Source organism: Streptomyces sp. NPDC041068 (genome assembly GCF_040647455.1).
Lineage (GTDB): Bacteria > Actinomycetota > Actinomycetes > Streptomycetales > Streptomycetaceae > Streptomyces.
The window spans coordinates 1-49,976 of sequence record NZ_JBEZCG010000034.1 but is presented as its reverse complement, the minus strand read 5'-3'; the positions used below and the strand labels follow the sequence as shown (position 1 = coordinate 49,976).

Annotated in this window: 33 protein-coding genes and 3 pseudogenes; 22 read left to right on the top strand and 14 right to left on the bottom strand. The window is 67.9% G+C overall.

What is annotated here, in order from left to right:
• Window positions 1-76: 76 nt before the first annotated feature.
• Window positions 77-316 carry a hypothetical protein gene (locus AB0B50_RS43340; protein WP_362343198.1) on the bottom strand — a complete coding sequence of 80 codons (240 nt, stop codon included), beginning with the start codon at window positions 314-316 and terminating at the stop codon, window positions 77-79.
• Between the two features lie 1,491 nt (window positions 317-1,807).
• Here AB0B50_RS43340 and AB0B50_RS43335 point away from each other — a divergent pair.
• Window positions 1,808-2,389, top strand: coding sequence for a hypothetical protein (locus tag AB0B50_RS43335; RefSeq protein WP_362343195.1), 582 nt, complete (start codon window positions 1,808-1,810; stop codon window positions 2,387-2,389).
• Here AB0B50_RS43335 and AB0B50_RS43330 read toward each other — a convergent pair.
• The gene (locus AB0B50_RS43330; RefSeq protein ID WP_362343192.1) at window positions 2,310-3,266 is read right to left on the bottom strand and encodes an IS5 family transposase; all 957 of its coding nucleotides are present in this window, start codon (window positions 3,264-3,266) and stop codon (window positions 2,310-2,312) included. The two genes, AB0B50_RS43335 and AB0B50_RS43330, sit on opposite strands and share 80 nt — an antisense overlap.
• A gap of 431 nt (window positions 3,267-3,697) precedes the next feature.
• Window positions 3,698-4,450 carry a Crp/Fnr family transcriptional regulator gene (locus AB0B50_RS43325; protein ID WP_362343189.1) on the bottom strand — a complete coding sequence of 251 codons (753 nt, stop codon included), beginning with the start codon at window positions 4,448-4,450 and terminating at the stop codon, window positions 3,698-3,700.
• A 1,059-nt stretch (window positions 4,451-5,509) separates the two neighbouring features.
• Here AB0B50_RS43325 and AB0B50_RS43320 point away from each other — a divergent pair.
• A complete protein-coding gene (locus tag AB0B50_RS43320; protein WP_362343186.1) occupies window positions 5,510-5,758 on the top strand; it encodes a DUF397 domain-containing protein in 249 nt (82 codons plus the stop codon).
• Window positions 5,704-6,339, top strand: coding sequence for a DUF6082 family protein (locus tag AB0B50_RS43315; RefSeq protein ID WP_362343183.1), 636 nt, complete (start codon window positions 5,704-5,706; stop codon window positions 6,337-6,339). Before AB0B50_RS43320 ends, AB0B50_RS43315 begins: the two co-directional genes overlap by 55 nt.
• Here the strand turns inward: AB0B50_RS43315 and AB0B50_RS43310 are convergent.
• Complete coding sequence (locus AB0B50_RS43310; RefSeq protein WP_362343180.1) at window positions 6,305-6,625, bottom strand: hypothetical protein; 321 nt, start codon at window positions 6,623-6,625, stop codon at window positions 6,305-6,307. The two genes, AB0B50_RS43315 and AB0B50_RS43310, sit on opposite strands and share 35 nt — an antisense overlap.
• Before the next feature lie 79 nt (window positions 6,626-6,704).
• On the opposite strand from AB0B50_RS43310, the gene AB0B50_RS43305 reads away from it, so the two are divergent.
• The 5 genes from AB0B50_RS43305 (at window position 6,705) to AB0B50_RS43285 (ending at window position 10,900) form a co-directional block, all read left to right on the top strand.
• Window positions 6,705-6,905 carry a hypothetical protein gene (locus tag AB0B50_RS43305; RefSeq protein ID WP_362343177.1) on the top strand — a complete coding sequence of 67 codons (201 nt, stop codon included), beginning with the start codon at window positions 6,705-6,707 and terminating at the stop codon, window positions 6,903-6,905.
• Between the two features lie 3 nt (window positions 6,906-6,908).
• Window positions 6,909-7,349 (top strand): DUF4238 domain-containing protein, encoded by a 441-nt coding sequence (locus AB0B50_RS43300; protein ID WP_362343204.1) that lies wholly within the window; start codon window positions 6,909-6,911, stop codon window positions 7,347-7,349.
• Window positions 7,350-7,544: 195 nt separating this feature from the next.
• Entirely contained in the window at window positions 7,545-8,027 is a 483-nt protein-coding gene (locus AB0B50_RS43295; protein WP_362343174.1) for a DNA-binding protein, read from the top strand.
• Between the two features lie 696 nt (window positions 8,028-8,723).
• On the top strand, window positions 8,724-10,181 hold the full coding sequence (locus tag AB0B50_RS43290) for a hypothetical protein (RefSeq protein ID WP_362343171.1): 1,458 nt from the start codon (window positions 8,724-8,726) through the stop codon (window positions 10,179-10,181).
• Window positions 10,181-10,900 (top strand): helix-turn-helix domain containing protein, encoded by a 720-nt coding sequence (locus AB0B50_RS43285; RefSeq protein ID WP_362343168.1) that lies wholly within the window; start codon window positions 10,181-10,183, stop codon window positions 10,898-10,900. Before AB0B50_RS43290 ends, AB0B50_RS43285 begins: the two co-directional genes overlap by 1 nt.
• A 156-nt stretch (window positions 10,901-11,056) precedes the next feature.
• Here AB0B50_RS43285 and AB0B50_RS43280 read toward each other — a convergent pair whose 3' ends face one another.
• Both AB0B50_RS43280 and AB0B50_RS43275 read right to left on the bottom strand, forming a co-directional pair.
• Window positions 11,057-11,479 carry a hypothetical protein gene (locus tag AB0B50_RS43280; RefSeq protein WP_362343165.1) on the bottom strand — a complete coding sequence of 141 codons (423 nt, stop codon included), beginning with the start codon at window positions 11,477-11,479 and terminating at the stop codon, window positions 11,057-11,059.
• Complete coding sequence (locus tag AB0B50_RS43275; protein ID WP_362343162.1) at window positions 11,479-16,830, bottom strand: DUF6531 domain-containing protein; 5,352 nt, start codon at window positions 16,828-16,830, stop codon at window positions 11,479-11,481. Before AB0B50_RS43275 ends, AB0B50_RS43280 begins: the two co-directional genes overlap by 1 nt.
• 761 nt (window positions 16,831-17,591) lie before the next feature.
• Between AB0B50_RS43275 and AB0B50_RS43270 the strand changes: the two genes are divergently transcribed.
• The 5 genes from AB0B50_RS43270 (at window position 17,592) to AB0B50_RS43250 (ending at window position 28,953) form a co-directional block, all read left to right on the top strand.
• A complete protein-coding gene (locus tag AB0B50_RS43270) occupies window positions 17,592-19,532 on the top strand; it encodes an FG-GAP-like repeat-containing protein (RefSeq protein WP_362343159.1) in 1,941 nt (646 codons plus the stop codon).
• Between the two features lie 132 nt (window positions 19,533-19,664).
• Window positions 19,665-21,878, top strand: a complete 2,214-nt coding sequence (locus tag AB0B50_RS43265; protein ID WP_362343156.1) for an SsgA family sporulation/cell division regulator — start codon at window positions 19,665-19,667, stop codon at window positions 21,876-21,878.
• A 767-nt stretch (window positions 21,879-22,645) separates the two neighbouring features.
• On the top strand, window positions 22,646-23,290 hold the full coding sequence (locus AB0B50_RS43260; RefSeq protein WP_362343153.1) for a hypothetical protein: 645 nt from the start codon (window positions 22,646-22,648) through the stop codon (window positions 23,288-23,290).
• Window positions 23,287-24,366, top strand: coding sequence for a hypothetical protein (locus AB0B50_RS43255; RefSeq protein WP_362343151.1), 1,080 nt, complete (start codon window positions 23,287-23,289; stop codon window positions 24,364-24,366). The genes AB0B50_RS43260 and AB0B50_RS43255 overlap by 4 nt, the downstream gene beginning before the upstream one ends.
• Window positions 24,367-24,456: 90 nt before the next feature.
• Window positions 24,457-28,953, top strand: a complete 4,497-nt coding sequence (locus tag AB0B50_RS43250) for a DUF6531 domain-containing protein (protein ID WP_362343148.1) — start codon at window positions 24,457-24,459, stop codon at window positions 28,951-28,953.
• Between the two features lie 583 nt (window positions 28,954-29,536).
• Here the strand turns inward: AB0B50_RS43250 and AB0B50_RS43245 are convergent.
• Entirely contained in the window at window positions 29,537-30,097 is a 561-nt protein-coding gene (locus AB0B50_RS43245; RefSeq protein ID WP_362343145.1) for a hypothetical protein, read from the bottom strand.
• Between the two features lie 607 nt (window positions 30,098-30,704).
• Between AB0B50_RS43245 and AB0B50_RS43240 the strand changes: the two are divergent.
• The 4 genes and pseudogenes from AB0B50_RS43240 to AB0B50_RS43225 form a co-directional block, all read left to right on the top strand.
• Window positions 30,705-30,950 (top strand): annotated as a pseudogene (locus AB0B50_RS43240) (helix-turn-helix transcriptional regulator); the annotation flags it as partial.
• A gap of 187 nt (window positions 30,951-31,137) precedes the next feature.
• On the top strand, window positions 31,138-31,812 hold the full coding sequence (locus AB0B50_RS43235; protein WP_362343142.1) for a DUF6083 domain-containing protein: 675 nt from the start codon (window positions 31,138-31,140) through the stop codon (window positions 31,810-31,812).
• Window positions 31,813-31,818: 6 nt separating this feature from the next.
• Window positions 31,819-32,061 carry a hypothetical protein gene (locus AB0B50_RS43230; RefSeq protein WP_362343139.1) on the top strand — a complete coding sequence of 81 codons (243 nt, stop codon included), beginning with the start codon at window positions 31,819-31,821 and terminating at the stop codon, window positions 32,059-32,061.
• A gap of 133 nt (window positions 32,062-32,194) precedes the next feature.
• Entirely contained in the window at window positions 32,195-33,676 is a 1,482-nt protein-coding gene (locus AB0B50_RS43225) for a UvrD-helicase domain-containing protein (protein WP_362343201.1), read from the top strand.
• 604 nt (window positions 33,677-34,280) lie between these two features.
• Here AB0B50_RS43225 and AB0B50_RS43220 read toward each other — a convergent pair.
• From AB0B50_RS43220 to AB0B50_RS43200, 5 genes and pseudogenes are all read right to left on the bottom strand, one after another.
• Window positions 34,281-35,338 (bottom strand): annotated as a pseudogene (locus AB0B50_RS43220) (MerR family transcriptional regulator).
• A 600-nt stretch (window positions 35,339-35,938) separates the two neighbouring features.
• Window positions 35,939-37,144: an IS256 family transposase gene (locus AB0B50_RS43215; protein WP_362343136.1), complete on the bottom strand. Its 1,206-nt coding sequence runs from the start codon at window positions 37,142-37,144 to the stop codon at window positions 35,939-35,941.
• A gap of 202 nt (window positions 37,145-37,346) precedes the next feature.
• Window positions 37,347-37,676, bottom strand: coding sequence for a hypothetical protein (locus tag AB0B50_RS43210; protein WP_362343134.1), 330 nt, complete (start codon window positions 37,674-37,676; stop codon window positions 37,347-37,349).
• 138 nt (window positions 37,677-37,814) lie between these two features.
• On the bottom strand, window positions 37,815-37,964 hold the full coding sequence (locus AB0B50_RS43205) for a hypothetical protein (protein WP_362343131.1): 150 nt from the start codon (window positions 37,962-37,964) through the stop codon (window positions 37,815-37,817).
• Window positions 37,965-37,971: 7 nt separating this feature from the next.
• Window positions 37,972-38,238, bottom strand: coding sequence for a hypothetical protein (locus tag AB0B50_RS43200; RefSeq protein ID WP_362343128.1), 267 nt, complete (start codon window positions 38,236-38,238; stop codon window positions 37,972-37,974).
• Between the two features lie 230 nt (window positions 38,239-38,468).
• Here AB0B50_RS43200 and AB0B50_RS43195 point away from each other — a divergent pair, with 230 nt between their 5' ends.
• The 5 genes from AB0B50_RS43195 to AB0B50_RS43175 all read left to right on the top strand — a co-directional run bounded on the left by AB0B50_RS43195 (window position 38,469) and on the right by AB0B50_RS43175 (window position 46,340).
• Window positions 38,469-41,456 carry a BTAD domain-containing putative transcriptional regulator gene (locus AB0B50_RS43195; RefSeq protein WP_362343125.1) on the top strand — a complete coding sequence of 996 codons (2,988 nt, stop codon included), beginning with the start codon at window positions 38,469-38,471 and terminating at the stop codon, window positions 41,454-41,456.
• Between the two features lie 93 nt (window positions 41,457-41,549).
• On the top strand, window positions 41,550-42,101 hold the full coding sequence (locus AB0B50_RS43190) for a hypothetical protein (protein ID WP_362343123.1): 552 nt from the start codon (window positions 41,550-41,552) through the stop codon (window positions 42,099-42,101).
• Between the two features lie 19 nt (window positions 42,102-42,120).
• Complete coding sequence (locus AB0B50_RS43185; RefSeq protein ID WP_362343120.1) at window positions 42,121-44,004, top strand: RiPP maturation radical SAM C-methyltransferase; 1,884 nt, start codon at window positions 42,121-42,123, stop codon at window positions 44,002-44,004.
• A 116-nt stretch (window positions 44,005-44,120) separates the two neighbouring features.
• Window positions 44,121-45,608 (top strand): S8 family serine peptidase, encoded by a 1,488-nt coding sequence (locus AB0B50_RS43180; protein WP_362343117.1) that lies wholly within the window; start codon window positions 44,121-44,123, stop codon window positions 45,606-45,608.
• A gap of 156 nt (window positions 45,609-45,764) precedes the next feature.
• On the top strand, window positions 45,765-46,340 hold the full coding sequence (locus tag AB0B50_RS43175; protein ID WP_362343114.1) for a UTRA domain-containing protein: 576 nt from the start codon (window positions 45,765-45,767) through the stop codon (window positions 46,338-46,340).
• A gap of 433 nt (window positions 46,341-46,773) precedes the next feature.
• Here the strand turns inward: AB0B50_RS43175 and AB0B50_RS43170 are convergent, their stop codons facing one another.
• Together AB0B50_RS43170 and AB0B50_RS43165 are read right to left on the bottom strand one after the other, a co-directional pair.
• Window positions 46,774-48,744 carry a hypothetical protein gene (locus AB0B50_RS43170; protein ID WP_362343111.1) on the bottom strand — a complete coding sequence of 657 codons (1,971 nt, stop codon included), beginning with the start codon at window positions 48,742-48,744 and terminating at the stop codon, window positions 46,774-46,776.
• A gap of 523 nt (window positions 48,745-49,267) precedes the next feature.
• Window positions 49,268-49,633, bottom strand: a pseudogene (locus AB0B50_RS43165) (transposase); the annotation flags it as partial.
• Window positions 49,634-49,976 lie beyond the last annotated feature (343 nt).

The window sequence follows — 49,976 nt, the reverse complement described above, 5'->3', positions numbered from 1 at the left end:
CTACACCTCAGACTGCCATGCGCGACCAGCACGAGCACCTCGGAACAACGTCACGCCAGATCCGTGACCAGCCACTTCACGATGCACACCGCTCAATGGGCAGATCGGTGACGGGCGCGCTGGCCGGGGGCTCCGTGGACGGCCGGTCCTGCGGCGGCTCCATGGGGGTGTTCCCCTGATCGAAGAGCGGCAGCAGCGGGGCGAGCGACGGGTCGGACGACAGACGCTGCAACAACAGCCCCCGTACGGCATCACGCAGTTGGTCGGGGGACTTAGCACCGGACAGTAAACCCGCAATGTCAGGCTCGGCGGTCATCGCTCACCAGCCCTCGTCCAGTGACTCCAACGAGAGTTCGAACTCGTTCTCCGCTTCCGCCAGGCGCCAGGCCTCGGTGAGGGGCTGTGCCGACAGGGAGCGGGGGGAGAGGTCGGGCAGCGAGTAGCCGGGCGCCCAGCCGGGCTCGGCAGGCTGCGCGGAGGTCCTTGCAAGGGCAGCCTGCGGTGGGTACTCCGGGTACGGCGATGGGGCGGAAAGTCCCTGGTACGACGGCTCATCCGGTGTCCCGGACGAACAGCAGGGTAGGAGACCTGCGTGACCGAAGTCGGCGCGGACGGCCCCGAACGCCGCAACAGATCCGCGAGGACGACGGTGCGCAGCAGGGGATCGCGCACGTCCACCCCGCGCCGCCGCGGCCCGTCGAGCCAACCCGACCGATCTCCCGCATACCGGTGGTCGCGCCACCGCGGATCGCTCGCTTCGAAATCCGTTTCGGTCTCCGCGCCGCCGCTCTCCGCGTACTCCGCGAGTGCGGCCTCCGACAGTACGTGGAGGGCCTCCGCGAAGGCCTCCACGGGGACCTCCTCCCCGGTAGACAGCTGTGTCGTCGGCTTGGCAAGCCCCTTGCCAAGCGCCATGTTCAACAGGGCGGACTGCAGGTTCGGGTCGGATGCCAGCCGAGCCAGGAGGGCACTCACCGAACCGGACGTGCCCCCTACCGGCGACCCCGTTCCCGCTCGCGCCTGCGAGGCTGGGGCACTTCCCGGGCTACTGAGCCCGCCGATCACGGCACCACCGAGCGCACCCAGCGCCGTACCCCAGCCCGGAACCACGCTCCCCGCCGCCGCCCCCCTTGCGGCACCGGCGGCTACATGGCCCAACCGCGGTGTGACATCGCGGTTGAGCCAACCGAGGAAGTCCTCGACCTCCTCCGGTGACATGCCACGGGTGGCGAAGGCCCGAGCGAGATCTTCCTGAGGCCAGTCGGCGACCTCCGGACGGAGCACTTCCGTCCTCAGCCGGTAGAACCTTGCGTGCCCTTCTCCATCGCTCATGTCGCACTCCTCCGGCTGCTCTCCGGGGGCGAGCGTCAGCCCGTCCTATAGCCTGCATGCTGCCGCAGCACACCGAAGAGGGCGCCCGGCGGTACTCAACCAGTCGCCGGGCATCTCCCCAAGGTTCCCGACGCGTGGAGACTATGACGGTGCAGGGCTCCCGTTTGCGGATATCTGGCGCCACTGGACACATCGCCGACCAGCGGCACTGCCGCCAGGCGTGGCACGCGGAGGCTCCTCGGCGTACAGGAACGACACAGAAGGCGCCCACGACAGATGAGGACATCCACCGACATCCACGGGCGTATCTGCGAACCATGCGTTTGGGTATCTCGGGGAACGCCGATTGCCTTAGAGCGTTGTGGCCAACCGAACCGCAGCTCGAAGAGCTGCGGTTCTTTCATGATCGACGTGTTCTCGTCGGTGAGGCCGGGCAGCACCGTGACGTCTGGGTTTCTTGTCGTGGAGGTGGCCGGTGCCGTCGGTGATCGCAATGATGGAGCGGCGTGAAGCGCGGGCTCGTAACGTCCTGGACGGGGCGGAGGAGCGGTTGCGTGCGGCCGAAGAGCAGGCCGTAGAGGCCCGTCAGCGGTGGGAGTTCGCCCGGATCGGGCGGGAGGAGCTGATGGACGAGCTTGCTGCGGCAGGTGCGCAAGCAGCGCAGGCGCCCGCCAATACAGGGGCGGCGGACGACGGGCCGCAGGTGACGGGCAGCGAGACCGGGGTGCCCTCGCGCCGGGCGCGTGAAGGCTACGACGAGCGGCCGTCGCAGTGGCACGAGGGCCTGGACCGGCAGGTGTTGTGCGGCATGTACCGGCAGATCTTCGAGACGGTCGTGGCCGCCGGCGGCCTGGTGGACGTGGCGACGATCGCAGACGCCCTGGGGCAGGGACGGGAAAAACTCGCGGTGGAACGGGTGCGCCACCGTGCCTACGCCCTGCACGCCAAGGGCTGGCTGGAGCGGGAGAAGGGCCTGTTCAGGCCAGCTGCGGGCCCGGCTGGCGACCCGGCCGGCGATCGGGCCAGTGCCGGCGCTCGCCGGCGATCCGGCGGGTGAGCGTGAGCAAGCCGGCCCACCAGACCATCTGCTCGTGATGGTCCGGGCGGCGCTCGTGGTCACGGTTGAGACGCCGGGCCCGTGAGAGCTGACCCAGGGTGCGCTCCACCACCCAGCGGCGGGCCAGAACGGTGAAGCCGCGTGTCCCGTCCGGACGTTGAACGACCTCGACCCTCACCCCGTGCCGGGCAAAGGCATCGGCCAGGGGCTGGCCCTGGTAGGCGCTGTCGGCCCAGATGAGTTTCAGCAGCCGCCCGGGCTCGTCCATATAGCGGTCCAAGAGTGCGGGCGCGGGCTTGGAGTCGTGCACGTCGGCCGGGGTCACGATGACTTCCAGCAGGTCACCGCATGTGTCGGTCAGGATCGAGCGCTTGCGGCCGTCGCGCTTCTTGTTCCCGTCGAAGCCGCGTGATGTGACGACAGTGTCCGCTCCGTCGACGGACTGCGCGTCGATGATCCCGGCCGTCGGCTCCGCGCTCCGGCCTCGCGCCAATCGGTCGGCGCGGCACAACCGTTGGTACAGCTCCCGGACGTAGCCGTGCGCACGCCACCGGCGAAAGAAGTCGTACACCGCCCGCCACCAGGGATAATCCCGTGGCACGGCCTTCCACTTCCCGCCGTTGTCGACCACATAGCGCACCGCATCAATCATGTCGCGGTGGCAATACTCCTCCGGACGGCCGCCTCTGGACTCCATCCAGGCCGGCATCGGCATCGACGCCCGGACCAGAGCCCACTCCGTGTCACTCATGTCGGTCTCGTAGTACGACTCCCGCCACCTCGGAGCGATCGCCCCGAACTGGTGGACGTAGCAGTCGCATTCCAGGGTGACGGGGTTGGACGTCTCGGGCACGGCAGTGGTCCACTGGGTGGGCAACGGGTCTCCTCGGAGGGCTTGGTCGACTCAACCGTGTCCCTACCGAGGGGCCCGTTCTTTCATGCCCGCTACCCGCACCGCACGAGCGTCCGCCCCCCCGGCTACGCCGCAGCCGCCTGGGTTACGTGGGCTTGACCAAACGCATGGCTCCCGGGGAGAGCACCGGCCGGTCGACGGTGGTGAGCGCGTGATGCAGCTCGGCGACGTTCACGGCCACGGCGACGCCGCCGAGACGGGGTCCGTCGTCCGCCGACTTCCATCGAGGGGCTGGCCCCCCCCGGGGGGGGTGGGGGGGGCTCAGCCAGGCCGCGGCGAGCGAGCCGTCGCGCGACGCGTTGGATTCACCACCTGGTCCATCCAAGCTGAAAGAGAGCTCGCGTGCCGAATTCCGGCACGCAGGCTCCCTCCCTCTCCTCCGCCATCGGCCTCAACTACACCGCGGCCGCGCCCACCCTGCTTGCAGTGGCTCCACCAGGCGGTACAAGTCGTTCAAGCTGTTTCCGGTCCCGGATGTGAACCGTCCGGTATCCGGTCTCGATCGCGCCGCGATATCGCAGCTCCCGAAGGTCGTTCTGGACCGCTGCCGGACTCTGGCCGATGGAGGCGGCCATCATCTCCTGGCTCATGCCAGAAAGGCGAGCAGCAGGATTCTCGGCAGTACCCAGAGCCTCACTGATTTCCAGCAGAAGCCAGGCTGTCCGCCCAATGCTGTTGAGACAGTCCACGGCCCGCCGTGCTCCCAAGCTCTGGACGCGTCGAGAGAGGGCCCAGATCAGGGCAAAGCTGATTTTAGGTTCCTGCTGCATGAAGTGCACCAGACGCGGAACTGTGATCACCACACAGGTAGTCTCGCTTGTGATCGTCCGCGCGAAATACAGCTCAGAATTCGGCGCGTAGAGATCAGTATCACCGAGCAGCTCGCCGGATCCCCGGAGGAGGCCATTCCCGGCACCTCCTTGCTCCATGACACAACCTCGCAGCAGGAGATACACCACGTCACCGGCGAGCGGGACAGCAGTACCGCGGGTGAAGTTCTTCGTGCGGCCCAGCCGGAAGAACGGCTTCAGGAGGTCCTGCGGGATTTGCCCCGCGAAACCCCGATCAGGCCAGAACTGGCTGAGTTCCCCCGGGGGCACCGTGGCTCCCGAATCTCGCGTCAGCGGACTCACCCGGGAGCCGCTCACCAATGCCCCTCAGCGGACGAGATCACCGAGGCTCCAGTCCGAGGGCCGACGACGTTCGCCGGGGGGCCTTGCACGCCCCCCAGGGCGTAAATGATCGCCGCGACTGCCCCTACGAGCCCCGAGACGGCCGTAATCAGTACGGCGATCTTGACTGGGGTGGACTTGGGAAAGATTTGAACGATACGGTAGGTGAGAAGCGCCACTAGTGAGACTATGGCGACACAAGCGATCAAAAAGATCGCGAAGTTGAAGCTCATGGTTCCTCAATTCGCCGAGCCCTGAAGGTCAAGGGTGCCTTGGTAGTGACGCCCTAATGGCGAATATACGGGCTCGGTAACATAAAAAACAACGCCTGCAGAGATACTTCATGCTGGCGAAGGCGAATTCGATAATGCTAGGGAATTGGGTCGAGTCGATTTAACTAAATCGAAGAACTTCCTAGTTCTGGGGAGTCTTTCCCGCTGATAAGACGAACCATGGAGGCATCGATACGGCCTCTTCGCCGAGCCCGACTCGACCGGAGGGTGAGCCCGGGGTGGTAGCCGGGCATCACCCTCCATGCCGGAACCTCCGGCATGCTGCCTGAGCGAGATGCTGGACAGGGCGACTGGCTCCCGCATGGGGAGGGTCTGATGCGGACCAAGGACGTGCAGGTGGGCGGCACTTACATCGTCAACGTGCCCCAGCGGATCCCGTCTTCCATACGCGACCAGATCCCGCGCACCCCCGACCTCTCGACCACCGGCCCCTCCTCGCTGTCGACCGCGATCTCTTCGCTGTGGCCCCTTGGCGCCGGCCGGTCCGCACCCTCCCCGCTCCACACCACTGCGCGAGGGCCGCAAGACCCCGCTGGAACGCCTGCTGCGCCTTGCCCGGACCCACGGAGCCGTCCGGGCCGCGTGGCCGGTCGCTCCGGTCGACCAGGAGCACGAGGTTGCGACAGGGGTTGCGCCTATCCGTTGCGCTGGATGTTGCGCTAGGTGTTGCGCGGCCCGCAGGACCGTCCCCTCGAGTACGAAACCCCGGAATGAGTGCGTCCTTGGTCGGTAGTCCGACACCATGGCCTCAACGGCAGGAGGTGCCCGCATGCGAATCGAGCAGTGGACGAGTGCCAGCGGCGACGGAGCTTCGTGCGTCGAAGTACGGCGAGACGAAGCCGGGGCCTGGGTTCGCGACTCCAAGAACCGCAACCCCAGGATTCACGTCTCTGCCGCCCCTTGGTGGACCTTCCTCCATTACCTCCAGGAGGATCCATGCGAATCCGTCAGCGGATCATCCGCGTGCTGCCTTGGGCGTGCAGCGCAGTAGCTCTGATCGGGCTAGGAGCGGCAATGCCTTTCCTCCTCAACTGGGCAGCCCCCGAGAGCACAGACTGGGACCGGTTGAGCAGCATCAGCCAGACCTACGCCGCCCTGTCCATCCCTCTTTCCGGCGCCGCGCTGCTCGGTGTGGTCTGGTCCCTCATATTCCAGGCACGAGCCCTGGAGAAGGACAGCAATGATCGGTATCGCGGAGCCCTCCGTGAGCTGCTGCTGCATACAGCGGAAGACCCTTCACTGCTGGTCTGCTGGGATCCACCGATGTCTCCGATGACCCAGGAGCAATACCGGCTCCAGATCTTCAACAACGCCATCATTCTGAGTTGGCGCGCCGAATACCTGAATGGCATGATCCCGGATGCGATGATGCGTGATCAGCTTTATCGGATGCTGCGCGGCCAGGTCGGGCAGAAAAACTACGCCTCCACCAGGGCCCTTTGGCTGAGCCAGGGCGCGCGCTTCAGCGGCAAGGCGAAGCGCTTCGTGCAGTTGCTGGAAGAGGCTTTCCAAGCGGCGGCGGCTGCGGGGCCTGCTCTCACCCTGGAGGATTACTTCTTGCCGGACGCCTGAGCTGTGAGAGATCGCAGGTGCAGTTCCCGCCTTCGTAGTGCGTCTTGTCGCACTCCTCGTGGTGGTCCCGCGGCGGCTGCTTCGTCGGGGCCGCCGACGGCGCGGGCTGCGGGTCGGGCTGTGCAGTGCCGGCCTCGACGACTGGCACCGCGCCCGCCCAGTCCATGCCCAGCGTGGCGAGGGCGGCGCGCTGGGCATGGGTGAGCTTGTCCCGCCTCGACTTGGTGTTCGAGAGCCGCACCCCCAGCTTCACCGGCACCGGCTCCGCCTCGCTCTCTTCGCTCATTAGCGACAGCGGCCCGCCCGTGCGCCGCCCGGACGAGATACCTGCAAACCACGAACGTGCACTATCAGGAGAAACACCAATGGGCAGAGCATCCTCGGCAAAACGCGCAGCCCGGGCCGGCGGCACCCGCGACCACACCGTGCCCCAGATGTACCTGCGGCACTTCGGCCAGCACACGGGCCGACGCCGCTACGAACTCAACGTCCGCCGCCTGACGAACGTCGAGGAGCCCTTCCCCGCCACGACCACCAGCATCGGCGCCGTGACCGGTTACTACTAGGGCATCACCCCCGACGGCGCCCCGCACCACGCAGCTGAGGAACTCTTCACCCACCTTGAGGGCCGTGCCGAAACCGTCCTGAAGGTTCTCCTGGAAGACCCGGACTGGGCGCTGAGCCCCAAGTGGCCCCTGGAGCCAGCCCAACGGCACGCGCTGGCCTGGTGGATGGCAGCGCAGGTCCTGCGCACGACACGGCAGCGCAAGCGCCTCACCCACGAGGCCCCGTCTGCGCAGGACATGGCCCAGCTTCCGCACGAGGTCCAGGAACTCGCCCGGAACAACCCGCACCTGCAATACATCGTGGAGAACATCGTCGCTCTGACGATTGTTCTGGAGGCCCGGCCCTGGGCCCTGGGGTTCAGCGACATGTGCCTGCTGACGAGCGACACTCCGGTCGTCATCTGGAACCGGCCTGACGATGCCGACCAGGTCCGTGCCGCTTGACCGAGCACGAACGGCAACCGCGTCTAGCAGCACGCAGCCGAGACCGTTGCCTTTGAGGCTGCACTGGCCCGCCCGCGAAAGAGCGCAGGCCAGATCGTGGGATGGGGGCAGACAGACCGCTGCGATCGCCGCACCGAGGGGGTGTGGCATCCCCCGTTCCCTTAGGGCCTTCTCTCCCGCCGCGGCGTCCGCGTGATGATCCCTTTGGCCACTGTGCAACGCCTCGCCGCCCGGCCGCATGCCCCCCTGCACCACCTGGATGCGTCCGAGACCGCCGTCCTGCGCGTGGACGCCGCGCGACAGGTCACGGAAGCCGACCGCCAATGGATCGGATTCGCGGCCACGCTGTCACCCGACGACCTCCTCAAATCGCTGCGTGGCTGGTGGCGATGCGACGCGCCGAGTGTCGCCGCCGCCGGAGCCCTGCCGGTGACCGTCTCTGGGTACGTGGTCGCCGTCCTGACCGGCCTTGAGACGTGGGAGAAGAACGAGCGTGGCCGCCACGCTTTCCCCCAGGCACGGCTGGCCGGCTACGTCACCGACCTGGCCACCCCAGCCAAGACACTGACCGCCACCGACGCAGCCGACCGGGAACTCGCCGACCTGCTCCTGGGCACCCGGCTGGCCTCCCACTCCGGCGGGGCCATTGCCTACGTCTCCACCCGGACCACCGACTGAACTCTCGCCCTGCAAGGGACCCGTGATGGACGCACAGACCTACACCGCCGCGCTCGCCGAACTGCGCGCTGTGCGGGATGAGATCAAGAAAGCGCAGGCGGCCCTGGCTAAGCTCGAGGCGGTGCGGGACAAGCAGATCACCTCTCTGGCCGGGTACGAGAAGGCGAAGGCGGAGCGGGTCGCACCCGCGGCCGGACTGAGCCTGGCCGAGGTCGTCGCCTTGGTACCTGCCCTCGCCCCCGACAGCCTTGCCACCACCGGCGACCAGGCGCCCGGACCGGCCGCAGCCGCGCCGAAGGCGGCAGCCCAGCCCGCCGAGCACACAGCCCCAACGCCCCCGCCCCCCACTCCGGCCGAGGGAGCTCCGGCACCCGCTATGCCCCCCGCGCCCCAGCAGCCCGCCGACCCGCCCGCGGCCGCCGTGCCCCCGCAGCCCTCCGCCTTGACACCCGCCCCCCGGATGCGCCGCGCACCCTGCCCTCCATCCCCGACGGCGCGGCGGGGGACAGCTGGTTCACCCACACGGCAAACCTTGCCTCCACCCGCCTCAACTTCACCCAGCAGGCCCGCTCCACCGTCTTCCTCGACACCGCCAGCGGCGTCCTGATCCACCGCAGTGAGACCCACCGCCTCGACCTGGGCGCCCGGTCGGCTGCCGAACTTCTCACCGCGGTCTTCCGCGCTGTGCCGGGCGGCGTGGAGCGCATCTACATCACCGGTGGCGACCCCTGGCACCGCGACGCCGACCGCCACCCTTACCTGCGTGATGCGGTCGCCGCCTGGCTGAACGCCCCCACCCCGGGCTGGCGCACCGACACCGGCCGCGGCCGCGACCGGATGGCCGGGCACTTCGTCCACCCCCGCCACCCCGTCGCCCGCTACCAGACTGAGGACGGCGAGCACCACGTCGAGATCCGCTCCGCGGGGGAGTGGTTCGACCTCGACGGCGACGAACCCGCCGCCGTCCGCGACGCGTTCGTTCTGCTGTGGCAGGCCCTGCGCCGCCACTGGAACGACGCCGTCCTGATGGGCTCGCCCTCCCAGACCGGCCGCGACCTGTGGACCCGCACCATCCCCGCCCGCGGCCAGCACGCCGAGGGCTACCCGGTGCTGTCCGAAGAACTGCGCGGCCTGCTGCACGCCACCGCGGGCCAGGGCCGCACCGAACTGCTCACCCCGCCCTGCGTGCCCGACCAGCTGCCCCAACTGCTCGAGTACGACCGCACCTTCGCCTACGCCAAGCACACCTGGAAATCCCCGGTCGGCACCCCCCGCCGCATCACCGCCGCGACCTTCGCCGCCTGGAGCGAGAAGGACCAGATCAAGGCCCTCTACGGCTGCGGCCATTGGCACGTGCGGGTCACCGTTCCTGACACCTGGAACCACGTCGGTATCCTGCCCGCCGCCGCCCGCGGCGACCGCGCCTGGCACTATCCGCACGCTCCCGGCACCACCTTCACCACCTGGGCCGGCGGACCCGAAATCCACACCGCCCTCACCAACCCGATCACCCCATGGAAGATCGAAATCCTCGACGGCCTCCTGTGGGACGACGGCAAACCCCTGGACGACTGGGCCAAGAAACTCAAAGACGCCTGGACCAACCTCGCCACCCAAGCCCTCTTCCAAGGCGACCCCCAGCAATCCCGCGCCGCCCACCTCGCCTCCCGCGCTGTGCGCGCCGTCCTCCTCTACGGCATCGGCTCCTTCGCCCAACGCCCCCGCATGGTCACCGGCACCACCCCCCGCCACCTAGAGCGCGACGTCCCCGCCGACGCCGAAATCATCGGCTTCGACGACGACCTGATCACCTGGCAGAAACCCACCGGATTCTCCCGCGACCCCAACGCCCATCCCGAATGGTCGGCTGCCATCTGGTCCGGCGCCCGCGCCGCCCTGCTCACCCAGCGCCACCGCGACGAGGACATCTACGCCGGCGCCCTGCACACCCCGCCCGGCAGCGTCATCGCCTTCCGCACCGACGCCCTCTACCTCACCCAGCCCCAGAACTGGCCCTACCACCACCAGCCCGGCGACTACCTCCTCAAAGGCCACCTCACCGGCCCCCTCACCGCCCCCGCCAGCGAAGAAGACCTCCTGGCCCTGCGCGACGCCGGACGCGCCGCCCTCACCCACACCACCACGGGGGCCTGATGCCACCCCGCACCCGCCGACACGCCACCCCTCAACGCCAGCTGAACCAGGCCGCCCAACTCGCCGACCAACTCCAGGCCGCCGGCTACACCAAACGCGACATCGCCCACATCATCAACCGCGACCCCTCCCTGGTCTCCCAGTTCTACACAAAGAACAAAGGCGCCGCCTTCGTCCCCGCCCTCACCCACGTCCTGGCCGCCATCCACACCGCCGGCATCACCGACACCACCGAACTCGCCGCCCTCGCCGCCCCCCACATCACCCGCCGCACCACCACCTCCGGCACCCGTGCCCGCGTGCGCACCAAAGCCGTCCTCATCACCCCCACCGGCACCGGCACCGGCCGCGTTGCCGCCCAAGCCATCGCCTCCGGCTCCGCCCGCCTGCGCCCCCTGATCGCCGAAGCCGCCCGCCAGAACCTCCGCCTGGCCTTCACCGTCCGCCTCGCCAAAACCGGCTACCTCCACGCCTCCGGCAGCCGCACCGACTCACCCGGCATCCGCCGCGACGTCATCCAACGGGCCGACCACACCGAGGAACGCTCCTACGGCTCCGCCACCACCGGCGGCTTTGACGCCACCGACTTCGCCCACCGGGTGGATGCCACAGGCGGCGACGTCACGGCCGCCGTCCACCAGTGGATCGTGGAGACCGGCCGCATCCACCCCGGCGCGCACATCACCCACCTCGAGGTGCGCACCTGGCGCCCGCGCTGACCAGGCGCCAGCAGTTCGTCTTGGCTCAACTGCTCTGGGAGCCTTGTTGAGAAACGGTCGGTGTGGCGGATGAGGGAAGGCAGCGGCTGCAGACAGGGGAGATCCTGCCCGCAGCCGGTATACCTGTCTATGACGTACGCGTTCGCGGAGGGGCCGTCAGTCGGCCGGTTCGATCACGTCGAGGTCGACGCCGTACCGATCCCGCACATCGTCGACGAACTCCTGCTGTCCTTGTGCCGGAAGTGCGCGGAGCCACCAGCGGCTTTCGTTGGGCCGAACCAGGGGGCCGTTTGCCAGTAGTGCTCGGAATGCCTCGTCGATACGGGTGAGTTCGGCTGAGAACCATGAGTACTCGGGCAACGACTGCACGACCGGGTCATCGATGACGTGCTGCAGCAGCTCACGGATGGACAGGTCGTTGAGGTATTCGCAGACGTCGAAGTCGTAGCCCTGCGTGCACAGCTTCACCACTTCGTCCCAGCTTCGCAGGGCCGCCCCGGGCAGCGGGGGGTTGGCGCGCCCCGTTGCCCGGGCGACTCGCTGGAACTGCGAGCCCAGATCGCCTTCGCGTGGTGTCACTAGAACTGCTCCCAGAAGTACTGCATCGGATCCTTGTGCGGGCGGAAGAACGTGGAAATGGTGCCGCCGGAGTTCATGTAGCCAAAGTACCCAGTGCTGGGATCGACCCGGAAGAATGATCCGGGCTTGTCGCCGGGCATGGTCACTGAGCCGCTGGGGCCGTTGCCGGACATGAAGGAGCGGGCGGCACTGCGGTACCGGGCAAGTCCTTGTGCTCCGCGGAACTCCGGCATGTTTGCCGGTTCGGCGGTGGGGCCTGTGATCCTGCCCTTCTGGTTGATCTTCACTCCCAGGACATGGGCGCTGTAATGCCGGTTGGCTGACAGAGTGGAGTTGAAGTCCGGGAGACGCACGACTCCCGTGCCAGGGACGACGACCTCGCCTGCGCCCGGGGCTGTCTTGGGGATGCCGTTTTTCGGGACAGCGCCGAGGCCGCTGGTGGGAACTCTCGGGCCGGGGAGGAAGAAGAGGCCGAACTGGCCGATGCCGCCGAGGCACTGGGCAGTTCCGTCTGCGATGTTGCCTTGCTGGTAGGAGTCGACGCCGCGGCGTACGGGGCCGACGCCGGTGAACTCGTCGATGCAGCCGCTCCATCCTGAGCGGCCGTTGGCCTTTGCGTAGTCGGATCCTTCCTCGCAGGTGTCTGCGACCGAGTCGCCGATCTTGTCGAGGGTGGGGGAGAGGGGGATCCACTCGGTGCCGGGGATGTCTTTGGTCCAGCAGCTCTTGTCGCCGCCGAAGGATGTCCAGGAGCAGGTGCCGGCGGGATCGTAGAGGTAGGTGGGGCGGTTTTCGGTGTAGGTGTAGGGGGATTCGGCCGGTGTCTGCTGGCCGGGGGTGTAGGGGTCGCGTCCGGTGAAGCGTCCCTGGCCGGGATCGTAGGTACGGGCGCGCATGTTGTAGCCGAGCGCGTCGGCCAGGCCGGCGTCCTCGCCGCCGACGGGTTCCTTGTACTGGCCGGCGTAGCCGAAGTTGTTGCCCGGCTGGCTGGCGTCGATGCCGGGGCCGCCGGTGCCGAAGGCACTGGTGTAGTCGTAGGTCTTGGCCGGCGTGCCGGTGGCGGTGGTCAGGTCGGTGATGGAGCCGACCAGGTCACGGTGGTAGTAGTACGCGCTGTTGGTGCCGGAGACGGTGCGGTGTTCGGACTCGATCTCTTCGGTGGGGGTGTACTGGTAGTCGGCGTACGGCGTGCCGGCGGCGGTGTACTCGGCGGCCAGCTGCGGCAGCGTGTTGTTGATGTCCCAGGCCAGGGTGACGCCGGTCTGGGTGCGCTGGGTGCGGTTGCCGTCCGCGTCGTAGACAAAGCCCCACGTCTTGCCGCCGGCAGTCATGCCGGTGAGGCGGTTGTCGGCGTCGTAGGCGTAGGTGCGGGAGCCCGCCGTGGTCTGGTTGCCGTCCTTGTCGTAGCCGTACTCGGTTGCGGAACTCCCGGTGGCGGCCTTGGTCAGCTGGTCGGCGTCGTCGTAGGTGTAGGTGGTGGTGCCCCTGGGCGTGGTGCGGGTCTGCCGGTTGCCGACCTTGTCGTAGGTGTAGGCAGTGGTGGGGGCCCCGGCGGGGCAGGCGTCGGCCTGGGTGGGGGAGACGCATTCGCTCTTCAGGCGGCCGGCGCTGTCGTAGGTGTAGTAGAGCGATTCGGTTTTCGACTTGCGCTGGGAGTCGATGCGCTTGGGCCGGCCCGCGGGGTCCAGGACGGCGTGCCAGCTCGAGAGGGTGGTGCTGCCGCGGGTGCTGGCGACCTTGGTGGGCCGGCCTGTCGCGTCGAAGGTGCGGGTTTCGGTGTGGCCGTTGGAGCTGGGCAGCTTGGTGCTGGTGAGCCGGCCAGCCGGGTCGTATCCGTAGGTGGTGGTGGCTGCGCCGGTCTTGGCGGTGTGGCGGTTGCCGTCGTCGTCGTAGGTGTAGGTGGTGACGCGGCCATGGGGCAGCGTCCGGCTGGATAGTTGCCCGCCGTCGTTGTAGTCGTAGACGAAGCCCTTGGCCTGGCCGGGCACCGAGGCGGTCTTGAGCCGGTTGAGGGGATCGTAGGTGAAGATGCGGGTACCGGTGCCGTCCACGACCTTCTTGCGGTTGCCCAGATCGTCGTAGGTGACGGTGACGTCCGGGGTGTCATCGGAGTAGGTCGCGCTGGCCGGGCGCCCGAGCGGGTCGTGCACGGTGGTGGAGGTGACGCCGCGAGCGTTGGTGACGGTGTCGCGGTTGCCGTCGGGGTCGTAGCCGAAGCCGGTCTTGCGGCCCAGAGGGTCAGTGACCGACTTGAGGCGGCCGTTGCCGTCGTAGCCGTAGGTGGTGGTGTGCTTGTTGTCGTCGGTGCGTGTCTCGATGTTGCCCGCAGCGTCGTAGGCGTATGTGGTGGCCCCGCTGTCGGGGGCCGTCACTGTCTCGATGCGGCCCAGGACGTCGTAGTCGGTCCTGGTCGTCTCGCCGTTCTGGTTGGTGGCGACCCGCTGTTGGCCCAGCGCGTCGTACTCGAACTTCTGGGTGTGGCCCAGAGGGTCGGTGAGCTGCCGGAGGTTGCCAGCGAGGTCGTACTTGTAGGTGGTGGTGAACTTCTTCGGGTCGGCCCCGGGTTCGTTGCCGCGGGCCTCGGTCTCGGTCTCGAGCTGGCCGTCCGCGTCGTAGGTCCAGCTGCGCTTGTGTCCCAGCGGCGAGGTGATGCTGGCGCGGTTGCCGTCCGCGTCGTAGTCGTAGCGGGTGACCTTGCCCAGCGGGTCGGTGACCGTCTCCAGCAGGTCGTTCGGCTTGTAGGTGAAGCGGGTGGACTTCTTCAGCGCGTCGATGACCTCTTTGACGTTGCCGTTGTTGTCGTACTTGGTCTCGGTCACCCCCTTGAGGGGATCGGTGACCGAGGTCGGCCGGTTCAGCGCGTCGTATCCCGTGACGGTCTTCGCGCCGGTGGGGTCGACGACTGTGGTGAGGTTGCCGTTGTCGTCGTAGCCGTAGGTCGTCGTGTACTTCTTCGGGTCCGCGCCTTCAACGTTGCCGCGCGGGCTCGTCGTCGAGGCCAGACGGTTGGCCGCGTCGTAGGTGTAGGTCGTCTTGGCCCCGCTGGGATCGGTGACCGATGCGAGGTTGCCCGCGGCGTCGTAGCCGGTGAGAGTGCGGCCTCCACCCGGTGCGGTCGTCACTTTGACGCGGTTGAAGTTGTCGTATTCGTGCGTGGTGACGCGCTTGGCGGGGTCGGTGACCGTCTTGAGGTTGCCGTTGGTGTCGTACGTGTTGGTGGTGACGTGTCCGGCCGCGTCGGTAACGGTCTCCAGCCAGCCCTCAGGGGTGTAGGTGTTGGTGGTGGTGTACTTCTTCGGGTCCGCCCCCTCGGCATTGCCGCGCGGATCGGTGACGGTCTTCTGCCGGCCCGCCGCGTCGTAGGTATAGGTGGTCCTGGCACCGGAGGGGGAGGTCTCGGTTTCGAGGTTTCCCTTGGGGTCGTAGTCGTACGTGGTGACCTTGCCGCGGGGCGAGGTCACCGACTTGACGTTGCCCGCCGTGTCGTAGGTGTAAGTCCGCTTGCCGGCGGGCCCGTTCTCCTCTTTGAGCTGCTTCTTGTCGTCGTAGCTGTAGGTGGTGGTGGCGCCGCGGCCGTCGGTGGAGGTCTTAATGGTGCCGTCGTCGTAGTAGGTCCACTTCTGGGTGAGCGGGCCCTGGGTGCGGCTCTTGAGGTTGCCGGCCGTGTCGTAGGTCATCTTGGTGCGGTGGCCGTTGGCGTCCACGACCGCGGTCACCCGCAGCGCGTCGTCATAGACAAGACTGGTGAACTTGCCGAAAGGGTCGATCCGGGCGGTGAGGAGGCTGCCCGAGTACAGATCGGTCCAGATGCCATTGCTCCCGTCAGTGAACGACGACTGGTAGACGCTGCGGTCGAAGGTGGTTTCCCGTCCCTCGGCGTCGATCTGGCGGGCCACCTGGCCGTCATCGTCGTAGAAGGTCTGCATGACCTTGTGGCCGGTGGCGTCGGTGATGCTGGCCAGCCGCCCGGCCTCATAGGTGTAGCCGGTGGTGCGCCCGTCGGTTCCCTTCACCGACGTCAAGCGGCCTTCGGTGTAGCCGTATTCGACGCTTTGGCCGGTGGGAAGCTCAACGCGCCGCAGCAGATGGGTGGCGGGGTCGGTATCCACTGTGGCGGTGCGGCCGACGACATCGGTGATCCCGGACAGCCCGGCATCGTTGTAGCTGAGTTCGATGCCGTGCCCGGAGCGGTCCTTCCAGGAGGTGAGGCGGCCCGAGCCGCTGAACGCCAGGACGCTGCCGTCCGGGACAGTCAGCTTGAACCCGGCGGAGGCCGAACCGATCAGCGTGGATCTGACCCCCTTCGAGGCCGGCTTGTAGCTCCCGGCGGATTCCTGGGTGTACTTGGCCTGCACGCCGGTGTCCGAGATGAACGTGACGTTCGTGCCGGAGACAGACAGGCGGGCGTCATAAGGGAAGGACCATCCGGGGCCGAACGCCCCCGCTGTTCTGCTGCCCGAGTTGTAGATACGCCCCAGGCTGATCGGGATACCGGGGGCGGGGACCGTGGCGTCCAGCGCGGTCTCGGTCAGGTCCCCGGTCGAGGTGTTGACCGGGTCTCCCATGTGGCCGAGGATGCTCGGCCGTCCCGTGGCGTCCGTGCACACGCAACCGGTCTGTTCGGCACCCGGCAACGTGACGTGACGGGGCTGGGGCGGCATGGCCGGGGACTTCGCCTCGGCGCTCCAGTTCTTGGCGCAGTCCCAGCCGGTCGTCGTATCCGCAGCCGGTTCCTTGGAGACGGCCACCTTGATGTAGTACTCCTCATCAAGGGACATCGTGGCGTACTGGCTGTTGTAGTACGTGAAGGTCGGATAACTCTCGTTCCCGCGGAAGCAGGTTTCATTCAGCTTGACGTTGTCCGAGGCCCGGTAGAAGGCGATGTGGTGCGACCACTTGCTCACCGCATCAGGGTTGTCCGAGCGCATCCCGCCCCACTCGAGCGGAAAGCTGATGTAGGAGATGGGGACGGGCCGAAAATTCTTGGGGGCAGGCGGCGCGGCAGCCGCTGAGGCCGATTTCAGTGCAGATGCCGGACGGCCGAGCGGGCTGACCATCCGCTTTAACTTGCCCGAATAGACCCGCTTTTCGCCCTTCGGTCCGACCGACACTGTGCCGGGCCGGGCGTGGTTACGGATGCCCTCTACCTGCGCCCGCCGCTCCTTGGCGGTCATCGGCTTTTGCGGCTCAACCGGCTGGGCGGCGCGGAGTGTTGGTGCATCCGTCGCGGCGGATGCCGCAGGTCGTGCCGCAGCAGCGGGCGTGACGGTGAGCCCGCCGCCCCCCAGTATCACTGCCGCCGCAGTAACGGACGCGACCAGACGCCCTCCTCGCAGGCGTAACTGCACCATGCCCTCCCCAGGTCGTTGCGTGTGAACCGTTTGATCCTTCCAGGGGCGGGAGTTGCTTCAAGTGCCTTAACGGAAAATGGATATGAGGTGACTGTCACGGCCGGGAGCGCGCAACCATTCCGCCTTCTCGCGGGTCGAAAGGAGATCGTCCATGGCCTGAGAGTGAGGAGCAACGTATGCGGAAAGGCAACAGTAAGTCCTGGCTGCGCCCGGGGGAGAGGGGGCTTGCACTCGCCCTGGGGGGTGCTCTGCTCGGCGGGGCGCTCATCAGCGGCGGGACCGTGCAAGCAGACGCTGCAGGGGGCTTGAAGGCTGATCCGTTCCAGCCAGTCAAGGTCCGCTCACTCGGCTTTTCCCCATTATCTGTGCGTGGCGAAGAAACGCCCGCGGCGCAGACCGGTGAATTCTCCATGGCCTGGATGGAATGGCCTGGACGTGCAGGATTTCACGGCAGGGCTCAAGTGCGGGTGCGCAGTGCAGCCACCGGCACGTGGTCGAAATGGCTGGATCTATCAATCAACACGCAGCAAAAATCCGCTGGTTCAGGCCGCAAGCATTCCGGCGTCCAGCGCACCGACCCGCTGTGGGTCGGGCCCTCCGACGCCGCGCAGGCCCGCCTGAGGCCGGCCCAGGCAGAGCAACGCCTGCCGAAGACGGCCAGCATCAAACTCCTCGCCCCCGGCCCGGCCGCCCCGCCTGCCGCCCGCCCCGCACCTCCCAGCGCCTCCCCGGCTCCGTCAGCCAACGGTGTTGCCGCAGCCGTGGGGCGGCCGCCGATCACGAGCCGGGCGCAGTGGCAGGCGAACGAGAACACCACCCAGCCCCCCGCCGTCGGCACCGAAACCAAGGCCGTCCTGGTCCATGCGGCGGGCGGCACGAACGACTACAGCTGTGCCGATTCCCCGGCGCTGGTGCGGGGGATCCAGGCCTACCACATGGCAGATCCCGACCACCTGTGGAGCGACATCGGGTTCAACTTCCTCATCGACAAATGCGGCACGATCTTCGAAGGCCGCGGCGGCGGCATCGACAAGTCCGTGACCGGCTTCCACACCCCGGGCTTCAACACCGACACCACAGGCGTCGCGCTCCTGGGCGAGATGGGCACGAGCCGGCCCACCCCCGCGGCCCTGCAGTCGCTGGCCCGGCTCGGCGCCTGGAAACTCGGCCTGTCCGGACATGACCCCGCCGGAACGGCCACGATGACGGCCACCGCCTCCAACGGCAAGTACGACGTCGGCGAGCAGGCGACCTTCCTCGCCCTGGCCGGCGCCTCGGAGGCCATGATCACCTCCACGCCCGATGAGAACCTGAACGCCCAACTGCCCTACGCACGCGCGTATGCGACCAGCCCCGCTGCCAACGCGGCTGCCCCCACCGCCGATGTGAACCGCGACGGCGTCAGCGACCTGGCGGTCGGAGCCCCGCAGGCCACGGTCGGCACCCTCAAGACCGCGGGAGCGGTCACCGTGGTGCCGGGGGGCAAGAGTGGCCCCGACAGCGCGGCCAAGCACGTCCTGACCCAGAACGCGCCCGGCGTCCCCGGCACCGCCGAAACCGGGGACGCCTTCGGCGCCGACAGCGCCTACGGTGACCTCAACGGCGACGGCCATGCAGACCTGGTGCTGGGCGCCCCGGGCGAGAACGACGCCGACGGCCACAGCGACAGCGGCTACGTCACCGCCCTATACGGCCCAGGTTTTGACAGCGGAGACGGCTACAGCCTGGATGCCGCCGCCCGCATCAACGACGCACGCCTAGGGGAGGCGGTCACGGCTGGCGACTTCAACAGCGATGGCAAGGCCGACCTCTTCGCCCTCGCCCCGGGCAACCCCGCCACCTGGTGGGTGCGCGACAGCGCCACGGGCGCGGCCACGAGCAGCCCTCTGCTCACGGCACCGGGCACGATCACGCACCCCGACGCCGTCAGCGGCGACTTCAACCAGGACGGCTACGCCGACGTCGCCATCACCTACATCGACCCTGAGGGCACCGGACGCGTCATGCAGTTCAAAGGCTCCGCCGGCGGTCTGAAGTCGGGCGCCGTGCTCTCCGCCAAGGGAGGCCGCTCGATCGCCGCCGGCGACCTCAACGGCGACGGCTACACCGACATCGCCGTGGGCCAGCCCTACACCGCCGAGTCCGGCTCCCCGGCAGGTGGACAGGTCACCGCCTTCTACGGGTCCTCCACCGGCATCACTGCCGGCGGTGCCACCACCATCGACCAGAACAGCGCAGGTGTGCCCGGAGCAGCCGAAACCGGCGATGCCATGGGCGCTGCCCTCACGATCGGCGACGCCACCCTCGACGGCGTCGCCGACGTCCTGGTCGGACTGCCGAACGAGGACATCACCCGAGCCGAGGTCGACCGCAAAGACGCCGGTGCCGTCCTGCTCCTGCCCGGCAGCGCCAGTGGCCTGACCGGCACCGGCGCCCTGGCCCTCAACCAGGACACCCCCGACATCACCGGAGACACCGAAGCCAGTGACCGCTTCGGCTCCGCAGTCTCCCTCGCCGACCTGCGCGGCAACGCCTGGGCCGACCTCGTCATCGGCGCGGAGGGCGAGAGCACCGGGGACGGCACCGTCCTGCACATCGAGACCACCGCCACCGGTATCAACCCTGCCAGCGGCACCTACTTCGGCCCCGGTTCACTGGGGCTGTCCGCAGCCGCGCATGCAGGCCAAGCCCTGGCGCCCTGACTCCCTTGCGCCACGGCAGGGACGAGGGGCAGAGCACCGGTCTCTGCCAGAACTGGGTGCGGTGACGCGCTTCAGGGTCCTACCCCGTGTAACCGCCGCTCTCGCCTGGCCGGACGGCCCATCCCCGCCGAGGTGGCCACCACCGAGTGGACGCAGGACGACCGCTACCAGATCGCCACCGACTCGATGATCGGCGGCCTGGCCCTCTTCCACAAGTACGGCCTCGTACAGGGCAAATGGAGCCCCGACGGTGGCGCGAGCCTGAGCACCTACTTCGTCGGCGCCACCTTGCGGGCCTTCCGCCCCGCCTATATGAGCTGGTTCCGCAGCCGGCAGGCCGGGCAGGCTGAACTCGCCCACCCGGGCCAGGGCGAGAGCGGCGAGCCGCACCGCGAGATCCCCGACCAGCGCGCGGGCGACCCCTGCTATCTCGCCTCCATGAACGACGAGATCAAGACGATTCTGCCCTACATCACCGATCCCCAGGTCCGTGAAGGACTCGGCTGGCGGGCCATGGGCTACACCCAGGCCGAGGCCGCCGAGCGGGTCGGCCTGACGGCCAAGGCCCTGGAACGCCGGATCAGCCGAATCCGTATCAGGCTCGTCGCCGATCTTGTAAGGCAGCCCGAACTGGGGGAGGGGGGGAGCACGATGACCGTCCGGAAGGACGACACCATGGACAACGGCACCACGACCGGGGAGCACGATGACTTCGACGCACTCCTGGACGCCTCGAGCCTGGGCGCACCCCACGTACTGGCCGAATGCACCCCGATCCCGGCCGCGGTGAACCACAGGATGCGCAGTGCACGAACACACCTTGCTCAAACTCCCTTACTGCACGCAGGAGTTGAACAGGGTGACGGCACGAGCAAGGCGGCGTCAGAGCCCTTGCATTCCCAGGACGACCGGGCAGACCGCCCCGACCGCGGCACTGTTTTGTCCTTCAGCGCAGGTTCAGGCAAGACTCACACCTATCTCGCCGGGCTCATGCGGGCGCAGCCCCGGATGAGGGTTGCTCTCTGGCTGAACACGCAACAGGCCCCAGAGGGTGAAGAGCTGTGGTCTGACTACGAAGAGCTGTGGAGCCTGATGAGGCACTCCACTGCTTCGCAGTGGGCGCCACTGACCGCCGAGCGCATGTCGTGGAGGGCACGACGCCCTGCGTCGACGGTCTATGCGGGCCGAGCCCGGCGTCCGATGACACCGGCAGAGCGAACAGCCCGGCGTTGGGCCACTCTTCTGGCAGACCGGCTTGGCGCGTATGACGATGCTCTCTGGCGGCCGGAACGGAGCCGTTCAGTCTGCCCACCGCAGGTGACCAGGTGGTCCAGCGTGCTTGAAGAACTCATCGGCAACAGCTGTGATGCGACAGCAGAAGCCCAGAGCCAAGCCGAGCGCACCCTGAGGCTGTTGCTGTGCCCTCACGAACACCAGAAGACGCCAGATGGGCTCACGAGGCAACCTCCTCCATACCCCTCGGACACTGCTGACGCCCACTTCGCTGCGGCGCACCGCCACCAAGCATGGCTGGACTTCCTCACCCGGCTGCTCGCTGCAGGGATGCCGCCCGGCGCCAGGCAGGAGCTGGACCTGCCAGGACTGCCGCCATGGATATTCCCGGGGAGGGCAGAGGGGGCCATGAGCTGGCCCGCGCGTACTTCCGGGAACAGTTCACGGACAGACCTCGCAGCCTTCCTTGCTCATCTTGTGAACCACAGGCAACTCAGTCTGCCGTGGGCCGACATGCAGAGCAGCCTGCTACCCATCACCAGGCCTGCACCGTTGGCACTGGGACGGCCAAGGAACTCCGTCACAGCGGCCAGGACACTAGTCGCACCGGTCCCCTCACGTCGTGCAGCGGTGCACACGCGGAAGGAGACAGAGGACGGAGCCACCCTGCTCCACGCCGACCTTCCCATGGCCTGGCACGCTGACGAAACTCGGCCGGGCAGCAGCCCAGTGCCGGCAACGTTCACCTACCGATCCAACGACCCTTTCGCGATCACAGCGGTGTTCTATCCGCAGGAGCCGGAAGAGACCGTGTGGACCTTCGCTCGCGACCTGCTGGCCGAAGGCATCCACCACAGCACAGGAGAAGGCGACGTCATCGTCTGGAGCAGCCGCTCACCTACCACCCATACGACAGAACGGCACACCTTCATCCGGCTGCGATCCCCAGAAGGAACAGCCCTGTTGTCCCTGAAAACCAGCCACCTTGCGGCCTACCTGGAACAGACCCAGCGCCTGGTGCCCTCAGGGACTGAGCATCAGCATCTGAGAAGCACGATCAGTGACTTTGAGGAGGAGCTCGGCCAGTGCGTGCGTCTTGGCCCTGGCTGCTGACCCGGCAACAGCCAGCCATAGGCAGCGATCGGCGACGGCTCCCGGAGTCAGCACCCCAGGAGAGCCGGCGTGCGGGAGCGGTAGGGGCTTGGTGGACAAGAGGTGCTGGCATGCGCGCAGCCTGAGGCGACAAGAGGCAGCGCCGCGTCGAGGGGAGGGGAGAATTGTGGAACGGAGGCCAAGGGGATCGGCACCTGGCGCCTCAAGAGTCTGAACGGCCGTATCGCCTCGCTGTGTGGGGGCAGAGGAAGCCGCAGAGACGAGGAGGGCCGCGCAGCGGAGCTTGCCAGTGCCGTGGTGTTTGTCCTCAGGTACGCCCGCCTTGGTGTGGCTCAATAGGCGTGTGAGGACAGCTGGTTGCACTGTGGCTTGGCGTGAGCGTTGGTTGCCAGCTTTCTCACTTGAGGGCCGGCGCGGACCGCGGTGAAGGGGCAGTCCAGTTGGAGGCCGCAGGGACAATGTGCCGGGCTGGCGGCACGCGCTGAATCCGCCAACTCGCCGCCAGGTATGGCTGGGCAGCCAGACGGAGCGCGGCTGTGCCGCGCGGTCTCGTCCCGGTTCTCACCGGCACGCCCTGCTGGATCGTTCGCTTTTGGAACGTTGTTGTCCTGTCCGTGTGGTGATGTGCGGGTTGCGCACTGCGGGTGCGAAGGTTCTCGGCCAGCTGTCCACCCCGGCACCGGGCTGGGGAAATCCCTCGTGAAACCATCTGCACCGTGGGTAGCGTGAGTTACCTCAGGCACCTCAGATCATCCAGGAGTTCAGACGTGAATCGCCGTTTCCTGTCCGTTGCGGTCGCCATCACCGCAAGTACCGCGCTGCTGCTGACCGGCTGCAGTTCGGGCGGCGGTGACGACGACGGCTCCGACAAGATCAAGGGTGCTGGACAAGACAAGGACGCCTCGGCGTCCACCAGTCCGTCGGCGGGGCCGGACGGGGCCGAGCGGCCGGAGACCACGCTGCCCCGGTCCTTCCAGGTCGCCTTCGACGGCTGGACGAACAGTGATCCGAAGCTGCAGGCCGTCCTGGACGACGGCAAGGAACGCCTCCGCGCCTCCTACGCCGCGATCATCAACAAGGACCCGCAGGACGACGCCCTCACCTTCTACAGCGAGAGCGACGCGCTGCGAACCGGCACCGAGTGGGTCAAGGGGTTCACGAACCAGAACCTGGTCCTGATCGGCAAGGGCCGGGTCTTCCAGCCGCAGCCCCGCATCAGCCCGGACGGCTCCGGAACGCTCTTCTACTGCGTGGACGAGGGCAAGGGGTCCACCAAGGACACCAAGACCGGCAAGGTCACCGCCATGCCTGCCGATGACGCCCTTGTGCTGTACCGCACGAAGCTGCGCAAGACCAAGGGCGGTGTCTGGAAGACCACGATGGTCCAGACCGAGCGGGGTGCCTGCACGTGAGGAAGCAGCCTCGCGCCGCGGTGGTGCTGCTGACCGTCGCGTCCTTATCGGTCACGCTGCTGACCCCGTCGGCCGCCTTCGCCTGGGGAACGGACCCGGGGGAGGGGGCGAAACCGCCCGCCGAGGACAGCGCGCAGGGCACGGCCAGCGGACCGGAATCGGGAGCCGAAGTCACCCGCACTCGCATTGTCGTCACGCAGTCCGGCGGCGGCACGGCCAAGCCGTCCGCCGGTGGGCTGACCGCTGTCGACCCGAACTGGAAACCCCCGGCCTGCTGGTACGAACCTTTCGCGACGCCGCAGCAGCTCAAGGACGCGACGGAGAAGATGAACAAGGGTGACCTGTTCTCCGTCAACTTCGGCCGCCGCTGGGGCAAGGACCTGCTCGTCGACGCGTTCGACAAGGGCGATGCCACCTTCACCGACACCCCGGCCAAGAACTACAACGTCGGCAAGAAGGGCATGTTCTGGCGCGCGGTGGCCCGCGCGGACCGGGCCAACGATCCCGAAATCCTGGACTGCTCCAAGAACTTGTTCTGTCAGAAGGCCGGTACCGTCCCCGACGACCCGAACGCCCCCACCCCCGAGGTGCTGGCCGCCTACGCCTACGACAAGATCCGTGTCCCGGACACCGAGGTCGAGCTGAAGCCGCAGGGCACGTCGACGGTGAACCTGCCCACCTGGATCTGGCTGGACAAGGCCGTCTTCAGGGACGTCACGGTGCGCGCCGAACTCCCCGACACCCCGTTGTACGCGGTGACGACCGCGAAGCCGGTGGCCTTGCACCTGCAACCGGGCACCGAGGATGCCAAGACCTTCCCCGCCTCCAGCGACTGCCCGGTGAACGAGGACGGCTCCATCGGTGCCCCGTACGCCAAGGGCGCGTCCAAGGAGGACCCGCCGTGCGGTATCTCCTCCCTCCGCGCCACGGGCGGTGAGCCGTACCAGCTGAAGGCCTCCGTCACGTGGGAGATCTCCTGGAAGGGCACCGGCGCTGCCAAGGGCGGCCTGCCCAACGGTACGTTCGAGACCACCCAGGACATCAACGTCCAGGAAATCCAGTCCATCAACCGCTAAGCGGTCACTCGAAAAAGCAAGCGCCCTGATGCAAAGGGGCTGATGTAACGGGGGATCAGAACAGTGTCGCATCGTCCGTCGGATTGGCATGTGTTGGATCTGGAGAAGGATCCGACGCCGGGTGATCCGCAGCGGGTCCGCAAGCTCGCCAAGGACCTGCATGACTTCGCCGACGACGTCGGCAAGGTGTTGCGGGACATCAAGGGGATGGCGGGCGAGGACGCGATCCTGCAGTGGGCGGGCCAGACCGCGGAGGCCTTCACCGAGAAGTTCGAGGATGCCCCCGGCAAGCTGAAGAAGCTCAAGAAGAGCTATGACATGGCGGGCGACGCCCTGGCCGCGTACTGGCCGGAACTGGAGCGCGCCCAGACCCTGGCCGACAAGGCCCTGGTCAAGGGCCGCGAGGCCCAAGCCGATCTGAGCAGTGCCAAGTCCCGGCTCTCCTCGGCCGATTCCTGGGTGGACAAGGCCGGCAAGGAGGCCGACAAGTACAAGGACGACGGCGGCAAGGGCAAGGACGTGCCCAAGCCGGATCCGGACAAGGTACGCGCCGCCACCCGTAACGCCGCCTCAGCGGAGAAGGCCCAGAAGTCCGCCCAGGGTGACGTCGATTCGGCGAAGAGCGCGCTGGACGCGGCGAAGAAGATGGCCGAGGACGCGCGCAAGATGCGCGAAGAGGCGGCCGGGACCGCGAAGCGGAAGATCGACGAGGCCTCCGACGCCGGTATCCAGAACCGCAAGTGGTGGGAGGAGATCGGCGACTGGGTCTCCGACAACTGGGACACCATCGTCGCCGTCTGCAAGGTCGTCGTCGCCGTCGTCGGCGTCATCGCGATGATCATCGGCGGCCCCATCCTCGCCGCCATCGTGATCGTGGCCGGAGCCATCGTCCTCGCCGACACCTTGAGTAAATACGCAAAAGGCCAAGCCACCCTCATGGACGTGGCATTCGCCGCCATGGACTGCATCCCGGGCGGCAAGGGCATCACCACCGCCGCCAAACTCGGCAAGGGCCTCAAAGGCCTCAAAGGCGGTCTCAAGGGGTTCAAATCAGCCCGTACCGCACTCAAGGGCGGCGCGAAGGGCGCCTACAACCGGGTCAAGAGCAAGATCAAAGGCTGCGGCGACCCGGTCGATGTCGCCACCGGGCAGATGTTCCTGGCCGAGACCGACGTCACCCTGCCCGGCACGCTTCCGCTGGTCTTCACCCGCCGGGTCGCCTCCGGATACCGCTCCGGGGGCTGGTTCGGGCCCACGTGGTGCTCCACGCTCGACCAGCGCCTCGAAGTCGACGACGAGGGCATCGTGTTCGTCACCGAAGACGGCATGCTCCTCACCTACCCTCACCCCACGGGACCGGATGCCCCTGTCCTGCCTGAATTCGGCCCGCTCCGGCCGCTGGAACGCCTGGACAGCGGCGGCTATCGCGTCACCGACCCGGCCACAGGCCACCACCGCCACTTCGCCCCGCCCGTCGATGACGTGGCCCTACTGACCCGAATATGCGACCGCAACGGCAACAGCATCGACATCGACACCGACGCCGAGGGCACCCCCCAGGGACTCCGCCATTGCGGCGGCTACCACCTCAAGCTCACCATCGAGGACGAACGGGTCACCGCCCTCAGCCTGGCCGACGCCGCAGAAGACGGCTCGGACGTCGTGATCAAACGCTACGGCTACACCGACGGCAACCTCACCGAGGTCACCAACTCCTCCGGACTGCCCATGCAGTTCACCTATGACGACCAGCTGCGCATCACGGCCTGGGAAGACACCAACCACAGCCGCTACCACTACGTCTACGACGACCAGGACCGCTGCATCGCTCAGGGCGGTGAGGACGGCCAACTCGCCAACACCTTCACCTACGACCTCGCCGACCCCGCCTGGCCCGGCTGCCGCATGACCGATGCCACCACGTCGGCTGGCGCCACCTCCCGCTACGTCGTCAACCAGGCCTGCCTGGTGGTCGCCGAGATCGACCCGCTCGGGAATACCATCCGCTACCAACACGACTGCCGCGATCGTCTGCTCGCCGAAACCGACCCTCTAGGCAACACCACCTGCTACCACTACGACGACGCTGGCAGCCTGCGCTCCATCACTCGCCCGGACGGACGTTCCTCACATGCCGAGTACAACGAACTTGGCCTCCCGGTGAAGGTGGTGAAGCCCGACGGTGCGGTCTGGCTCCAGACCTACGACGAGCGCGGCAATCGAACGGCAGTCACCAACCCGGTCGGCAGGGTTACACGCTTCACATACAGCGCGCAGGGTCACCTCATGTCGGTGACCAACGCCAACGGCGATTCCTCGGTTGTCCGGTGTGACCGGGCCGGCTTGCCAGTTGAGGTCACCTCCTCTCTGGGGAGCAGTACACGCTATGAACGTGACACATTCGGCCGCCCTGTTCGCACGACGAACGCCTTGGGCCACACCGCCCGGATGGAATGGACAGTCGAGGGCAGACTCGCCCGCCGCATGATCAGCGACGGTCACGAGGAGTCGTGGATGTACGACGGTGAGGGCAACTGCCTTGAGCACACCGATCGGATGGGTGCTCACTCTCGCTACGAGTACACCCATTTCGATCGGCTCTCAGCCCGTATAAGCGCCGACGGCGCGCGCCACGAATTCACCTACGACGCAGAGCTTCGTCTCACGCGCGTCACTAACCCCCAAGGGCTGGCCTGGGAATACGACTACGATCCGGCAGGACGACTGACCGCGGAGACGGATTTCGACGACCGCACCCTTCGCTACGGCTACGACGGGGCCGGACGCCTCATCTCCCGTACCAATGCCCTCGGCGAAGTGGTGTGCTTCGAGCGTGACGTCCTCGGCCGGATCACCCGCAAAGACGCTGCAGGGCACGTCACCACGTTCACCTACACTCCGGGCGGCCAACTCACGGAAGCCGTTGGCCCGGACAGTGCACTCGCCATGCACTATGACCGTGCTGGACTGCTGCTCACCGAGTCTGTGAATGGCCGTGAGCTGTCCTTCGCCTACGACGAGTTGGGGCGCCGCATCAGGCGTACGACCCCTGCAGGAGCAACGAGTGCTTGGTCTTACGATGCAGTAGGCCACCCCACGCAGCTCACCACAGCGGGCCATTCCATCACCTTCGAGTATGACCCGGCCGGGCGTGAACTCGCCCGGCACCTGGGCCCTGGTGCGACACTCGCCCAGACCTTCGATGATCTGGGGCGTCTGACAGCCCAGTCGGTCACCTTGGACGGTGAACGGACGGTCAAAAGTCGTGCGTACACCTATCAGGCGGATGGCAACCTCGTCGGCCTCTATGACAGCCACCTCGGGAGTCGCCGTTTCGGCCTGGATGCGGTTGGCAGAGTCACGTCTGTCCAAGGGGCGGACTGGGCGGAAACCTACGCTTACGACGCCACCGGCAACCAGACCGATGCCTCCTGGCCCTCTGGCCACCCGGGCCAGGAAGCGACGGGCAGCCGGGACTGCATCGGGACGCGCATCATCCGCGCGGGCAATGTCCGTTACGCATACGATGCCCAAGGACGCATCGTCCTGCGCCAGAAGATTCGCTTGTCCCGCAAGCCGGACACATGGCGCTACACCTGGGACGCCGAGGACCACCTCACGACGGTCCAGACTCCCGACGGCACGGTCTGGCGATACCAGTACGACCCACTGGGCCGCCGGACGGCCAAGCAGCGGCTCGCAGCCGACGGCAGCACAGTCGTGGAGCAGATCCAGTTCACCTGGGACGGCACCACTCTCTGTGAGCAGAGATCAACGGGAGCAGAGCTCCCCAACCCAGTGAGCGTCACCTGGGACCACCGCGGCCTGCATCCAGTGGCCCAGACGGAACGCATTGCAACTGCCGAGGCGCCCCAGGAAGTAATCGACTCCCGCTTCTTCGCCATTGTCACCGACCTTGTCGGCACGCCCACCGAACTCGTCGACGAGCGCGGCGACCTCGCATGGCGCAGCCGCAGCACACTCTGGGGTGCCACCGCGTGGACAGCCGACAGTACGACGTACACACCTCTTCGTTTTCCGGGACAGTACTTCGACCCGGAGACAGAACTGCACTACAACTACTTTCGTCACTATGACCCGCAAACAGCGCGCTATCTCACGCCCGACCCCCTTGGCCTAGGACCGGCGCCCCACCCATCCACCTATGTGCGCAATCCGCACCGCTGGGTCGACCCCCTTGGCCTGGCACCAGGAAGCTGTGGGGACGGAGACGGGTTCCTCTATCGAGGCGTTCCTACAGGACACCCGATGTATGACGATGCCCTACAGGGCAGGGCCGTACCGAGGGGAGGGCACTCCGACCCCGGTCGTCATGCCGGCGGCAACACGGATAGCGAGTACACGTCCTGGACGCACGACTATGAAGATGTGGCGCTCGACGCCGCCGAGGAGCTGGGCCCCGGAGGCCTTGTGATGCGAATTCCGGAGTCGGAGGTTCCGGCATCTCGCAACATTCAGATCCACGACACTGATCACGAAGTCTACGAGGAATCCGAACACGCTCTGGAAGGAATAGTTGATGGGGCCGAGATCAGCATTGACCGTGGACCATGGACCAGGCCGTAGAAGGGGAGAGGCTCGCCAATGAAAAGAGAGCAGCTCGGCGCGCTCATTTCCCATGACGCCGAGGCCTGGGCTCTGTGCCGCGCAGCGTTGATCGCTGGGGCTCCTTTCGCGATCCATGAAGGAGCCACCGACAGAACAAGGGTCCTCTCCATCTATAAACGCAGGTGGAAGCATGCAGACAAGGCAGGGCAGCCATCCACAGGATTTACACAGGCGCTGACGGACATCGAGCACTACGGCGGTGACGCCCTGGTCCTTGGGTACGTGGACAACCGAGGTGAAGGCGGGTATTACTTCCAGCTCTTCCTCAGCCCTGACTCTGGTCGCCTGGTTGCATGCCTGGGAGTGAAGCCATCGCGCACTTGACGTTCTTCAAGAAGCGATCTGGCGGACAGCGGTGGTCGTCGGGGAGCCGAGCGCAGCCCTAAAGTATCGTCCGCCGTGGGGCGGTTGATCTCCGCCTGGATAACACAGCCAGGAGCGAGCGTGCCCGTCAACAGGGCGGCAGTCCGCTGGCGGCGGGGTGATGGACACATAGGCGACGACGAGGAGTAAGGCGTCCGCAACGCCCCAGCGATCGCGCTCAGGTTTGTTCCGGTAGTTGCCAGCATGCTTCGTCCGCCTCGAGGTCGCGGTGCCAGGAAGCCACTGTGCGGCTGCGGGTGAGGCAGTCGAGGAGGTCCTCCACGGACGGGGGCGCGGTCCCGCAGAGCCGGGCGAGGACATTGATATCGGCGCTCCCGCTGCCGGTCTCGGTGTGCACCGCCAGGCTTAGGGCGGCCAGCCGGACAGACGGGGGAGCTTCACGGGGAGCCGTCAGAGGGGCAGGGTGCAGGGCCCAGTGAGCGGCGCGCGCTGGCTGTCCACGGCCTGGTGCCTGGCCTAGGACGGCGACGTCCAGCAGCTGTGCCTCGATGGCTCCGTGTCGGCGGCTGGTGCAGCGCAGCCAGTCGGCGTGTTCGAGCTCGTGCCAGAGGGCGGCGTGGGAGGCCAGGCGCATGCCGCGCAGGAACCCCTCGCACAGTTCCACGCGTCCCTGGCGGTCGGCGCGCAGTGCGCACTGCAGCGCGAGGAGGCGGGCGGTGGGGGAGGAGAAGCGGGGCAGCGCCGCAGCCAGGTAGGTGAGCATCTCCTTCACGCGCACGCGTTCATCCGCCCCCGGCGACCGGGCCGTTGAGCGGCTTCGGGGCCGGCGGGAAGCCTCGAGGGGCGGAGCGGCGGGGAGCAGGGCGTCGGGGACCACTGCGGCCTGTGCGGTCGCGGCCGCGCACGCCGCACAGCCATCGGCCAGGCGCCACAGGCGCCCGCCCTGGGCGCGCATGAGGACCAGATGCACGGTGCCGGAGCAGCCGCGGTGTCGCGGATGCCACCGGCAGCCCCGCTCGAAGCACTGACAGGTTCGCAGATGCGACGGCAGCGCCCCCTGCCGGGCGTGCTGGGCCAGATGAGCCAGCGCCGCCGAACGCGCCGAGCCGGCGACAAGAGGGCGCGGGCCACGGGGGCAGTGCGGACACACCAGCACCGGGCCGCCCGCCTCGGGCCGCAGCTCCACACTCCAGATGCGCCGCACCCGTGCGTGCGTTGTGCCAAGTCTCATCGGGTGCGCTGCTCCCGCCTGCCCCGCGCCTCCATCGGGCGACGACCGCACACGCTAGTGCAGACCTCTGCCCTGTCGCGCGGATCGCCGACCTGCGGAAATAGGGCAGAAGTCTGCACTGACAGGGCAGGGTGCTGCACCTTCGGATGGTGGGGTGACGATCTTCCCGCCCGACCCGAACCTCACCGCGCTGCGCCTGGAACTCGCGCGCCTGAGGGCCGAGCGGGGATTCACCTACGACGAACTCGCCGACCGCAGCGGCCTGGCCCGCCGCACCCTCATCGAGATCGAACAGGGCCGCACCGTCGGCAGCCTGAAGACCTGGCACGTCCTCGCTCACGCCCTCGACGTTCCCGTCGACCGCCTGCTGGGCACCCTCTGCAACGGCCACACCCCGCCCGGGACCTTACCCTCCGGCAAGCCGGTCCGTCCCCTCGCCAAAGTCCCGCGCGCACCACCCGAACGGGCAACCGCCATAGAACAAACACTCCACACATCGCACGCCCGTTCCCGCCTGCTGGGCTGTTCGCGGGACATTCCGGCGCCCTCCCCGTGTCCACGGCGCGCCGCCTGGCACGTTCCCTCCCATGCACCCCCACCCCACGACCCAGGCACGCCACTGGGACGGCAGCCCACTCGCTGCCCGCCGCCACCGCTCCCTGCGCGTGTCCGCCACCAGCCCCAGCCGGCTGCTGCGCAGCGGGCAGCACAGCCGCTGCCGCGCATGCGGGAACCGTATCGAGTGGTTCCAGCGCGACAACCACCGTCCCATCGCCCTGCACCCGGCCGAACTCGCCGCCGCCGACGTCCCTGCCTCCTGCCGCTGGCACCTTAGCTGCGGCATCGCCCACCGCTACAGCGACAACAGCGCCTGGTGCCGCATCCCGCACGCCGTCCTGTGCCCGCACCGCACCGTCACGCCCCGGCTCACACCCCGCCTGGACGAGACCCGCCGCCAACTCGCCGTCCGCACCCGCACCCTGATCGACACCGGCCTGTTCACCCCACCCGCCCCACCACCCCGCCCGCCTGAGAAAGCCGCAGAGCACCACATCACCCGGCCAGTCATCCAGACCCTCTGCACCCGCTACCTCGCCGCCCAACCCCTCCACCTCATCCGCTGCGTGGCCCAGACCCGCTCCCGCCGCCGCTGCCCGAGCACCGTCCTGCACCCCACAACTCCGGTCGGCACCTGGACCCTCCTCCCCACTACCCCCACTCCTGTCTCCGGCCACGCCCGCAGACAACTCGCCCTGCCCTAGGGCCTCATGGCCGTCTACGACCTCAGTCACCTGCCCTACGCCGAACAGCTGCGCTGGCGCGCCCAACGCTGCCCCGCCCACGCCGCCGCACACAGCGCCGCCGACCTCACCCTGACGGCATGGCAGCCCTTCGACCCCCTCCTGCACCACCCTCACATCCACACGCACCTGCCCGACCCCGCACCAGCCAGGTGCCGCACGGCAAGGGGGCGCCGCACACCCGCGTCAAAGACCCCCCGGCCCCACTGACGCCCAAGGCCGTACACGTCACCGCCGACGGACTGCCGGACCCTGCGTCCGCCACCGCGCAGCGCCCGAGGTGCCCGTGCGCCGGCCTCAACTCCCCGCAGTTCACCCGCCTCCTACCTGGAGCACTGCCGTGCTGACCTTGACCGACGAGCAGACCGCCGCCGACGCCTTCCGTGCCGGAGACCACCTGGTCCTCCAGGCCGGCGCGGGCACCGGCAAGACCACCACCCTGGCCCTGCTCGCCCAGACCACCCGGCGCCGCGGCCGCTACCTCGCCTACAACCGGGCCATCGCCCGCGACGCCGCCACCCGCTTCCCGCCCACGGTGACCTGCAAGACCGCCCACGCCCTGGCCTACGCTGCACTCGGTCACCGCTACACCCGCCGCCTGAACGCACCCCGCCGCCCCGCCGGACAGGTCGGCCAGGCCCTCGGCTTCACCCAACCGGCCCGCCTGGGCGAGCGTGACGTGACCCAACGCACCCTCTCTTGCGCCACCCTGCGCACCGTCACCCGCTTCTGCCACTCCGCCGACCCGGCCATCACCCGCCACCACGTACCCCGCCTGCGCGGCCTGGACGACCCCGACCAGCACGCCCAACTCGCCCAGGTGATCGAGCCGTTCGCCCGCAAGGCCTGGGCCGACCTCCAGCACCCCGACGACGGCGTCGTCCGCTTCGAACACGACCACTACCTCAAGATCTGGGCCCTCACCCAGCCCGCCCTGAAGACCGACTACCTGCTCCTGGACGAAGCCCAGGACACCACCCCCGTCGTCGAACAGATCTTCCTCAACCAGCGCGGCCACGCCCAGCTGGTGATGGTCGGCGACTCCGCCCCGGCCGTCTACGGCTGGCGCGGCGCCAAAGACGTCATGACCGGCTTCGACGGCACTGCCCTGCCCCTGTCGCAGTCCTTCCGCTTCGGCCCTCACCTGGCCGCCGAAGCCAACCGCTGGCTGCAGATCGCCGCCGCCCCCATCCGGCTGACCGGCACCGTGCCCACCGAACCCGGCCCCCTCACCCGGCCCGACGCCGTGCTGTGCCGCACCAACGTCGGCGCCCTGGCCCAAGTCATGACACAGCTGACCACCGGACAGCGCGTAGCACTGGTCGGCGGGGGAGAGAGCCTGCGCGCCCTGGCCCTGGCCGCCCGCGACCTGAAAGAGGGACGCCGCACCACCCACCCCGAGCTGGTGCTGTTCACCTGCTGGGGCGACCTGCAGGACTACGCCGCACACGACCCGGCCGGCGGCGACCTGCAGCTGCTGGTCGACCTCATCGACACTCACGGCCCCGAGACCATCCTCGCTGCCGTCGCCCAACTCGCCTCCGAAGAGAGTGCCGAGGTCATCGTCTCGACCGCCCACAAAGCGAAGGGCCGCGAATGGGCGGACGTGAAGATCGCCGACGACTTCACCCCGCCTGCGGACAGCGAGGAGCGTGACAACCAAGGTCGTGCTCTGCCCGGCCCGATCGACGACGGCGAGGCCCGCCTCGCCTACGCCGCCGTCACCCGCGCGCGCAGCTGCCTCGACCTAGGCGGCCTCTCCTGGATCCACTCCCGCCCAGATACGCCGGCAACGGATACCGGCACACCATCCATGCAGACCTGACCCGGACGCTTCGCCGTTCAGATCCTGTACTGACCGTGACGGCCGTGCCGAACAACAGCCGATGCTCATCGATGCCCTGCCCACCAGGTCACCACCGTGATGACGCATCCGCCCGCAGCAGCAGCCGCACCTCGGACAAAACTGAAGGCGGCGGCCCGAAGCAGTCGGCGAGCGGTGCTTCGGCTCTCGAGTGCGGCCATGGCTTCCTCCCCCTTGCGGAGCGGGCCCGAACCTATGACGGGCCCCTCAAAGGGAAAACCCCGACCGGGAGTTGAACCCGGACGAGGTCGATGGCCGCCGCCGCTGGCGATGCTGTGAGTCCTCGCCGCGCTGCCGACGCCTTCTCAACGACTGGCCGCCGGTTGGCGTTCCCACGTAGAGGGCGATGCGTCAGCGGGAGCCAGCGTCTCGTCGGCCCGATGTGCTGGAGTCTCGTGCCGGTGGCGCCACAGACCTGGGGCGCAGCAGCCGTGGCTGCTGCTCTGGGTGGCCGGGTGCCGTGGGTGAGTTCGTGCGATCGGCGATGGTCAACTGCCGCCATCAACGCGGTTCCCCGGTCCGGCTGCATGCGATCGGTCTGGGGGGGATCAGGGGGAACGTACGCTCAGTCCTCCAGTCGGACCGGCATCAGGATGGAGAAGGTGTCCTCGTCGTCGGGCCGGCGGATCGCGATCGGTGTTGTGGGGTGCCGAGCTCCAGAATCAGTCGGCCCCGGGCCCCGGCGGTCAGTGCGTCCAACAGGAACTCCCGGTTGACAGCGACCTGGTTGGGGTCTTCGGCGCCGTCGGGGCAGAGGGTCACCGTGCCGCCATCCTCCATCCGGAGCACGCTGAGGTCTCCGGCATCTCCGGAACGAACGGACCGGTCTGCAGAGCCTTCCGGAAAGCCGCCACCTCGACGACGGTGCGACGCCCCATGGCCGGGGGAGGAGGCGACGGTAGTCGGGGAAGCCGTGGTCGAGGCATGGACCGCCTGCCTGCCTGTCCCCGGCCTCCAGTACCACGCGGTCACCGTCGACAGAGAAGAGCACGGATCCCTCACCACCCAAGAGCCCCGCATCGCGTCGGCGAGCGGACTGGGCACGATCACCTGGACCCGGCTTCCGTCGTGGCCGGCGATACCGGTCTGCGCGACAGCCATTCGGTATCGGTCGGTGGCCAGGACGTGGAGGCTCTCGCCCTCGACGTCGAACAGGACCCCACTGAGCATCGGCAGCTCCGGGTCGGTGCTCGCCGCGAAACGAACCGTGTACAGCGCGGCTGCCAACTCGGGCGCGGCGACAGACAGATGGATGGCGGCGGTGCGGGGCGAGGCCATGATGTTCTCCCTGTGATCGAGTAGTGCTCGGAGTGCGGAGAACTCGCCGCGGGCATCGGACAGTCCCTGTGCCAGGCGGCGCAGGTGCGCCGTCAGCAGGGTCCGGACCAGATCGGTGTCCGCGCCGGACCAGCTGGCCAGCACCAGCCGGATGTCTGCCAGCGGCGTCCCGGCCCGGCGCAAGCGGGCCGGCAGTCGGGCCTCCTCGAGTTGCCCGGGTTCGTACCAGCGGTAGCCGCTCACCGGATCCACCCAGGCTGGCACCATCACACCGGCCCGGTCGTAGAACCGCAGGGCACTCACTCCCAGGCCACTGTCGCGGGCCATCTCGCCAATGCTGCGCATGTCGTTCTCCACACCCAGGACTCTGGGCCCTGCACCAGGTCGAGGGTCAACCCGGTTCCGCAGTGTTCTCGCGACGATGGAGACGGATGCTGGGGTGGCTGTGGAGGTCTGAGCGGGCTCTGGTTCTCGTTCTGTGGAGATGCCGCTCTGTGTGTGTGATGCCCGCTATTGCAGTGCGCGGAGGACCAGCTGCACCTCCTGGTGCCACTCGGCGGCGTCGCTGTCGTCCACCCAGCTCCGCGCGAGCTCGGACCCCTTACCCAGGACACGGCGAAGAGCCTCACCGGCAGCGCACAAAGCTCGACCGGTAGTTCGCGAAGCGCCCCGTTCGGTGCGTCCTCCGGGTCGATCCTCGGTGGCTTAGCCGCTCGACCCGCTCCTCTTCAACACCACTGCCAGTGCGTACGGCGCTCATGTCGCCGTCTGTGCAGAAGACGACGCAATCCTGCGCCTCTGCGAGGAAGTCGGGCACCCGGCGGTGTGGGACCCGTAGGACTCCACGGCCCCAGAGCGATACGGCGTCCGAGTCGGCATCAAGCGGGTCACCCGCCACCTCCACTGACGGGTGTGTCAACTTAACGGCTGATCTTGGTTGTTGAGTTATCGCTGGTCGGTGGGGGTGCGGCGGTCGTCGAAGGCGATCTGGAAGGCGTTCAGGGGTGCCTTCCAGCGCATCGTCCAGCGGCGTCGGCCTGTGCCGGTCGGGTCCAGGCTCATCAGCGCCATGTAGACGCACTTCAGCGCGGCGGCCTCGGAGGGGAAGTGGCCGCGGGCCCGAACTGCCTTGCGGATGCGGGCGTTCACGCTCTCGATCGCATTCGTGCTGCAAATGATCTTACGGATCTCGACGTCGAAGGAGAGGAAGGGCACCATCTCGGCCCAGGCGTCGGACCACAGCTTGATCACAGCTGGATATTTGGTGCCCCACTTCTCGGAGAACTTCAGGAACCGCTCGGTTGCGGCGGCCTCGCTCGAGGCGGTGTAGACGGGCTTCAAGTCCTTGGCGACCTTGTCCCAGTCCTGACGGGCGCAGTAGCGGATGCTGTTGCGGATCAAGTGAACGATGCAGGTCTGGACCACTGTTCGGGGCCAGACGGTCTCGACCGCGTCGGGCAGGCCCTTGAGCCCGTCACAGACGAGCATGAGGACATCTTCAACTCCGCGGTTCTTGAGCTCGGTGAAGACCTGGAGCCAGTGTTTGGCGCCCTCGCCGCCGCCGGCCCAGATGCCGAGGATGTCGCGGGCGCCGTCGACGGTGACGTCCATGGCGATGTAGATCGGCCTGTTGGCGACCTTGCCGTCGCGGATCTTCACGTTGATCGCGTCCACGAAGACCACCGGGTAGACGCGATCGAGCGGCCGGGACTGCCATTCGGCCATGCCCTCCACCACCTTGTCGGTGATCGTGGTGATGGTCTGCTTGGACACCTCCGCTCCGTACACCTCGGCTAGATGAGCCGATATCTCCCCGTGCGTGAGGCCCTTCGCGGACAGCGAGAGCACCATCTCGTCGACGCCGGTCAGGCGCCGTTGCCGCTTGCGAACGATCTGCGGCTCGAAGGTGCCGGCGGTGTCGCGGGGCACCTTGACCTCGACCGGGCCGACGTCGGTCAGCACGGTCTTGGAGTGGGTGCCGTTGCGGCTGTTGCCACTGTTTCGGCCACTCGCGTCGTGCTTGTCATAGCCGACATGATCGGTGATCTCGCCCTCCAGGATGGACTCCAGCACCCGCTTGGTCAGCTGCTGCTGCAGCCCGACCTCGCCGGTCAGTTGCAGCTCGTCAGAGCGGGCACGGTCGACCAGCATCGCGATCAACTACTCGTCCGACACCGCCTCCACGGCTACTTCGGCGACCGGCTCCTCCACGGCCTCGTGCTCGGTGATGGTCTCGCTCATCAGGTGTCTCCTTGATCATCGGATCCGCCGTCTCTTGGGCGCTCCCGCCGCGAGCAGGACCGGTTCGGTGGATCCGCGGCCCTCTGTAGGTAGGTGCCGGTGGTGGTGAGCGTCAGTCCGCGCGCGGGCAGGGCGCGAGGTCCACCTTCACTGTGGCGGTGGAGAAGGTGAAGTCCAGGGTGTCGCCGACCGTGCTAGGGCGGGGGGGACTGCCGCCGGAGTAGTACTCCATCACCGCGTTCGTCATGAACTCATGGGTGCGGTACAACTCGAATCCCTCCTTCTTGATGACCGGTGCTGCCCACTGCGGTACGCGGTCGTCGCTGCGGATCGACCCGACGAATCCGTCCAGAGCCTCGTGCCACTTCGCGAGCTGCTGCTTGTGGGGACGCACCAGTTCGTCGACGCCCTCGGCTCCACGAGCGCCGACTGCCTCGCGCAAGTCAGCAGTGACCAGGGAGTTTTCCCGATGCTCGTGGCGGCGATCCGCGTACCGCGCGTAGAGCACTCGGCGGCGCTGAGCCTGCGGCTGCCCCCGGCCGGGGCGGTCCACGATCCGGTGACGCGTCGATAGCTCAGGTCAGGAGTGGTCCCAGTGGTCCCGCACGATCCGGTACACCGTGTAGATCGGACCGAGCCAGCGTGCGAGCTGGTAGGGGCGGCTCTGGTCGCCGCGGCAGTGATGGTGCCCGGCTGGATTCTGTGACGTGCTGCTCTTCTTCTTCGCCATCGGGGTCTCACCTCTTCCGGGTTCCCCACAGTGCGTACGCGAGAAGTACGCCCAGGTGGACCATGGGGACGGTGACGGCGCCGAGCCCGGCGTCGTCCAGGCCGAGTTGCTGGATCGTGTAACGCACGAGCAGGAAGCCGTGCGGGGAACGCAGGCGGGGCGGCGCGGTCGTCAGAGCCGCGGTGATGGCTTCGGTGACGGCGGTCGCGGCCGCCTTGACCCGGGCGAGGGCCCTCACCCGGGCCGTTGTCGGAAGGCTGGTGGATCCGGTCATGGCACGCCTCGCTGTTCTTGTCGTGTGAGTGCGTTGGGCGGGCCGGCCGGTGGGGCCCCGCACGCCAAGGGATGGGTTGCAGCCCTCATCGTGCGTACGCGGGTTGGAGGACTGGTTGGAGTCGCCGTTGCAGTCGGCATCAGCCACGACCGGAGGGCAGGGCGGAACGGGCTGCTGCCCTGCGGTTGGGGATAGCCTTGACGGGAGTTGCTCCACTCGGGGGAGGGGCGATGGGCGATCAGGCCGTCCCACGGACACTGCGTTTCGAACTGCTCGGGCCGCTGCGCGCATGGCGGGAAGGGGTCGAACTGGATCTCGGCCAGCCGCAACAGAGGGGCGTCCTCGCCATACTGCTGCTGAACGCCAATCGGTCACTGAGTCAGCAGCAACTGATGAGCGGCCTATGGGGGATGACACCGCCGGCGCACGCGGTGAACCTCCTGCAGCGGCATGCCTCGGGGCTGCGCCGTGTGCTCGAACCCGGCCGGCGACCCCGTTCGCCCTCGCGTCTGCTGGCCTGGACCGCGGCCGGCTACCGGTTGACCGTGCCGCCCGACCGGCTGGATCTGCACGACTTCGACCGTGAGGTGCACCGTGCCCGTGCCGCGCGCAGGGCGGGGAACCTGCCCGCGGCGGCCGTAGCGCTTCACGAGGCGTTGGGTCTGTGGCGCGGGCAGGTGTGTGAAGGGTTGTCCGGGCCGTCGGTCGAGGCCGAACGGCAGCGGCTGGAAGAACGGCGGCTCAAAGTGCTGGAGGAGCGCATCGAGGTGGATCTCGGGCTCCGTGACCCCTTCGACCTGGTGGGTGACTTGCGCCGGCTCGTGGCCGATCAGCCGACACGGGAGCCTCTGCACGGCCTGCTCATGCTGGCGCTGTACCGTGCGGGCCACCAGGCCGAGGCGCTGGCCGCCTTCCGGCAGGCGCGCCGGAGCATCCGCGAGCGGATCGGGACCGAGCCCACCGGACGGCTGCAGCGGCTGCACGAGCGGATTCTCGCAGGGGACCCGGCACTTGACGTACCGCAGCCGGGCTCGGCCGCTGCGTCTGAGGCCGGACTGGGCTCAGGCCCAGCAGGATTGGGCTCAGGTGTGGCAGGACCGGCTTCCGGTCCAGCAGGATCGGGTTCCGTTCCGGCAGGAACAGGCCCGCAGCAGCCCGACCGCACCCGGCCGCACCACCCTCTGGTTCCCGCCCAACTACCGCACCGCACGCGGGACTTCGTCGGCCGGGCCGATGCGCTCGCCCGGCTCGACGCCCTCCTGCCCGGTGAAGGCCACAGCACCGGGGGAGCCGTGGTGATCACCGCGATCGGCGGGACGGCCGGCGTCGGCAAGACCGCGCTCGCGGTCTACTGGGCCCATCGGATCCGGGGCCGGTTCCCGGACGGACAGCTGTACGTGAACCTGCGCGGCTTCGATCCGACCGGTTCGCCGATGCACCCGGCCGAGGCCGTACGGGGATTCCTCAACGCCCTGGCCGTGCCGCCGGAACAGATGCCTCTCGATCCCGAGGGGCAGTCGGCGCTCTACCGGACCCTGCTGGCGAGCCGCCGCATGCTGGTCGTGCTCGACAACGCGCGCGATGCCGAACAGGTACGTCCCCTGCTGCCGGGTTCATCGGGCTGTCTCGTGGTGGTGACCAGCCGGAACGACCTCGCCGGTCTGGTGGCCACGGGAGGCGCCCATCCGGTGACGGTCGACCTTCTCTCCACCGCCGAAGCACGCGAGATGCTCGCCCGCCGTATCGGCCGGCGTGAGGTCGACGCAGAACCGGCCGCGGTCGACGACATCATCGCGTCGTGCGCCCGGCTGCCGCTGGCTCTGGCGATCGTGGCGGCGCGTGCCGCACTCCATCCCGGCTTCCCACTCGGGGTGCTGGCCAAGGAACTGCACACTGTCGACGGCGGGTTGGGCTCGCTGGACGGCGGCGACCCGGCCTCCAACGTCCGGACGGTGTTCTCCTGGTCGTACCACCGTCTCAGGGCCCCCACGGCCCGGATGTTCAGGCTGCTCGGCCTGCACCCGGCCCCGGAAATCGGTGCACTGGCCGCAGTCGCGCTGGCCGGACTCCCGCCCGCGCAGGGCCGCTCGCTCCTTGCCGAACTGTCCCGCGCGCAGCTGATCACGGAGTGCGCGCCCGGCCGCTTCACCCGTCATGACCTGCTCCGTGCCTACGCGGCGGAACGCGCCCGCACGCAGGACACGGATGCCGAGAGGCATGCGGCGCTCCGCCGCATGCTCGACCACTATCTGCACACCGCCTTTCACGCCAGTGCGCTGCTCAACCCGCACCGGGACGACCCCATCGAACTGGCCGGTGCCGACGCCGCCGTTCCCGTCGAGCGGTTCGCCGATCACCGTCGGGCGCTGGAGTGGTTCGCCCGGGAGCACACGGTCCTTCTCGCCGTCATCCGGCAGGCCGCCGACGGCCGGACGGATGGCCATGCCTGGCGCCTGGCATGGGCCCTCAGGCCCTTCAGCGATCGTCAAGGTCTCTGGCACGACGCGGCGACGATCGACCGGACGGCCCTGGCGGCTGCCTCCCGTCAGTCCGACACACGGGGGCAGGCCGTCATCCATGGGTGCCTGGCGTACGCCTATATGGGGCTTGGCCAGTACGGGGAAGTGCACCGTCATGCGGACCGGGCTCTCGCTCTGTTCGATGAACTCGCCGACGCCATCGGCCAGGCACACGCGCACCGCACATCGGCATGGGCTCTTGACCAACAACGCCGCTACCAGGAGGCACTTGCTCACGCACAACAGGCCCTGAAGCTCTTCGAGACGGCCGGACATCGCACGGGTCAGGCTCGGGCGCTCAACGCGGTCGGGTGGTTCCACTCCCAACTGGGCGACCTCCAGCAGGGTTTGGCCTACTGCCGGCGTGCGGTGGAGCTGCAGGAAGAGCTGGGCGACCGGTTCAACCAGGCCGACACGTGGGACAGCCTCGGCTACGTCCACCGCCGGCTCGACCGGCGCGAGGAGGCGCTCGCGTGCTACGAGAAGGCGATCGAGCTCTACAGGGACATCGGGGACCGGTACAACGAAGCGAACACCCTGTGCTCCCTCGGCACGCTCCATCGCGACATCGGTGATGTCCGGGCGGCCCGCACCAGCTGGCAGGACGCCCTGACGGTCCTCGACGAGCTTGGCCACCCGGACGCGGTACAGGTGCGCGCCGATCTGGCCCGGCTGCGGGATACGAGATCCGTCCCTTGAGGGACGGCCGCCGACTCCGTCGGCTCCGCTCTTCCTTGACGGACCTCAGGCACATCGACGACTCTGCCAGCGAGGAATCCACTTCCCGCGCAGGTGAACAAGGTCATCGTGGAGGCCACGATGTCGGAAGACAAGATCAGCCAGCAGGACCTCGAAGAACTCATCCGGAAACTCGACCTGCTGAAACCCATGTTCTCCGCGGAGCAGCAGGAGGTGATGAAGGCCGTTTTCCGCGCTGCCGGTGAGTCGTACGTCGGTCGTCCCCAAGACCGGTGGGAGCTACTGAGCAGTCGCGCCGCCCGGTTCACTCCTGGCACGTTCCGTCCCGACGACGTCATGGAAATCTTCAAGATCTACGAACCCGTGCGGTCGAACCCGGGGGGCCGGATTTTCCAGGAGGATCTCGAAGACGTCACACAGAAACTGAGCATGCTGAAATCCGAGTTCACCGAAGGGCAGCAGGAGGTGCTGAACGCTATCTTCCGTGCTGCAGCCAGTTCTTATGCCGGACTCCCGCAAGACCGCCTCGGGCTGCTCGACGTTCCCGCCGTCGGCCCTTTGAGCGGCAGCCCTCGCGACGAGGTCATGGACGCCTTCAGGATCTGGGAACTCGCATCGCCGCAGCCCGATGACGGAGAGGGCTGAGCCGCGGGACGCCCGCGCCTTGCCGAAGGAGCGATCGGCGCGGCCGGTGGTCCTCGTCTCCATGCCCTTCATGGACTTCCGGCGCCCCTCCCTCCAGTTGGGACTGCTCAAGGCCATCGGCGTGGCGTCCGGATTCCCCGTGCGCACGTTCCACGCCAACCTCGACTTCGCCGCGCGCATCGGCGCGGACCGGTACCGGGCCCTTTCCGAACACCGCAGAGGCATGGTCGGTGACTGGCTGTTCTCCCTCCAGGCGTTCGGCGACGAGGCACCGGACCCGGACGGTCGTCTGCTCGACGACTTCGCCGCCGAACTCACCTACCTGGCAGGCGATGAACGGCGCGGGACGTTGCGCGATCAGCTCCTCAGGATGCGGCACGACGACGTGCCCGCCTACCTGGACGCCCTCCTCGACGCATTCCCGTGGCACACGGTCCGTGTCGTGGGATTCACCTCGACCTTCCAGCAGAACACCGCCTCCTTCGCGTTGGCCCGGCGGCTGAAGGAGCGCCATGCGGGGCTGCTCACCTTGTTCGGCGGAGCCAACTTCGACGGCGAGATGGGCGTCGAGTTCGTCCGTGCGGTCGACTCCGTGGATGCCGCGATCATCGGCGAAGGGGACATGGCCTTCCCCCAGTTCCTCCGCACGCTCGCCGCCGGCGGTGACCTGGACACCGTGCCCGGACTGGCTCGCCGCATCGAAGGACGGGTGGTCGCGGTGCCACCGCTGCCGCCCCTGCGCCGACTGGACGAGCTGCCCGTTCCGGACTACGACGAGTACTTCCAGCACGCCGAGGACCTGGGGATCCTCCGACGCGCGAGCCACCGATCGGTGTGGATTCCGGTCGAGACGGCACGGGGCTGCTGGTGGGGGGCGAAGCATCACTGCACGTTCTGCGGACTGAATGCGACCACGATGGAATTCAGGTCCAAGGCAGCCGAGCGCGTCCTGGCCGAATTCGCCCAGCAGGCCCGCCGATACCGGACGTTCCGCTTCGAGACGGTGGACAACATCCTCGACACCCGGTATCTGAAGTCCCTGTTTCCCGCGCTCATCGGGAGCGACGCGAGCTACGAGATCTTCTACGAGGTCAAGGCCAATCTGGGCCGGGAGCAGCTCAAGCTCATGGCGGACGCCGGAGTGACGCAGATCCAGCCGGGCCTGGAGTCGCTCAGCTCGCGTGTGCTGCGCCTTATGCACAAGGGCTGCAGCGCCGCGCAGAACATCAATCTGCTGCGCTGGGCCCAGTACTACGGCATCAACGTGGCCTGGAACCTGCTCTGGGGTTTCCCCGGTGAGACCCAGGAGGACTACGCCGCCCAGGCAGCGGTCATGCCCCACCTGTGGCATCTGCAGCCACCATCGAGCGCCAACCGGATCTGGATGGAGCGTTTCAGTCCGCTCTACCGCGACCGGTACACGCTCCTGGGGCACTGCCGACCCGAACCCAGCTATCGCTACGTCTACCCGGCCGGCGTGGACCTCGACAGAACCGCCTACTTCTTCGAGCACGAGGTCAAGGGCGCCCTCCCCGACAGCGACTACCTGGACGTACGGAAGGCAGTCGACGACTGGATCACGGCGAGCCGGGGCAACCACCACCGACCCGTTCTGCAGTACTGGCAGGCACCTCACTTCGTGCAGATCTACGACGGCCGGAATGAAGGCAAAGAGGGCACCTACACCTTCGAGGGCCCTCTGGCCGACCTCTACCTCGCCTGCAGCAACCGGGCCATCACGGCGGCGACGGCCCGCAACCGACTCGGCCTCGACCAGTCAGTGGAGGCCATCGAAGGGACACTGCGCGAACTGGCGAAGCTGGGGCTCGTCTTTCTCGACGGGCCCGCGGCGCTGGCCCTGGCCATTCCGGCGCCACGAAGAAGGCCGGTACTGGAGCACTGAACGTTGTCGGTCATCAATGCGTTACGCCGTTCTGAGTATGGCAGTTCCTGCAGGACTCCATTTAAATGGCCGTACGCAAAGGGCGACTCGGGGTGATCTCAAGGAGTTGTTCATCGATGTCCGACACCACTCGAGGCAACATGCCTCAGATCCTGTATGCCCACGCCTCACCGAAATCGAGCGGTGAGGTTTCGCTCTTCGACGAATCGCTGGAAGGGCACGATTTCACTTCGACGCAGGGGCCGGACTTCACGTCCTCCCGCGCGGACATCGCCGCGGCCACCGAGCAGCTGCGCGCAGCCGGATTCGAGATCCTGGAAGAGGGGAGCACGGCGACGACGATCAATATCGCCGGCCCGCCCGAGCTGTACGAACGGTATTTCCAGGTCCCCCTCGTAACCGAGCAGCGTGAGGTCATCCGGCCCGGATCGGCGGGCGAGCGAGAGACCGTGACGTTCGTCGACTGCCCCACCACTTCTCTGTCCGGCCTGATTCCCACGGACCGAAGCCCCGTGGTCGACGTGGTGGAGGGTGTGGCGATCGAGGAGCCGGTCTTCCCCTTCCGCGGCACACCGGTCAACGCTTCACCTCCGCGGCCCGGTTACTGGCATCTGACCGTCCCCAGGAAGGTCGCCGAGCTGCTGGATGCCGACAAACTGCATCAAGAAGGCATCAGGGGCGCCGGAGTCCGTCTGGCGATGGTGGATTCCGGCTGGTGGGGAGGCCATCCGTACTTCGCGGAGCGCCGCTTGAGCGGCAGCGTCGTGCTCGGGCCCGGGGCGGAACGAGAGGACGTGGACGAGAACGGGCACGGCACCGGAGAGTCCGCCAACGTCTTCGCGCTGGCGCCTGACATCGACTTCACCATGGTCAAGGCCAACTTCGAGAACATACTCGGCTCGTTCAACGCAGCCGTGAACCAGAATCCGCGCCCGCACATCGTCAGCAACAGCTGGGGCGGTAATGTCGCGGCGCCGCCCCTGACCGCCATCGGCCGGGCCATGGTGGACTCGATCACCGCTGCGGTGGCGGACGGAATCACCGTGGTGTTCTCCGCGGGAAACGGTCACTACGGCTTCCCCGCACAGCACCCGGACGTCATCGCGGCCGGAGGGGTCTACATCGACAACTCGGGTGGGACACAGGCGTCGAACTACGCGAGCGGCTTCAGGAGCAGGATCTATCCGGACCGCATCGTCCCGGACGTGTGCGGCCTGGTGGGCATGCAGCCCCATGCGATGTACATCATGCTGCCCGTTCCTCCGGGCTGCGAGATTGATCAGGAGCTGTCCGGCAGGAACGCGGCGGTGTTCCCGGAGGGAGACGAGACGCGCGCCAATGACGGGTGGGCCGCCTTCAGCGGGACCTCCGCGGCCGCTCCTCAAATCGCCGGCATCTGCGCCCTGTTGCGGGAGGCGTACCCGGAGCTGTCGCCGCGTGGCATACGCAATGCCCTGATGAGCAGCGCCCGAGACGTGCAAACCGGCGCGAGCAACCCGTCGACGAACGGCGGATCGATCGCGGGACCCGGGCACGACGAGGCGACCGGCTGGGGTCTTGCCAGCGCGTCGGCGGCCGTGGCGGCGGCGGTGTTCCAGATGTGAGCGGTGTGTCCGGCCCCTGGCCCATGAGGTCCTCCTGATCAGTTGACGCCGTGCCGGAACCGATCATGACCTGTCACGGACACCAGCGTCATCGAGCCCGGAGGGACGAAAGGCCCGTGGGAGACCGTCACCACCGAGCAGGGGCTAGACGGTCGCATGGTCGTCCCGGACCCGGCCGCCGAGACTCTGGAGGCACCTGCGGACGTCGCGGAACGCCTCGGCCTTCCCGCCAGCTCACAAGTCGTCCGACGCCGCCGCCGCGCGACCATCGACACGGAAGTCGTCCAGGTCCAAGAAGCCTGGTATCCGCTCGAACTCGCCCGTCGCGCAGGGCTCGACCGACCGTCCAAGGTGATCGGCGGCGTCCTCGGCGCGATGGCTGAAGCCGGTTTCGACCCGACCGAGGCGGAGGAACGCATCCGTGCCTGGGTGCCTACCGCCGATGAAGCGGCCGGGCTTGACCCTAGGCAACCGCGTGCCCGTCCTCGCGATAGAGCGCCTCACACGCGACAACCACGGCCGCCCTCTGGAGCTACTGCGCATCATCGGTGCGGCGGACCGCCTGGAACTGGTCTACGACGGATTGCCCTTGAAGAAGCGCCGCCGAGCTCTTCCCGAGACAAGGGAGGCACCTGGATGACGATCTGCCGCCCGCGACGCGCACGACCGGGCCCCACGACACGTTCATGGTCACCGAAGCCGTCGAGCATGTCCGCACCCACGCGGGCCTGACGCAGTAAGAAGCCGCTGATGAAGCCGACATGCCAAGAGGGTGAAGATCGGGCGTGTGTGTCCCTGGCATAGAGGAAATGCGCTGCCCCGGCCCGTTTTGCCCCTGTCGGGAGAGGATAGGGGGTAGGACGTCCCGGCCGTGTCGAGCTCCCCTCCATAGCCGGTGCAGTCCGACCGTGGGTGTCGGCGTTGCGGGAATGCGTGGGCATCCGCGGAATACGGGCGGGGCAGGGGCATCGCGCGGACAGCGGGGGATGGTAAAGAGCGTGTCACAAGCCGCAAATGAGCATCGTTCTCGCAGGTGAGATGCCTTGCGGCTGAGCTGTTCACGGTGCTCGGCTCTCGGGAATGGCTACGGCGGTGCCTTTGGGGACCAGCGAGGAGGAGGAAAGCCTGGTGGCGGCAGCATGTACGACAGCCGGTCGGGCCGTAGTCAAGGAGTGGGGTGTGCGGTGAGCCAGTCCTGTAGTTCCCAGTGGCGGAACTGGTAGGCCACGCCGGAGATCCGCAGGAGTCCTGCCTCGTAGGCCCAGTTCAGGAAGGTGCCGAGATGCCAGGGTAATCGGCCCCGGATGCAGAGCAGGAAAACTAGGTAGCGGCGGCCAGCCCCAGCGAGCCAGTACAGCCCGCCCAAGAGCCCGAACACGACGCCGAACGCGACATCGAGTGCGACCCCGACCGGGAGTTCGCGCCCGTGCTCGCCCGCGAGCCCGTACACGAGCCCGCCCACGATCCCGAACACGAGCCCGCCCGCGAGCCCGTACACGAGCCCGTACACGAACGTGCGCCCGTCCCAGAGCCAGCTCCAGAGCCCGAACGGGAGACTGGCCGTGAGACCGACCACGAGCCCGAACAGGAGCCCGTCTGCGAGTCCGTCTGCGAGAGCCCGGGCGAGCTGGCGGCGGTGGGTTGGGCTGCGCAGCCGCTGGAGTTGGAGCGTGTGAGGCTCTGGGACGAGAGGACGACTGGCCTGCCAGATAGTTCCCAGGGCAAGCCCCAAGGCCACTGAGGCGGGCAACAGCTGGAGGGGTGAGAAGCCGATGGAGGCCCGGGGCAGGAACAGGACAAGGAAAGCGAGAGCGGGGATGACGGCGAGCAGGGCATCGACGGTGCGGACGCGGCGGAGACCGGCCATGGGCCACAGTTGGTGGAGGACGATGTCGGTGCTGCTTGCGGTGGATGCCGGTGCGGTGGTGACGAGGTGGGCGGCGAGTTCGGCGAGCCAGTGGTGGGTCTGGTCGGGGCGGTAGCGGTTGGGGCGGGTGGGGTGCTGGTGAGCGGCTGCAGGCAGATAGCGGGCGAGGAGGTGGTCGCGGACCGCGCTGGGGGAGGCCAGGGTGAGCAGGTGGTCCGGTTCGCGGAGGTAGGCCAGGGTGTCGGGGTGGCGTTCTTCGTAGGCGGTGGCGGCCACGTTGAGGCGCCAGGGGGTGGCAAGGGAGCGGGCCAGTGTGCCGCCGGGCGAGGTCGTGAACGTGTCGATGACCGGCCTCCAGCGGTCGGGGCTGGTGCTGCGCGCGGTGAGATAGGCGGCGGCCTGGCCAGGGCTGACGTTGTCGAGCTGGATACGGGCGGCCTCTCGCATCCGCAGGTCCAGGCCGGCCAGGTCCTCGTACTGGGTGGTGCGGCAGGTGAGGACGACCGGGGCGATGCCGGTGGGGTCCTGGTAGTCGTTGAGTTTCACCAGGGCGCGCGCGGCACGACGGCTACCGGCCGCAGTGGCGTCGGTGTCCATCTCGTCCAGGCCGTCCAGGACCGGCAGGACGTGGTATCCGTCCACCAGCGTGGTTGCGTCGGCGAGGGTGATGCCCTGGTCCCGGAACTGCTGGTGGACCTGGTGGGCGAGCCATTGCTGAAGGGGGTGGTCGGTGTGCCAGTCGGTCAGGGAGAAGCGGACCGGGACGGGGTCGGTGTCGGTGCGGCCGGGATGGGTCAACAGGCCGAGGATGAGGTCCAAGGCGAGCAGCGTCTTGCCAGCGCCTGGTTCACCGGTGATGGCCAGGCGGGCGGGGCTCAGGTTCTGGTAGTAGGACACGATGTTGGTGAGACGACCGTTGGCTGCGGCGCCGGTCGCGTTGTTGGCGGGCTCGGTGCGCTGGTGGAAGGTCACGTCGATGCGATGGGCGCCGGGCCCGATCAGCTGGGCGCGCTGCCGGGTCTCGGCCGCGGCCACGACCGCGGCCAGTCTCTTCACCATTGCGCCGGTGTCCGCAGCAGCCTCGCGGCGGTCGTCGCGGTAGGCGAACCAGGCCAGGCAGGCGGCCGGCAGGGTAGGGGCCAGGGCGATCATCGTGACGGACAGCCGCGCCACCTCGAAGTGCTTGGACAGCCACAGCGCCAGCCCTACGGCCACGACCTGCAGGACTGCATAGATGGCGGCTGATCGGCGGGTCCGCGATCGTCTCATGCGACGAATGGTCGCCAGTCCGCTGACTAGCGGGCGGGCAATCGCCACCTTCGGTTCCGGATTGTGACACGGCATGACATACCGGCGGCGTACCAAAACCAGGTCAGTTACAAGACTTCTCATCTGCGAGAACAAAGCTCATTTGCGGCTTGTGACACGCTTCTTCCCATCACTTCGACAGGGATGAGCGGCGGTGGGGCGCTTCTTAGGTCCGTCCGCCGCCGGGATGCGGCGGCGGACGGAGGGCGCGAGGCACCGAGGCTCCCCCTCGGTCGGGCCTCGCGCGAGGTGTCCTCCGGGTGGCAGGGCCGCGGGAGTTGCCCCGCCGCCTGGAGAGCGGGGGCTCGAGCCGCATTGTCGGCGATGCGGTTCCAGCTGGCCTCACAAAGACGTCCGGCTCGGGGGCTGGGAGCCGGGGGTGAGAGTAGACGGGCAGCCGCTGTGATCGGTAGCGCGGTCCTGGTCAAGCTGCCTGGAGAGCTTTCCCCGGGTGGAGGGCGGCCGCGGTGGGGTGGAGCGCGGGCCGGGCCAGGCGGCGGCTCATCAAGGTGATGAGGGCCAGATTGACCATCGCTTCCGCGTGGGCGGGCAGTCTCTCGTAGTCCCTGACCAGCCGTCTTGCGTGCAAGATCCATGCGAGGCTGCGTTCCACGATCCATCTGCGGGGCAGCAGGACGAAGCCGGCCGCGCCTTTGGGGCGGCTGACGGTTTTGATGGTCAGGCCAAGCGTCGTCCTGGCCCAGGAGATGAGGGTGCCAGCGTAAGCGCGGTCGGCCCAGACGATCGCGATCTCCGGGTGTTCCGCACGCAGGCGGGCCAGGACGAGACGGGCGGCGTTCGCGTCGTGCATGCTGGCGGGTGTGACCGTGACCAGCAGCGGAAGCCCTTGGGCTGGATCTTCGACTCGTCCAGGACGAGCTTCCGGTCCTGGGCGACAAGTTCCTCGTACCTCTGGCGCGTGACGTTCCCGACCTTCGTGCTCGCGGGCATCAGGCCCACCCCCTGCAGCCCAGGACGCCGACTCTCCCATCGCCGGCGACAAGCCCCGGCCTCACCCCACGAGCGTCAACCCACCGCCAGATCGACAGCAACCAATGGCCACAGCTCCCGTGTAGAGGCCTTCCAATTCAGGTTCTAAGAGGTCGTTTTCTTCTGGAGTGCGTTGGTATCTCCGCAATTTGGCCCGCTGATGAACTGGTGTGGGTGGGGCTCACGAGCTGGTCATGCTTGTT

Coding starts and splice junctions, on each gene's coding strand:
- AB0B50_RS43215 (WP_362343136.1), bottom strand. CDS start 37,144: ATGCTGGTCGACCGTGCCCGCTCTGACGAGCTGCAACTGACCGGCGAG.
- AB0B50_RS43200 (WP_362343128.1), bottom strand. CDS start 38,238: ATGACCGGATCCACCAGCCTTCCGACAACGGCCCGGGTGAGGGCCCTC.
- AB0B50_RS43205 (WP_362343131.1), bottom strand. CDS start 37,964: ATGGCGAAGAAGAAGAGCAGCACGTCACAGAATCCAGCCGGGCACCAT.
- AB0B50_RS43230 (WP_362343139.1), top strand. CDS start 31,819: ATGGCCGTCTACGACCTCAGTCACCTGCCCTACGCCGAACAGCTGCGC.
- AB0B50_RS43285 (WP_362343168.1), top strand. CDS start 10,181: ATGCCACCCCGCACCCGCCGACACGCCACCCCTCAACGCCAGCTGAAC.
- AB0B50_RS43315 (WP_362343183.1), top strand. CDS start 5,704: ATGCGAATCCGTCAGCGGATCATCCGCGTGCTGCCTTGGGCGTGCAGC.
- AB0B50_RS43195 (WP_362343125.1), top strand. CDS start 38,469: ATGGGCGATCAGGCCGTCCCACGGACACTGCGTTTCGAACTGCTCGGG.
- AB0B50_RS43305 (WP_362343177.1), top strand. CDS start 6,705: ATGGGCAGAGCATCCTCGGCAAAACGCGCAGCCCGGGCCGGCGGCACC.
- AB0B50_RS43310 (WP_362343180.1), bottom strand. CDS start 6,625: ATGAGCGAAGAGAGCGAGGCGGAGCCGGTGCCGGTGAAGCTGGGGGTG.
- AB0B50_RS43235 (WP_362343142.1), top strand. CDS start 31,138: ATGCACCCCCACCCCACGACCCAGGCACGCCACTGGGACGGCAGCCCA.
- AB0B50_RS43340 (WP_362343198.1), bottom strand. CDS start 316: ATGACCGCCGAGCCTGACATTGCGGGTTTACTGTCCGGTGCTAAGTCC.
- AB0B50_RS43295 (WP_362343174.1), top strand. CDS start 7,545: ATGATCCCTTTGGCCACTGTGCAACGCCTCGCCGCCCGGCCGCATGCC.
- AB0B50_RS43180 (WP_362343117.1), top strand. CDS start 44,121: ATGTCCGACACCACTCGAGGCAACATGCCTCAGATCCTGTATGCCCAC.
- AB0B50_RS43275 (WP_362343162.1), bottom strand. CDS start 16,830: ATGGTGCAGTTACGCCTGCGAGGAGGGCGTCTGGTCGCGTCCGTTACT.
- AB0B50_RS43175 (WP_362343114.1), top strand. CDS start 45,765: ATGGTCGTCCCGGACCCGGCCGCCGAGACTCTGGAGGCACCTGCGGAC.
- AB0B50_RS43320 (WP_362343186.1), top strand. CDS start 5,510: ATGGCCTCAACGGCAGGAGGTGCCCGCATGCGAATCGAGCAGTGGACG.
- AB0B50_RS43170 (WP_362343111.1), bottom strand. CDS start 48,744: ATGAGACGATCGCGGACCCGCCGATCAGCCGCCATCTATGCAGTCCTG.